The 57,671-nt window shown below is 68.5% G+C and carries 48 protein-coding genes and 1 pseudogene (2 of these 49 cut by a window edge); 24 read left to right on the top strand and 25 right to left on the bottom strand.

What is annotated here, in order from left to right:
* The 4 genes from JN22_RS29950 to JN22_RS29935 form a co-directional block, all read left to right on the top strand.
* Positions 1-386, top strand: partial view of a branched-chain amino acid ABC transporter permease gene (locus tag JN22_RS29950; protein WP_085557566.1) — the 3' end only. 670 nt of this gene lie to the left of the window's left edge; only the last 386 of its 1,056 coding nucleotides appear in the window; the start codon falls outside the window, past its left edge; its stop codon occupies positions 384-386.
* A gap of 96 nt (positions 387-482) precedes the next feature.
* Positions 483-1,805, top strand: coding sequence for an ABC transporter substrate-binding protein (locus tag JN22_RS29945; RefSeq protein WP_223677974.1), 1,323 nt, complete (start codon positions 483-485; stop codon positions 1,803-1,805).
* 21 nt (positions 1,806-1,826) lie between these two features.
* Positions 1,827-2,606, top strand: coding sequence for an ABC transporter ATP-binding protein (locus tag JN22_RS29940; RefSeq protein ID WP_085557564.1), 780 nt, complete (start codon positions 1,827-1,829; stop codon positions 2,604-2,606).
* Positions 2,607-2,642: 36 nt separating this feature from the next.
* Positions 2,643-3,905 (top strand): SfnB family sulfur acquisition oxidoreductase, encoded by a 1,263-nt coding sequence (locus JN22_RS29935; RefSeq protein ID WP_085557563.1) that lies wholly within the window; start codon positions 2,643-2,645, stop codon positions 3,903-3,905.
* Between the two features lie 49 nt (positions 3,906-3,954).
* Here JN22_RS29935 and JN22_RS29930 read toward each other — a convergent pair whose 3' ends face one another.
* The 6 genes from JN22_RS29930 to JN22_RS29905 all read right to left on the bottom strand — a co-directional run bounded on the left by JN22_RS29930 (position 3,955) and on the right by JN22_RS29905 (position 9,341).
* Positions 3,955-5,349 (bottom strand): MmgE/PrpD family protein, encoded by a 1,395-nt coding sequence (locus tag JN22_RS29930; RefSeq protein ID WP_085557562.1) that lies wholly within the window; start codon positions 5,347-5,349, stop codon positions 3,955-3,957.
* On the bottom strand, positions 5,346-6,257 hold the full coding sequence (locus JN22_RS29925; RefSeq protein WP_085557561.1) for an aminotransferase class IV: 912 nt from the start codon (positions 6,255-6,257) through the stop codon (positions 5,346-5,348). Before JN22_RS29925 ends, JN22_RS29930 begins: the two co-directional genes overlap by 4 nt.
* A 10-nt stretch (positions 6,258-6,267) precedes the next feature.
* Entirely contained in the window at positions 6,268-7,050 is a 783-nt protein-coding gene (locus tag JN22_RS29920; protein WP_085557560.1) for an amino acid ABC transporter ATP-binding protein, read from the bottom strand.
* A complete protein-coding gene (locus JN22_RS29915) occupies positions 7,047-7,727 on the bottom strand; it encodes an amino acid ABC transporter permease (protein WP_223677973.1) in 681 nt (226 codons plus the stop codon). The genes JN22_RS29920 and JN22_RS29915 overlap by 4 nt, the downstream gene beginning before the upstream one ends.
* 2 nt (positions 7,728-7,729) lie before the next feature.
* On the bottom strand, positions 7,730-8,401 hold the full coding sequence (locus JN22_RS29910; protein WP_085557559.1) for an amino acid ABC transporter permease: 672 nt from the start codon (positions 8,399-8,401) through the stop codon (positions 7,730-7,732).
* A 70-nt stretch (positions 8,402-8,471) separates the two neighbouring features.
* Positions 8,472-9,341: a transporter substrate-binding domain-containing protein gene (locus JN22_RS29905; RefSeq protein WP_085557558.1), complete on the bottom strand. Its 870-nt coding sequence runs from the start codon at positions 9,339-9,341 to the stop codon at positions 8,472-8,474.
* A 247-nt stretch (positions 9,342-9,588) separates the two neighbouring features.
* On the opposite strand from JN22_RS29905, the gene JN22_RS29900 reads away from it, so the two are divergent.
* Positions 9,589-10,518 carry a fatty acid desaturase gene (locus tag JN22_RS29900; RefSeq protein WP_223677972.1) on the top strand — a complete coding sequence of 310 codons (930 nt, stop codon included), beginning with the start codon at positions 9,589-9,591 and terminating at the stop codon, positions 10,516-10,518.
* Positions 10,519-10,535: 17 nt separating this feature from the next.
* Here JN22_RS29900 and JN22_RS29895 read toward each other — a convergent pair whose 3' ends face one another.
* The 7 genes from JN22_RS29895 to JN22_RS29865 form a co-directional block, all read right to left on the bottom strand.
* Positions 10,536-11,540, bottom strand: coding sequence for an ornithine cyclodeaminase family protein (locus JN22_RS29895; RefSeq protein WP_085557557.1), 1,005 nt, complete (start codon positions 11,538-11,540; stop codon positions 10,536-10,538).
* Positions 11,541-11,554: 14 nt separating this feature from the next.
* A complete protein-coding gene (locus JN22_RS29890; RefSeq protein WP_085557556.1) occupies positions 11,555-12,508 on the bottom strand; it encodes an ABC transporter ATP-binding protein in 954 nt (317 codons plus the stop codon).
* Positions 12,509-12,518: 10 nt separating this feature from the next.
* Positions 12,519-13,505, bottom strand: coding sequence for an ABC transporter ATP-binding protein (locus JN22_RS29885; RefSeq protein ID WP_085557555.1), 987 nt, complete (start codon positions 13,503-13,505; stop codon positions 12,519-12,521).
* Complete coding sequence (locus tag JN22_RS29880; RefSeq protein WP_085557554.1) at positions 13,502-14,338, bottom strand: ABC transporter permease; 837 nt, start codon at positions 14,336-14,338, stop codon at positions 13,502-13,504. Before JN22_RS29880 ends, JN22_RS29885 begins: the two co-directional genes overlap by 4 nt.
* Positions 14,338-15,309 carry an ABC transporter permease gene (locus tag JN22_RS29875; protein WP_223677971.1) on the bottom strand — a complete coding sequence of 324 codons (972 nt, stop codon included), beginning with the start codon at positions 15,307-15,309 and terminating at the stop codon, positions 14,338-14,340. The genes JN22_RS29880 and JN22_RS29875 overlap by 1 nt, the downstream gene beginning before the upstream one ends.
* Positions 15,310-15,311: 2 nt before the next feature.
* On the bottom strand, positions 15,312-16,877 hold the full coding sequence (locus tag JN22_RS29870) for an ABC transporter substrate-binding protein (RefSeq protein ID WP_085557553.1): 1,566 nt from the start codon (positions 16,875-16,877) through the stop codon (positions 15,312-15,314).
* A gap of 63 nt (positions 16,878-16,940) precedes the next feature.
* Positions 16,941-17,783 (bottom strand): phosphate/phosphite/phosphonate ABC transporter substrate-binding protein, encoded by an 843-nt coding sequence (locus JN22_RS29865; protein WP_085557552.1) that lies wholly within the window; start codon positions 17,781-17,783, stop codon positions 16,941-16,943.
* A gap of 108 nt (positions 17,784-17,891) precedes the next feature.
* Between JN22_RS29865 and JN22_RS29860 the strand changes: the two genes are divergently transcribed.
* Positions 17,892-19,436, top strand: coding sequence for an HAL/PAL/TAL family ammonia-lyase (locus JN22_RS29860; RefSeq protein ID WP_085557551.1), 1,545 nt, complete (start codon positions 17,892-17,894; stop codon positions 19,434-19,436).
* A 16-nt stretch (positions 19,437-19,452) separates the two neighbouring features.
* Here the strand turns inward: JN22_RS29860 and JN22_RS29855 are convergent, their stop codons facing one another.
* From JN22_RS29855 to JN22_RS29845, 3 genes are all read right to left on the bottom strand, one after another.
* A complete protein-coding gene (locus JN22_RS29855) occupies positions 19,453-19,710 on the bottom strand; it encodes a helix-turn-helix domain-containing protein (protein WP_085557550.1) in 258 nt (85 codons plus the stop codon).
* A gap of 98 nt (positions 19,711-19,808) precedes the next feature.
* Positions 19,809-21,251: an amidase gene (locus JN22_RS29850; protein ID WP_085557549.1), complete on the bottom strand. Its 1,443-nt coding sequence runs from the start codon at positions 21,249-21,251 to the stop codon at positions 19,809-19,811.
* Positions 21,252-21,334: 83 nt separating this feature from the next.
* Positions 21,335-22,273 (bottom strand): LysR family transcriptional regulator, encoded by a 939-nt coding sequence (locus JN22_RS29845; RefSeq protein ID WP_085557548.1) that lies wholly within the window; start codon positions 22,271-22,273, stop codon positions 21,335-21,337.
* Between the two features lie 80 nt (positions 22,274-22,353).
* Between JN22_RS29845 and JN22_RS29840 the strand changes: the two genes are divergently transcribed.
* Positions 22,354-22,953 (top strand): cysteine hydrolase family protein, encoded by a 600-nt coding sequence (locus JN22_RS29840; protein ID WP_085557547.1) that lies wholly within the window; start codon positions 22,354-22,356, stop codon positions 22,951-22,953.
* A gap of 50 nt (positions 22,954-23,003) precedes the next feature.
* Here JN22_RS29840 and JN22_RS29835 read toward each other — a convergent pair whose 3' ends face one another.
* Positions 23,004-23,882, bottom strand: coding sequence for a LysR family transcriptional regulator (locus tag JN22_RS29835; RefSeq protein WP_085557546.1), 879 nt, complete (start codon positions 23,880-23,882; stop codon positions 23,004-23,006).
* Between JN22_RS29835 and JN22_RS29830 the strand changes: the two genes are divergently transcribed.
* From JN22_RS29830 to JN22_RS29795, 8 genes are all read left to right on the top strand, one after another.
* On the top strand, positions 23,881-24,330 hold the full coding sequence (locus JN22_RS29830; protein WP_143268840.1) for a hypothetical protein: 450 nt from the start codon (positions 23,881-23,883) through the stop codon (positions 24,328-24,330). The two genes, JN22_RS29835 and JN22_RS29830, sit on opposite strands and share 2 nt — an antisense overlap.
* A 167-nt stretch (positions 24,331-24,497) precedes the next feature.
* Positions 24,498-25,961 carry an Orn/Lys/Arg family decarboxylase gene (locus JN22_RS29825; protein WP_085557545.1) on the top strand — a complete coding sequence of 488 codons (1,464 nt, stop codon included), beginning with the start codon at positions 24,498-24,500 and terminating at the stop codon, positions 25,959-25,961.
* A 10-nt stretch (positions 25,962-25,971) separates the two neighbouring features.
* Positions 25,972-28,527, top strand: coding sequence for an AMP-binding protein (locus JN22_RS29820; protein ID WP_085557544.1), 2,556 nt, complete (start codon positions 25,972-25,974; stop codon positions 28,525-28,527).
* Between the two features lie 230 nt (positions 28,528-28,757).
* Positions 28,758-30,383, top strand: coding sequence for an ABC transporter substrate-binding protein (locus JN22_RS29815; protein WP_085557543.1), 1,626 nt, complete (start codon positions 28,758-28,760; stop codon positions 30,381-30,383).
* A gap of 10 nt (positions 30,384-30,393) precedes the next feature.
* Entirely contained in the window at positions 30,394-31,383 is a 990-nt protein-coding gene (locus tag JN22_RS29810; protein ID WP_085557542.1) for an ABC transporter permease, read from the top strand.
* On the top strand, positions 31,380-32,300 hold the full coding sequence (locus JN22_RS29805) for an ABC transporter permease (RefSeq protein WP_085557541.1): 921 nt from the start codon (positions 31,380-31,382) through the stop codon (positions 32,298-32,300). The genes JN22_RS29810 and JN22_RS29805 overlap by 4 nt, the downstream gene beginning before the upstream one ends.
* Positions 32,297-33,313 (top strand): ABC transporter ATP-binding protein, encoded by a 1,017-nt coding sequence (locus JN22_RS29800; RefSeq protein ID WP_085557540.1) that lies wholly within the window; start codon positions 32,297-32,299, stop codon positions 33,311-33,313. Before JN22_RS29805 ends, JN22_RS29800 begins: the two co-directional genes overlap by 4 nt.
* A complete protein-coding gene (locus JN22_RS29795) occupies positions 33,310-34,305 on the top strand; it encodes an ABC transporter ATP-binding protein (RefSeq protein WP_143268834.1) in 996 nt (331 codons plus the stop codon). Before JN22_RS29800 ends, JN22_RS29795 begins: the two co-directional genes overlap by 4 nt.
* A 230-nt stretch (positions 34,306-34,535) precedes the next feature.
* Here the strand turns inward: JN22_RS29795 and JN22_RS29790 are convergent.
* Positions 34,536-34,742, bottom strand: a pseudogene (locus JN22_RS29790) (IS5/IS1182 family transposase); the annotation flags it as partial.
* A 713-nt stretch (positions 34,743-35,455) separates the two neighbouring features.
* Here JN22_RS29790 and JN22_RS29785 point away from each other — a divergent pair.
* From JN22_RS29785 to JN22_RS29770, 4 genes are all read left to right on the top strand, one after another.
* Entirely contained in the window at positions 35,456-35,668 is a 213-nt protein-coding gene (locus JN22_RS29785; protein ID WP_143268828.1) for a hypothetical protein, read from the top strand.
* A 107-nt stretch (positions 35,669-35,775) separates the two neighbouring features.
* Positions 35,776-37,032 carry a replication initiation protein gene (locus JN22_RS29780; protein ID WP_085557538.1) on the top strand — a complete coding sequence of 419 codons (1,257 nt, stop codon included), beginning with the start codon at positions 35,776-35,778 and terminating at the stop codon, positions 37,030-37,032.
* Between the two features lie 357 nt (positions 37,033-37,389).
* Complete coding sequence (locus JN22_RS29775) at positions 37,390-38,301, top strand: hypothetical protein (RefSeq protein WP_085557537.1); 912 nt, start codon at positions 37,390-37,392, stop codon at positions 38,299-38,301.
* Positions 38,302-38,565: 264 nt separating this feature from the next.
* The gene (locus JN22_RS29770; RefSeq protein WP_143268823.1) at positions 38,566-42,591 is read left to right on the top strand and encodes a hypothetical protein; all 4,026 of its coding nucleotides are present in this window, start codon (positions 38,566-38,568) and stop codon (positions 42,589-42,591) included.
* A 16-nt stretch (positions 42,592-42,607) separates the two neighbouring features.
* Here the strand turns inward: JN22_RS29770 and JN22_RS29765 are convergent, their stop codons facing one another.
* Positions 42,608-44,155 carry a hypothetical protein gene (locus JN22_RS29765; RefSeq protein ID WP_143268817.1) on the bottom strand — a complete coding sequence of 516 codons (1,548 nt, stop codon included), beginning with the start codon at positions 44,153-44,155 and terminating at the stop codon, positions 42,608-42,610.
* Positions 44,156-44,595: 440 nt separating this feature from the next.
* Between JN22_RS29765 and JN22_RS29760 the strand changes: the two genes are divergently transcribed.
* Positions 44,596-44,955 (top strand): hypothetical protein, encoded by a 360-nt coding sequence (locus tag JN22_RS29760; RefSeq protein WP_085557534.1) that lies wholly within the window; start codon positions 44,596-44,598, stop codon positions 44,953-44,955.
* 58 nt (positions 44,956-45,013) lie between these two features.
* Here the strand turns inward: JN22_RS29760 and JN22_RS29755 are convergent, their stop codons facing one another.
* Entirely contained in the window at positions 45,014-45,226 is a 213-nt protein-coding gene (locus tag JN22_RS29755; protein ID WP_085557533.1) for a site-specific integrase, read from the bottom strand.
* 181 nt (positions 45,227-45,407) lie between these two features.
* Here JN22_RS29755 and JN22_RS29750 point away from each other — a divergent pair, with 181 nt between their 5' ends.
* Both JN22_RS29750 and JN22_RS29745 read left to right on the top strand, forming a co-directional pair.
* On the top strand, positions 45,408-49,442 hold the full coding sequence (locus JN22_RS29750; protein ID WP_179166300.1) for a helix-turn-helix domain-containing protein: 4,035 nt from the start codon (positions 45,408-45,410) through the stop codon (positions 49,440-49,442).
* Positions 49,396-51,291, top strand: a complete 1,896-nt coding sequence (locus JN22_RS29745; protein WP_085557531.1) for a hypothetical protein — start codon at positions 49,396-49,398, stop codon at positions 51,289-51,291. Before JN22_RS29750 ends, JN22_RS29745 begins: the two co-directional genes overlap by 47 nt.
* Positions 51,292-51,613: 322 nt before the next feature.
* Here the strand turns inward: JN22_RS29745 and JN22_RS29740 are convergent, their stop codons facing one another.
* Both JN22_RS29740 and JN22_RS29735 read right to left on the bottom strand, forming a co-directional pair.
* Positions 51,614-52,480, bottom strand: a complete 867-nt coding sequence (locus tag JN22_RS29740) for a hypothetical protein (protein WP_143268804.1) — start codon at positions 52,478-52,480, stop codon at positions 51,614-51,616.
* Between the two features lie 3 nt (positions 52,481-52,483).
* On the bottom strand, positions 52,484-52,834 hold the full coding sequence (locus JN22_RS29735) for an HNH endonuclease signature motif containing protein (protein WP_143268798.1): 351 nt from the start codon (positions 52,832-52,834) through the stop codon (positions 52,484-52,486).
* Between the two features lie 959 nt (positions 52,835-53,793).
* On the opposite strand from JN22_RS29735, the gene JN22_RS29730 reads away from it, so the two are divergent.
* Positions 53,794-54,147 (top strand): hypothetical protein, encoded by a 354-nt coding sequence (locus JN22_RS29730; RefSeq protein ID WP_085557528.1) that lies wholly within the window; start codon positions 53,794-53,796, stop codon positions 54,145-54,147.
* 57 nt (positions 54,148-54,204) lie between these two features.
* Here the strand turns inward: JN22_RS29730 and JN22_RS29725 are convergent, their stop codons facing one another.
* Positions 54,205-55,353, bottom strand: a complete 1,149-nt coding sequence (locus tag JN22_RS29725) for a tyrosine-type recombinase/integrase (protein WP_085557527.1) — start codon at positions 55,351-55,353, stop codon at positions 54,205-54,207.
* A 300-nt stretch (positions 55,354-55,653) separates the two neighbouring features.
* Here JN22_RS29725 and JN22_RS29720 point away from each other — a divergent pair, with 300 nt between their 5' ends.
* Positions 55,654-55,878 carry a hypothetical protein gene (locus JN22_RS29720; RefSeq protein WP_085557526.1) on the top strand — a complete coding sequence of 75 codons (225 nt, stop codon included), beginning with the start codon at positions 55,654-55,656 and terminating at the stop codon, positions 55,876-55,878.
* 550 nt (positions 55,879-56,428) lie between these two features.
* Here the strand turns inward: JN22_RS29720 and JN22_RS29715 are convergent.
* Complete coding sequence (locus tag JN22_RS29715; protein ID WP_085557525.1) at positions 56,429-56,821, bottom strand: hypothetical protein; 393 nt, start codon at positions 56,819-56,821, stop codon at positions 56,429-56,431.
* A 37-nt stretch (positions 56,822-56,858) separates the two neighbouring features.
* A protein-coding gene (locus JN22_RS29710; RefSeq protein WP_085557524.1) for an efflux RND transporter permease subunit crosses the window boundary here: on the bottom strand, positions 56,859-57,671 show its end. 2,304 nt of this gene lie beyond the right edge of the window; 813 of the gene's 3,117 nt are visible here — the last part of the coding sequence; its start codon lies off the right edge, out of view; it ends in the stop codon at positions 56,859-56,861.

Here is a 57,671-nt window from a genome sequence, read left to right as displayed (position 1 = left end):
AGCTGCTGGCCTTCGCCGTCTCCTCCTTCATCATCGGGGTGGCCGGCGTGCTGTGGGCCTTCGCCTATCTGCGCACGGTGGAGCCGGCCGGCTTCAACCTCGACCGCTCCTTCCAGATCCTGTTCATCGTCATCATCGGCGGGCTGGCCTCGCTGCGCGGAGCCTTCCTGGGGGCGGCGCTGATCGTCGTCTTCCCGCTGCTGCTGGCCCGGCTGGGCGAGGCGCTGCTGGGCGGGCTGTTCGACAGCGGCGTGCTGGAGATGAGCCAGCGCATCGTACTCGGCCTGCTGATCGTCACCTTCCTGATCGCCGAACCGGCGGGCCTGACCGCCCTGCTCGATCGCCTGTGGAACCGGGCCGCCGGACGCTTCCGACGGACCAGCTGAGCGGCCCGTCCAAAAAATCCGGGGCATCCCGCCCCTTTTCAAAAAACAGCCATCCCAACGGAGACACACCAGATGTCGCGTCCGAACACCCGAAACTTGTCCCTGAAAGCCGCCCTGCTCGGCGCGCTACTCGGCACTGCCGCCCTGCTGCCCGCCGCCGCCCAGGCCGACGAGCAGTATTTCCCGCTGCAAAGCTACCGCGTCGGCCCCTATGCCGCCGGCGGCACCGGCTTCTTCGGCGGCTTCATCGACTATCTGACGCTGGTCAACAACCGGGACGGCGGCGTCAACGGCGTCAAGCTGACCTGGGACGAATGCGAGACCCAATACGAGGTCGAACGCGGCGTCGAATGCTACAAGCGGCAGAAGAACCGCCCCGGCGTCGCCGCCTGGAACCCGCTGTCGGTCGGCATCGCCTATGCGATGATCGACGATGTCGGCCGCGACAAGGTTCCGCTGATCACCGTCAACCACGGCCGCACCGACAGCACCGATGGCCGCGTCTTCAAATACGTCTTCCCGCTGCTGCTGAACCCCTACAGCGAAAGCTCGGGCATCGTGAACTACATCGGCACGCGGGAAGGCGGGCTGGAAAAGCTGAAGGGCAAGAAGATCGTGGTGCTCTACCACGGCTCGCCCTACGGCAAGGAGACCATCCCGATCTACCAGCTGCTGGCCGAGAAATACGGCTTCTCGGTCGAACAGGTCGAGGTGCCGCACCCCGGCAACGAACAGCAGTCGCAATGGCTGTCGATCCGCCGGACCAAGCCCGACTACGTCGTCCTGCGCGGCTGGGGCGTGATGAACCCGGTGGCGCTGAAGACGGCGCAGAAGGTCGGTTTCCCCGCCGACCGCATCATCGGCAACGTCTGGTCCAACTCCGAGGAGGACGTGATCCCGGCCGGCGACGCCGCCAAGGGCTACACCGCCATCACCACCCAGGCGTCGGGTGCGGACTATCCGGTGCTGCAGGAGATCGCGAAGACGGTCTACGGCGCCGGCAAGGGCAATCTCGACGACAAGAAGCGGATCGGCAGCGTCTATCACAATCTCGGGATCGTGAACGGTATCCTGAATGTCGAGGCGGTGCGCATCGCCCAGGACAAGTTCGGCAAGCGCACCCTGACCGGCGACGAGGTGCGCTGGGGCTTCGAGCATCTGCGTTTGGACCCCAAGCGGGTCGAGGCGCTGGGCGCCAAGGGCCTGTTCCATTCCATCAACGTCAGCGTCGCCAACCACGAGGGCGAGGGGCGCGTCACCTTCCAGCAGTGGGACGGCGCCAAATGGAAGGTGGTGTCCGACTGGATCGCCCCGGACTGGGCGCTGCTGCGCCCGATCATCGAGAAATCGTCGCTGGCCTACGCCGCCGAGCACGGCATCCAGGTCCGCGACCCCGCCGCCGAAGAGGCGAGCAACTGACCGCAGAGGAGTCCCGCCGCCATGGCGATTCACGAGGTGCTGCTGTCGCTGGACGGGGTCGAGGCGACCTACAACCACGCCATCCGCGCGCTGTCGGGCGTCAGCCTGACCGTGCGGACGGGAGAGATCGTCGCCCTGCTCGGCGCCAACGGGGCCGGCAAGACCACCGCGCTGAAGGCGCTGTCCGGCCTGCTGCCGGCCGAGCGCGGCCAGATCGTCGCCGGCACCATCGTCTATGACGGCGAGGACGTCACCCGCCGCAGCCCGGCCGAGCTGGTGCGCGCCGGGCTGGTGCAGGTGCTGGAGGGCCGGCACTGCTTCCGCTCCCTGACCGTCGAGGACAACCTCGTCGTCGGCGGTCAGGTTCGCGGCCTGGGCCGCGCCGCCCTGCGCTCCGAGCTGGAGCGCATCTACGCCCTGTTCCCCCGCCTGCGCGACCGGCGCGGGACGCCCGCCGGCCTGACCTCCGGCGGGGAACAGCAGATGGCGGCCATCGGCCGGGCGCTGATGGCGCGGCCCCGGCTGCTGGTGCTGGACGAACCGTCGATGGGCCTCGCCCCGCTGGTGGTCGAGAGCATCTTCGCCGCGCTGAAGCGCCTGAACCGCGAGGAAGGGCTATCGATCCTGGTGGCCGAACAGAATTCCACCGTCGCCCTGCGCCACGCCGACCGCGCCAGCGTGCTTGAGACCGGCTGCACCGTGCTGGACGGCCCCGCCGCCGACCTGCGCGACCGCGACGACATCAAGGCCTTCTACCTCGGCTTCGGCGTCGCCGACACTGCCGCCCCTGCCGCCGCCTGACCGGACCAACCCAAAACCGACAAAGGATACGAGACGATGAGCACTGCCATTCTCGACACAGCCCCCAAAACCGCCAACGCCACGCCGCAGGGCGTGCCCGGCCTGCCCCGCCCCACCAAGCCCGCCCACGTCATCAAGGACGACGCCGAAGCCATCGCGGTGGCGGAGGCGCTGGCCCGCGAGGTCGTCGGCACCGCGTCGAAGCGCGACCGCGAGCGCATCCTGCCGGTGGCGGAACTGGACGCCTTCTCGCAGAGCGGCCTGTGGTCGATCAATGTGCCGAAGGCCTTCGGCGGGCCGGAGGTCTCCTACGCGACGCTTGCCAGGGTGGTGCAGATCGTCGCGGCGGCGGATCCGTCGCTGTCGCAGATCTCGCAGAACCATCTGGGCGTGGTCGCCGCCATCCGCACCGTCTCGGACGAGGCGCAGCAGCGCCTGCTGTTCGGCGAGGTGCTGACGGGCATCCGCTTCGGCAACGCCTTCTCCGAATTCGGCACCAAGCGCGCCGCCGACTTCGCCACGAGCTTCACCGACGAGGGCGACCATGTGCTGGTGACGGGGCGCAAATTCTACTCGACCGGCGCCCTGCTCGCCCATCTGGTTCCCATCGTCGCGGTGGACGGTCAGGGCCGCGCCTGGTACGCCATCGCCGACCGCAACGCCCCCGGCCTGACGGTGATCGACGACTGGTCGGGCTTCGGCCAGCGCACCACCGCCAGCGGCACGGTGATCCTCGACAAGGTCAAGGTGCCGAAGACCCATCTGGTTCCCGGCTACAAGGGCTACGAGACGCCGACCGCCGACGGCGCCATCTTCCAGATCATCCAGGTCGCGGTCGACAACGGCATCGCCGAGGCGGCGATCCGCGACACGCTGGAGTTCGTGCGCAGCCGCAGCCGCCCCTGGGTGGACAGCGGGCAGGACCGCGCCTCGGACGATCCCTACACCATCCAGGCGGTCGGCCGCCTGACGCTGCGGCTGCACGCCGCCGAAGCCCTGCAGGAGAAGGCCGGCCTCGCGGTGGATGCCGCCATCGCCGCCCCCGGTGCCGAAACGGTCGCCAAGGCCCAGCTCGCCGTAGCGGAGGCCAAGATCCTCAGCACCGAAATCGCGCTGGAAGCCAGCAGCACCCTGTTCGAGCTGGCCGGCACCCGCTCCGTCCTGGCCGAACATAACTTCGACCGGCACTGGCGCAACGCCCGCACCCACACGCTGCATGACCCGGTGCGCTGGAAATACGCCATCCTCGGCAACCACGCCCTGAACGGCGTCAACCCGCCGCTCCATGCCTGGAGTTGAGCCGACGGAAGAGGATCGGTGCGGCGGCGGCCGGGGATCGTCCCGACGGTCAGGCCGCCGCCATATCCCGGAAGAGGCAGCGGGCGTCGCCGGCCGTTCCGATGCCCAGCACGGCGGCTTGCAGGCGGTCGACCGCCGGTTCGGCCAGCACCCGCGCCGCGTTGGCGCGGAACTTCGCGATCACGGCCGCATCGTCCATCGGACGCTCGCGGCAGCCGCGCGGATGGGACAGCCGAGGCCCCTCGAACCAGCGCCCGCGCGCCCGCACCCGCACCTGTCCGGCGGGCCGGCGCGTCTCCCCTCCCATCGCCCCGTCGATCTCCGGATCGACGGTCGCCGCCACACGGGCGGCCACTGCCGCGCGGTCGTCGTCGGCGAGGGCTCCGGCGGCATGCCAGTCCACCGGCGGCAGCCCCAGCGCGAGGCAGGCGAGACAGTAGGGCAGGCTGAACTGGGCATCGACCATGGTGGCGGGGGCCGCATCCATGAAGTCGCGGGCCAGACCGGCGGAGGTCAGAACCTCGATCCGCTCGATCTCGCCGGCCGCCAGCCCATGGGCGTCGCGCAGCGTCTCGAAGGATTCCAGCGCCGTGTGCATCCAGCGGCAGGCCGGATAGGGCTTGACGCTGGCATTGCGCGCCCACCAGACCTCTCCCAGCCCGTCGCAGAGGATATCGGGATCGAAGCGGTCGGACCCGATCATCCGCCAGAACCCGGTCGGCCCGTCGAGCACGTCGGCGGCACCGACCAGCCCCGCCATGGCGTAGCGGACGGCGCGCAGGCCGGCCTCCGTGGCCGGGGCGTTGAAATCCTTGAAGGACACCAGCGGGCGGGCATCCCAATTGTAGCGCCGCAGGCTCGGCACCGGCGCCAGCGTGCCGGCGAAACCGAAGGCATTGGCGAGGTCGGCGCCGCCGAGCCCGAGAAGGCGGCCATGGACCGCCGCCGCCGCCAGCGACTGGTGCTGGCACACGCCATAGACCTGCCGGAACCGCTCCTGGCTCGGCTGGATCGACAGGATGATGCGGGCGTTGATCTCGTAGGCGGCGGCAAGCGCCGCCAGCAGCGTGGCGCCGTCGGCACCGGACACGGCCACGCCGCTCAGCGCGGCGGCGACCAGCGTCGCCCCCGGATGCCCCATGCCCTTGCCGTCGACCTCGAAGCCGTCGTCATGGTCGAGCGCGTTCATCGCCGTGGAGTTGACGAAGGCGGCCCCGGCCGGCGCAAGGGAAACACCGGTGCCCAGCACCGGACAGGGACCGTCGGCACAGTCCGTCCGCATGGCGGCCAGCACGCGCCGGGTCAGGTCGGTGTCCGCCCCGGCAAGGCCGCAGCCCAGCGCGTCGAGCAGGTGCAGCCCGATCTTGCCGACGAGGTCGGCGGGAATGTCCGCGACCTCCAGCCCGGCCGCGAAATCGGCCAGCCGCCGCGTCAGCGTGGTCATGGCGCGCGCGTCAGCGCTTCGTAGAGGGCGGAAAGCCGCTCGGTCACGGGGCGCCCGCTTCCCCCGATCGCCCGTCCGTCCAGCCGCGACACCGGCGTGATGCCGCCGAAGGTGCCGGTGACGAAGGCCTCCTCGCTGGCATAGGCCTCGGCCAGCGTGAAATCGGTCTGGCGCACCGGAATCCCGTGTGCCGCGCACAGATCCAGCACCTTCCGCCGGGTGATCCCGTTGAAGCAGTAGCGCCCGGTCGAGGTCAGCACCGCTCCGCCCGACACGAAGAACAGGTTGGTGGAGTTGCAGCTCGACACGAAGCCGTGGGGATCGAGCATCAGCGCCTCCTGCGCGCCGGCGGCGATGGCCGGCAGCAGGGCCTGGATGAGGTTGAGGCGGCTGTGCGAATTGAGCCGCATGTCGAACATGTCCGGTGGGCTGCACCGCACCGGCGTGGTGGCGAGCACCAGCCCGTCGCGCTTCACCTGCGGGTCGGGCAGCTTGTGCTCGGCGACGATGGCGATGGTCGGCCGGCCCAGCGCATTGCGCGGATCCTGGTGGATGGTGCTCTTCTCGCCGCGCGTGACCATCAGCCGGATATGGACGCCGTCGGTCATGCCGTTGGCGTCGATGGTCTGTTGCAGCGCCTCGCGCAGTCCGTCGCGCGACAGGCCGATGTCGAGCGCGATGGCCTTCGCCCCCGCCTCCAGCCGGTCGAGATGATCGTCGAGGAAGACGAAGCGCCCATCGGTATAGCGGACGCCTTCCCACACCCCGTCGCCCAGCCCGAAACCGGCGTCGAAGATGGAGACGGTGGCCCGCGCGCGCGTGACAAGCCGGCCGTTCAGCCAGATCAGCACCCCGTCGTTGCGGTGGTCGTCTTGCGGCGTCTGCGCGCCCTTGCCGGTGAGTTGCATGGGAAATCCGTCAGAATCGGAATGCGGTGAAACGGTCGAGGAAGCGCCGCGTGCGCTCCTCGCGCGGGGACTTCAGCACCTGCTCGGGCGGGCCGTCCTCCAGGATGCGGCCCTCGTGCAGGAACAGGATGCGGGTGGCGAAGTGATAGGCGAAGCCAAGCTCATGCGTCACCAGCAGCATGGTCCGCCCGTCCTCCGACAGGTCGTTGATGACGCCGAGAACCTCCCCCACCAGCTCGGGGTCGAGCGACGAGGTCGGCTCGTCGAACAGCAGCACTTCGGGGTCCATCGCCAGAGCGCGGGCGATGGCGACGCGCTGCTGCTGGCCGCCGGACAGGCGGGCCGGATGGGCATCCGCCTTCCCGCCGAGGCCGACCCGCTCCAGATGCCGCTGCGCCGTCCGCCGCGCCTCGGCCTTCGGCCAGCCGAGCACCGACAGCGGCCCCTCCATCACATTCTCCAGCGCGGTCATGTGGGGGAACAGGTTGAACTGCTGGAACACCATGCCGACCCGCGCCCGCAGGCGGTTCAGCTCGGCCTCGCGATAGCGGGTGGCGCCGCCCGCCGCCGGCTTGCCCACCGCCTCGCCGTCGAGGATCAGGCGCCCCCTGGTCGGCATCTCCAGCACGTTCAGGCAGCGCAGCAGCGTGCTCTTGCCCGACCCGCTGGAACCGAGGATCGCGATGCGCTCGCCCCGGCGCACCGAAAGGTCGATGCCCTTCAGCACCTCGGTGGAGCCGAAGCTCTTGTGCAGATCCTCGACCTGCAACACGACGTCGCCGGCCACGGTCATGCCCGTCCCGCCGCGAAGCGCCGTTCCAGCGCGTAGGATGCCAGCGTGAAGGGGTAGATCAGCAGGAAATAGATCATGGCCACGACGGTGAAGGTTTCCATGGGGATGTAGTTCTGGCTGCTGAACAGCCTTGCGGTGTACATCAGCTCGTGCACGGTGATGATCGAGGCGACCGAGGTGTTCTTGGCGAGTTCGACCGCGCGGTTGGTGAAGGCCGGCACCATGCGCCGCACCGCCAGGGGCAGGATGATCCGGCGCAGCAGCCGCAGCTGCCCCATGCCGAGCGCCCGGCCCGCCTCCCATTGCCCGGCGGCAACCGACTGGATTCCGCCGCGATAGATCTCGGCGCAATAGGCCGACGCGTTCAGGCTCAGGGCCAGCGCGGCGGCGGCGAAGGCCGGCAGCTGGATGCCGCTCAGCACCGGCAGTGCGTAGTAGAACCAGATCAGCTGGACCAGCACCGGGGTGTTGCGGAACAGCTCGACATAGCCGCGCGCCGGCCAGGCGATCCAGCGCCGCGGCGAGATGCGGGCGAGACCGGCGAGCAGGCCGCCGGACAGGCCGGCGGCGAGCGCCACCGCCCACAGCGCCAGCGTCAGGCCGCAGGCTTCGAGAAGCAGGTCGATGTTGGCGAAGACCTCGCCGAACTGGAACTCGGGCATCTTGATCGTCGGCATCGTCATCGCGCTCCCGCCCGGCGGCCGCGGGCCTCCAGCCACTCGGCCAGCTGGCTGGCGGAGAACAGGACGACGAAGAACAGTCCGGCGACCACCGTATAGACCTCCAGCGGGCGGTAGGTCTGGCTCACGATCACCATGGCGCTGTAGATCGTCTCGTGGAAGGCCAGCGCCGCCGCCAGCGTCGTGGTCTTCACCAGTTCGAAGCTGCGTTCGACGAAGGGCGCCGCCATCCGGCGGGCGGCCTGGGGCAGGATGATCCGCCGCATCAGCCGCGCCCGCCCCATGCCGAGCGCCCGCCCGGCCTCCCACTGGCCGGTCTCGACCGACAGGATGCCGCCGCGGAACACCTCGGCGAAGAAGGCGGCGGACTGCACGCCCAGCGCCGCCAGGGCGGCGGCGAAAGGCGGCAGGGTCAGCCCGAACGCCATCGGCAGGCCGTAGAAGAACCAGAAGAAATGCACCAGCGGCGGCGTGTTGCGGTAGAATTCGGTGAAGGCCAGCGCCGGCCAGGACAGCGTCCGCCGGCCCGACAGGCGCATCGCCGCCAGCACGCCGCCGATCGCCACCCCCACAGCGATGCCGCAGACCGACAGCAGCAGCGTCTGGCCCAGCCCGGCCAGCAGGATGTCGGCGTTGCGGGCGACGGCGAAGAAATCCCAGACATAGCCCATCAGGCGTTCCTGCGCTCCCGTTCCTGCGCTGCGAGACCGCCCCCGGACCGGCCGGGGGCGGATGACCGGGTCAGGTCCGGGACCATTGCTCGCGCACGAGGGCCGGAGCGTCCTTGGGATCGATCCCGCGGAAGGCGAGGAACTCCTCGTAGATCTTCTGGATCCGGCCCGACTCATAGAGCGACTGGATGGCGATGCCGACCCAGTCGCGCCACGACTTGTCCACGTCGCGGCGCACGCCGGCGCTGGTGGAGGCGGCACGGATCGGGTCGGGCAGCAGCACGGTGCCGCGCTTCACGCGGCTGCGCAGCATGACCAGCGCCGGATGGAACAGCGAGACCGCGTCGACGCGGCCGGAGACGAAGGCGGCCCCGACCTCGTCGATGTTGGGGAAGCGCTCCAGCTTGGCATTGGTCAGGCGGACAGTCAGTTCCCGGTCCGGCGAGGTGCCGAGCACGACGCCGATGCGCACGTCGGGCTTGTCGAGGTCGCTCCAGCTCTTCGCCGCCAGGCCGTCGCGGGCCAGGATGCCGAGCGCGTAATAGAACATCGGCTGGACCGGGAAATCGACGGCGAGCGCACGCTGGGGGGTGGCGTCCATGGCGAACAGCACGTCGAACTGCCCCGCCTGGAGTCCAGCGACCGCGGTTCCCCAGGTCGTCTCGACGGCGACCGGCTTGACGCCGAGTTCCTCGGCCAGGGCGACGCCGGCGCCCCAGCCGATCCCCTTCCACTCGCCCGACCGCTGATCCTTGAAGAACCACGGCTCGCCCGGCGGCGTTCCGATCCGCAGTTCGCCGCGGTTGCGAACCTGCTGGAGCGTATCGGCGGACTGCTGCGCCGCCGCCGGCTTGACCGCGACCAGCGAGGCCCCGGCCCCCGCGCCGGTCAGCATGATCGCACCGAGCGCCCTGCGACGCTGAATTCCAACTTCATCCATGGCCTGCACTCCCTTTTCCCAAAGGGTTATCGATGGCTTTGTTGTTTCGCAACATAAAAGCGTATGCATCGTGTGAATTCATGTAATTGCCAATTTTACAATGTATTTATATGCCGTCCCGAGAGCGCCAAGCCGCCACGCAACGCAGACGGATGCGGCTCGATGGCTCAGCTCACGCTCCATTGCGTTATTTCCTATTGATGAGATATAGTTTAAAAATGAACAACCAGTTCATATGGTGAATTATATGATCGATGTGGCCGTGCCTTCCTCCAGACGACGGGCACGCTGGCGCGGCCTGCCGGAAGCGCCGACCTGGATTCTGGCGCTGGTCATTTACGGGGGGTGGGGGCTGCTGACGTGGTTCGACCATGCCCTGCCCTGGTGGGTGGTGCTGCCGCTGGGATCCTGGCTGATCGCCTGGCACATGTCGTTGCAGCACGAGGTCATCCACGGCCATCCGACCCGCTCGGCGAGGATCAATGCGGCGCTGGGCTTCACCCCGCTCAGCCTCTGGCTTCCCTATGAGCGCTACCGCCAGTCGCACACGACCCATCACCGCGAAGAGTGGCTGACCGATCCGGTCGAGGATCCCGAATCCCGCTATGTCACCCCGGCGCACTGGGCGGCGCGCGGTCCGCTGGCGCGGACCCTTCTCCGGGTCGACAACACGCTGGCCGGCCGCCTGACCATCGGCCCGGCCCTCGCCATCGCCGGCTTCCTGCGCAGCGAGGCCGTCCTGCTGGCGCGCGGCGACCGCGAAGCCTGGACCATCTGGCTGACGCATGGCGCGGCGGCAGGGGCGGTGGCCGCCTGGGTGATTCTGGTCTGCGGCATTCCGCTGTGGGCCTATGCACTGCTCTATGCCTATCCCGGTTTCGCCCTGGCCCTGGTCCGGTCTTTCGCCGAGCACCGCGCCGCCGGGGACAGCGACCACCGCACCGCCATCGTCGAGCGCGCGCCGCTGTTCGGGCTGCTGTTCCTCCACAACAACCTGCATGTCGTCCATCATCTGCGGCCGGACCTGCCCTGGTACGCCATCCCCGCCTATTACCGTGCGAACCGGAGCGCGCTGATCGCCCGCAACGGCGGTCTGGTCTATCGGGGGTACGGCGAGGTGGCCCGGCGCTATCTGTTCACGCCGCACCACCAGCCGCACCACCCTTTCACCAATTGATCAGAACGAAAGGGCGATCACGCGAAGCGAAGAGTCTGCCCGACGCCCAGCCGGGCAGCCTTCTCCAGCAGCGCATGGCCGAGCGCGATGTCGCTGAGGCTGAGACCGCGATGCCAGAACAGGATGGTCTCCTCGTCGCTTTCGCGGCCCGGCCGCAGGCCCGCGACGATCTGCCCGAGTTCGGCATGCAGGTTTTCCTCGCTCAGCCGACCGCTGTCGACATGGGCGCGGAGCGCGCCGAAGGGCAGCCCCTTGCGGCACTGGCCCCAGTCGTCCACCACCGTCTTGTCCATGATGTCGGTCAGCGACAGCTCGACCGCGCTCATGGTGCCGTAGGGCACGACCAGCGCCCCCTTGGCGATCCAGTCGGTCTTCAGCAGCGGCGCCGGTTCCGGCAGGCGCGAAGCCTCGACCACGATGTCGGCGCCGCGCACGCAGGTCTCCCAATCCTCCGTCGCCACCACCGGCTTGCCGAGGTCGCGCGACAGCCGCGCGGCGAAGCCGTCGCGGCTTTTGGGACGGCGCGAATGGACGCGGATTTCATCGAAGTCGAACAACCGGTCGAGCAGCCGGACATTCCAATAGGCGGTGCCGCGCGCGCCGATATGACCGAGGATGCGGCTGTTCTTGCGCGCCAGATGCTTGGCGCCCAGTGCAGTGACGGCGCCGGTGCGCATCTCGGTGATGCCGGTGGCGTCGATGAAGGCCTTCGGCATCCCGGTCTCGGGATCGAACAGGTTGAGCACCGCCATCTCCGAGGGCAGGCCGCGCTTGTAGTTGTCGACGAAATCGCCGACCACCTTGACTCCAGCGACGCCAAGCGGCTTGACCACGCCGCGCAGCACGTTGAAGTGCCCCTTGGCCGAGCTTTCGGGAGTCAGGTGGACGCGCGGCTCGATCACCGTCTGCCCGCTGCCCTGGGCGTGGAGCGCCTGCTCCACCGCCGCCAGGATCTCGTCTTCGGTCAGCGCCAGCCTTTCGACGTCCGGGCCGTTCAGATAGGAAATGCTGATGTCCGCCATCGCGGGAACTCCGTTCACGCTGCCGCCAGGGAGGCGAGCAGGGGTTTGTGGCAGGCGACGCGGCGCCCGTCGGTCAGGATGTGTTCCGCCGGCTCCTCGGCGCGGCAGCGCGCATCGGCCAGCGGGCAGCGGGGGTGGAAGGCGCAGCCGGACGGGGGATTGCGCGGACTGGGCACCTCGCCGGGCAGGGGCGGCGCGCGGTGCCGGTTGCCGGGATCGAAGCGGGGGACCGCGGCCAGCAGCGCCTGCGTGTAGGGGTGCGCGGGGGCGTTCAGCACATGCTCCGCCGGCCCGACCTCCACCGCACGGCCGAGATAGAGCACCAGCACCCGGTCGGACATGGCGCGCACCACGTCGAGATTGTGCGACACCATCAGGCAGGTCAGGCCGAAGCCGCGCTGGAGATCGACCAGCAGATTGACGATGTCACCCTGCACCGACAGGTCGAGGCCGGCGGTCGGTTCGTCGGCGACCAGCAGGCGCGGCCGCAGCACCAGCGCGCGGGCGATGCCGACCCGGCGCGCCTGCCCGCCGCTGATCTGGTGTGGATGCTTGTCCAGCACCGGCTCCGGCAGCCCGACCCGGCGCAGCAGGTCGAGCACGCCCGGCCACGCCGACCGCTCCGCCACTCCATGGATGCGCAGCGGCTCGGCCAGCAGACTGCGGATGGTCATGCGCGGCGACAGGGCGGCGGCCGGATCCTGGAAGATCATCTGGGCGTCGCGGCGGAACGCCTTCGCCTTGCGACCGCGCAGGTCCCCGAGGTCGCGACCGTCGAAACGCACCGTTCCCGCCGTCGGTGGCACCAGCCCCAGCGCGGTGCGGATCAGCGAGGATTTGCCGGAACCGCTCTCCCCAACCACGCTCAGGGTTTCACCAGGATGGAGATCGAACGACACCGCGCGCACCGCCGGCACGGTACCGTAATTCAGCGACAGACCAGCGAGCGACAGCAGGGGAAGGCTCACAGCAAGTTCCTCAGACCAGGGTGCAGGCGACGGATCGGCCGCCGCCGAGCGCGCGCAACGGCGGCACCGCCGCCCGGCAGCTTTCTGCCGCCTGCGGGCAGCGCGGGGCGAAGACGCAGCCCGGCGGCAGGCGCGTCGCGTCCGGCACCTCGCCGGGGATCGAGGCCAGCGTGGCGCGCCGGGTGACGCCGGGGCCGATCTCGCAGGCCAGCAGGGCGCGGGTGTAGGGGTGGCGCGGATCGCCCAGCACGGCGGTGGCCGGCCCGCTCTCCACCAACGTTCCGGCATAGAGCACCGCCACGTCGTCGCACAGCTGCGACACCAGCCCCAGGCTGTGGGCGATCAGCAGGATGGTTCCGCGATACTCCTGCCGAAGCTCCTCGATCAGGGCGACGATCTGCCCTTCGATGGTGGGGTCCAGCGCGGTCGTCGGCTCGTCGGCGATCAGCAGGTCGGGTTCGGCCAACAAGGCGGCGGCGATCATGATCCGCTGGCGCATGCCGCCGCTGAACTGGTGCGGGTAATCGGACAGCCGCCGTTCGGCGTCGGGAATGCCGACGCGGGCCAGCATCGCCACCGCCCGCGCCAGCAGGGCACGGCGCCTGTCCTTCGGACGCTTGGCGCGTTGCAGGTCGACCAGTTGGGTGCCGACGCGGAAGACCGGGTTCAGCGCCGCCATCGGGTCCTGGAAGATCATCGCGAAGCGGGTGCCGCGCAGTGCCGCCAGCTCGCGGTCCGGCAGTGCCAGCAGGTCGCGACCGCCGTAGCGGATGCTGCCCTCCAGCCGCGACAGGTTGCGCGGCAGCAGGCGCGGGATGGCCGAGGCCAGGGTCGATTTGCCCGAGCCGGATTCGCCGACCAGCCCGACGACGCGCCCGCGCCCGAGATCGAGCGACACGTTGCGCAGCACATTGGCCGGACCGGCGCCGGTCGCGAAGGAAACCGACAGGTTGCGGATGGCGATCAGCGGCTCCGCCTCTTGCGGGGAAGCGGTCACGGTTCCGTCCTCAATTTGGGATCAATGGCATCGCGCAGCGCTTCACCGAACAGGGTGAAGCCCAGCGTCGCCAGCGTCAGCACCGCGCCGGCGGCAATCACCGGCCAGAGCGATTGCGACAGGGTGGTGTAGCCGTCATGCAGCAGCGTTCCCCAGCTCGCGCGCGGCGGCGGCACCCCGACGCCGAGGAAGCTCAGGCCCGCCTCAATGGTGATGACGACGGGCACGTCCATGCTGGCCAGCACCACCAGCGGCCCCAGGATGTTGGGCACCAGATGATGCAGGGCGAGGCGCAGCGGCGAGGCGCCCAGCACGCGTTCGGCCTCCAGGAAGGGGCTGTTGCGCAGACTCAGCGTCTGCGCCCGCGCCACCCGGCCGAAATGCGGGACCAGCGTCACGGCGACGATCAGGATCACCTTGTACAGCCCCGGCCCCATCAGCGCCACCACCGCCAGTGCGAAGACGAGGCTGGGAAAGGCACTGATAATGTCGAAGGCGGCGAGGATCGACCGCTCCCCCTGCGGCGGCGCATAGGCGGCGGCGGTGCCGAGCAGGGTGCCGGCGGCGAGCGCCACGGCGATGGTCGACAGCGCCACCAGCAGCGCCACCCGACCGCCGTCGGCAAGCCGGCTCAGCAGATCCCGGCCGAGATGGTCGGTGCCGAGCCAATGCGCCGCCGATGGCCCGCCGAACCGGGCCAGGATGTTGAGTTTGTTGGGGTCATGGGGAACCATCCACGGCCCGGCCAGCCCGAGCAGCAGCACCGCCGCGACCAGCAGCAGCCCGGCGCGCCCGCCCGGATCGCGCCATATGCGTTTGAGGGCGGCGTGCATCAGCGGTCTCCCGCCCGGCGGATGCGCGGGTCGAGCCAGGCATAGCTGAGATCGACGGCCAGATTGGTCAGGGTGAACAGCGCCACGACCACCAGCACACAGGCCTGCACCACCGGGTAGTTGCGCGAGGAGATCGCGTCGTAGACCAGCGTGCCGATGCCGGGCCGGGCGAAGACGATCTCGGCGAAGATGGCGCCGCCGAGCAGCCGGCCGACGCCCAGCCCAAGGATCGCCACCGTCGGGATCGCCGCCGGCTTCAGCGCGTATTTGTAGACGACCACCCGGTCCGGCACGCCATAGGCGCGCAGCGTGCGGATGTGCGGCTCGCCCAGCACCTCCAGCAGCGAGGCGCGCAGCAGCCGGGCGATGTAGCCGATCCAGCCGAGCGCCAGCGACAGTGCCGGCAGGGCCAGCCGCGCCAGCTGGTCCCCGATGTCCCCCGACCGGCTGACGCCCAGGACCGGGAACCAGTCGAGCCAGATCGAGAAGACCATCAGCAGTAGGATCGCCACCACGAAGTTCGGGATGGCGATGAAGCCGATGCTGACCGCCGCCGCCGCCCGGTCCAGGACGCTGCCCGGATGCGTCGCTGCGTAGCAACCGAGCGGCACGCCGAACAGCACGGCGATGGCGATGGCCGACAGGGTCAGGGTGACGGTGTAGGGCAGCACCTCCGCCACCAGCGCCGCCACCGGGCGCCCCGACACCACGTCGGTGCCGAGATCGCCATGCAGCACGTTCCAGACGAACAGGGCGAAGCGCTCGTGTACCGGACGGTCGAACCCCATCGCCTGGGTGAAGGCCTGCACCGCCTCCGGCGTGGCGCGGGGGCCGAGCAGCACCTGCGCCGGGTTGCCGGAGATGAACAGGGTCAGCACGAACAGCAGGGCGACCGCCCCCGCCAGCACCAGCAGGGTGGAGGCGAGGCGCTGCCCGACATGCCGCAGGAGGACCGGCAGGGCTCCCGCCACGGTCAGGCCGCGCCGAAGCGGTTGAACAGCTGGTCGTCGCCGTTGGGCAGGATGCCCGGCACCAGCCAGTCCTTCAGCGCATAGACGTTGACCTCGTGGGTCAGCCAAATGAAGGCAGCGGACTCGTCGATCAGTTTCTGCGCCTCGATGTAGAGGCGGGCGCGCCCGGCCGCGTCGGTGATGGCGCCGGCCTTGGCGAACAGCGCGTCATAATCCGGGTTGTTCCAGCGCTGCCAGTTCCAGCTGCCGATCTGGGCTGCGGTGAACCATTGCAGCTGGAAGGACGGGTCGGCCTTGCCGCCGAAGCGCTGGAGCGACAGTTCCAGATTTTTGCCGGCCTCGCCGTTGCCGGCCGACCAGTAGCTGCCGCCCTCCTGCACGTCGAGGTCCAGCGTGATCCCCGCCTCGGCAAGCTGCGCCTGGATAATGATGCCGGCATTCTGGTAGGCCGGCTTGTTCAGCAGCGTCAGCCGGGTGCGCAGGCCGGAGACGCCGGCCTCGGCCAGCAGCTTCTTCGCCGCGGCGACGTCGCGGGCGCGGCGCGGCGCGTCCTTCCAATAGCCGAGCAGTCCCGGCGCCACCGGGGCGTAGGCCCGGCCGACCGCGCCGTTGTAGGCGCCTTCGATCACCTGATCGACGTCGATGGCAAGGCGGATCGCCTGTCGGACGCGAAGGTCGGTGAAGGGTGCCTTCTCGACATTGATGCCGATCCACACGAAGTTGATCGAGTCCTGCTTGAGGATCCTGGTTCCCGGTATCTTGCCGACGTCGGCGGCGTTCGCCGGCTCGATGGCGGTGAACTGCAGCTCGTCGGCGCGGAAGGCCAGCTCGGCGGTCTTGGAGTCACGCACCGGGCGCAGGACGATCTCCTCGAAGCCGGGCTTCGGCCCCTGGAAATCCGGGTTGGCGCGCAGGACGACGCGCTCGTTGGGACGCCATTCGGCCAGCCGGTAGGGGCCGGTGCCGATCACCTTCGTCGGCTGGTCGGCACGGTAGGCCCCGGCCTCGAATGCCTTGCGCGAGATGATCAGGCCGGAATTGTCGGGCAGCACCACCTGCCACAGCGCCGGGGCGGGGGTCTTCAGCTTGATCCGGCCGGTGTATGTGCCGGTGACCTCGACCTCCTCCAGCGCCGCCAGATCCTTGCCGTGCAGCGGAAGCTTGCCGTTGGGGCCGGGCTTGATCGCCCGTTCGAACGAGAACTTCACGTCGTCGGCGGTCAGCTCGCCGAACCCGTCGTGGAATTGCTGGCCGGGCTTCAGCTCGAACTCGATGACGGTGTCCGACACCTGCTCGATGCGCCTGGCTGCCGACAGCTCCCATTCGAAGCTGCCGGGCTTGAAGGCGATCAGTCCCTGGAGGACGGAGCGCAGGATGTTGCCCTCCGGATAGCTCAGCCGGTTCAGCGGATCAAAGGGCGGCTGCACGTCGCGCGGCAGCGCCAGCGTAATGCTCTTGCGGCCCGCTCCCTTCTCGGACTGGGCGAGAACCGGCAGGGAGAAGCCGGTGCCGGCGACACCGAATGCCGCCCCGGCGGCCAGAAGCTGGCGCCTCGTCACATCGACCATGGTGGTGATCCTTCCTGTCTTGCGTGCGTTCTTGATTGTGCGTGCGTTTCGAATGGGAATGGGTCAGCCCGGCGCCGGGTAGCCGGCGGCCAGCGCCTCGGCGGCCCAGCGTTCGGTGACGGCGTAATCCGCCGGATCGGTAACGGCGAACCCGGCCAGCACCAGCGCCTCGCGCACCGCCGTCAGGCCGGGTGCCTCGCCGCTGGCCAGGAAGGCGGCGCGCAGGGCCTCCACCGCCTCGACCGGGACCGAGGGGCTGGCGACCAGCGGCGGCATCGGCACCGGATCGGTGCTGGCGACGATGCGGATGCGCTTTCCAAGTTCGGGATCATGGCGCAGCATCAGCTCCAGCGTGTAGCCGTCGAGCGGTGCCACATCCGCGTTGCCGTCCAGCACGGCGTCGAGCACCCGCTTCGGCGTCACGCAGGGGCCTACCGTGGCGGCATAGAGCTTTGGCCGTTCCGCCGTGCGGAAGCGCAGCAGATGGTGGCGCGGGGCGTTATAGCCGGAATGGGAATGATCCACTGTGAAGGCCAGCCGCCCGCCGAAACTGTCCTCCAGCCGGTGGATGGCGGACTCCGCCCGGACCACGAAGTCGGTCCGGTATTCAGCCCGCCCGCCATAGCGGGCCCCTGCCGGCACCGGTGCGGCGACGATCCGGTGCCGGGAGCCGGCGCGCACGAAGGGCCAGCCGCACTTGAAGGCGGCGCCGAGATCGTCACGGCTCCAAAGATCCTCCAGCCGGGCCGGAAAACCATGGTCGAGCACCACAAGCGGCACGCCCGAGCGCAACGACACCCAATCGAACAGCGCCCGCCATGCGGCAGCGGCCTCGGCGTTCGGCGCGTACATCCGCGCATTGGCGGCCAGCGCCCCGCCCTTCCCGCTTTCCCCTGCGACCGCCATGTTTCACCATCGATTTGTGTTTTTCATATTTTAGCCGATTAAATTGATAGACAAATAACGTGGGGATCAATAGGAAAATGATTAGGAAACTACAGATGTGAACTGGAAATGCGGCAGGACCCTCTGGTGCTCGGCGCCGGCCCGTTGACGATCGAGGCGGTGGTCGGGGTGGCGCGGCAACGGCAGACCGTCGCCCTCGGTCCGCTGGTGGCGCCGCGCATCGCCGCGGCCCGCGCGGTGGTCGAAAGGCTGGCGGAAGCGGAAGTCCCGGTCTATGGCCTGACCACCGGGCTTGGGGCCGGCGTGGACACCCGGCTGACGGCCGACGATCTCATCGCCTTCCAGCACCGGGCGGTTCCCGCCCGCGCCGTCGGGGTGGGGCGGCACCTGCCGACCGACATCCTGCGCGCGCTGATGCTGGTCCGCGCCGCCGGCTATGCCGCGGGCGGCAGCGGGGCGTCGCCGTCGATGCTGCACGCGCTGGTCGCCGCGCTGAATGCCGGCTTTCACCCGCTGGTGCCGTCCAAGGGCTCCATCGGCGCCGACGACCTCGCCCCGCTCGCCCATCTCGGCCGCGCCCTGCTGGGCGACCCGGAGGCCGAGGCGGAGGTCGGCGGAGACATCCTGCCCGCCGACACCGCGCTGGCCCGCGCCAGGTTGGCGCCGCCGATCCTCGGTCTCAAGGACGGCCACGCCATCGTCGTCGCGAACGCCCTGTCGGTCGGCCAGGGCTGCCTGGTGCTGGAGGATGCCCGCGTGGCGCTGGACGCGCTGGATGCGGCTGCGGCGCTGAGTTGCGAAGGGTTCCGGGCGCAGTTGGAGCCGCTCGACCCGCGCGTCCAGCAGGCCCGCCCCGCCCCCGGACAGGCGCAGGCCGCGGCCCGGCTGCGGGCCCTGCTCGCCGGCAGCGCCCTGGAGAAACCGGGGGCCGCGAGGCGCCTTCAGGATCCTCTGAGCTTCCGCTGCCTCGCCCCGGTCCACGGCGCCGTCCGCGTGACGCTGGAGGCTGCGCGCGAACCGGTCGCCATCGAACTGAACGCCGCCGCCGATAACCCGCTGGTGGTGGCCGAAGCGGGAATTGGCGAGGATGCCGGGAGCGAAATGCTGCACAACGGCAATTTCGACATGACCGCCTTGGTTCTGCGTTTCGAGGCGCTGGGACAGGCGCTGGCCCAGGCGGCGACCATGGCGGCCCACCGCACGATGAAACTGATGTCGCCCGCGGTTTCCGCCCTGCCGCGCTTCCTCACCCCGCAGGGCCAGAGCCGCACCGGCTTCGCCACCGTCCAGAAGACGATTGCGGCGCTGGAGGCGGAAATCCGCCATCTCGCCTTGCCGATCTCGCTGGGCGTCCTGCCGGTGGCCGACGGGATCGAGGACCATGCCTCGATGGCGCCCGCCGCCGTCGCCAAGACCGGCGAGATCGTCGAGCGGCTGCGCTGGCTGACCGCCATCGAGCTGGCCGCCGCCGCCCAGGCGGTGGATTTTCGCGGCCCCCTCGTTCTCGGCACCGGCACCCGCGCGGTGCATGCTTTCGTCCGCGGTCTCGTCGCGCCGCTGCAGGAGGACCGCTCGCAAGGACCGGACTTCGAACGGCTGGCCCAGGCGATCGCCGCCGGCAAGCTTCAGCAGGCCGTTGCGGCCATTGCCTGATTGCCGGACCATGCCCTCAGGTCGATGCCCCTTCGTCTATGCGGCCGGCAAGGCCGGACTCCGCGAAGGCGCCGGACGGCATCGCAAAGAAGTCGGCCAGACCGATTGGAAAGCTGTCGAGAATTTTCTCCAGGGAGGAGACGGACGGACTGACCTGGTCCTTTTCGATCAATGAAATCAGTCCATTGCTGAGTCCCGACCGTCTGGCCAGGGCGCGCTGCGACAGCCCGTGGGTCTGGCGCAGGCTTTGAAGCTTCTTCCCAAGATCGGTCATTTCGATAACCCGATTGCCCCCGATTGCCGAAGATCAGGTTTCTGGAAGGCCGGCCGGATTGGCACCGCAGTCCCGGGTTCGAGCCGGCCCCGATCGGTTCACCGGATGTCCGGGCGCCTGTCGTACCAGGGGCGCGCCCGCTCCAGCTGCCCGGCAAGGCTGAACAGCAGGGCGTCCTCGCCCAGCCGGGTGGCGATCTGCACGCCGATCGGCAGATTCTCGGCGTTCCAGTGCAGCGGCACCGACGCGGCAGGCACGCCTGTGCAGTTGTACAGCGAGGTGAAGGCGCTGTAGCGCCGCAGCCCCTCGTAATAGGCGTCTAGGTCCGTGCTGGTGGTGTCCACGGTGTAGAGAGGCAGCGGCGGCGCGGCGAATGTGCTGGTCAGCAGCACGTCATAACGCTCGAAGAAGCTGCCCAGCACCCGCGCCAGCCGATGGATCGTCCACACCGAACGCGCCAGATCCTCACCGCTGTAGGACTGCGCCTCCTGCGCCCACAGCCATGTGATCGGCTCGACATCCTCGGCGATCACCCGGCGCCCCAAAGCCTCGCCGCGCAGGCGCAGCACATTGGCGATGTTGGAGGCCACGATGATGCGGGTCGCGCGCTTCATCGCCTCGGCGTCGATGGCGGGACGCGCCTCCTCCACCTCGTGGCCGAGATCGGCGAGCAGCCTGGCTGCCGCGTACACCGCCTCCACGCAATCCGGGTGTATCGCGCCGCCGCCATGGTCGGTGGTCTGGAAGGCGATGCGCAGGCGCGGCGGTTCCTGCGTCACCGCGTCGAGGAATCGCCCGGCGAAGGCCGGGGCGGCGTAGGGATCGCCCGGTTCCGGACCGTGGGTGGCGTCGAGCAACGCCGCGTTGTCACGCACCGAGCGGGTGATCGCGTGATGGACCGACAGGCCGTTCCACCCCTCGCCGTTGTCGGGACCGAAGGGGTTGCGGGCGCGGGTCGGCTTCACCCCGAACACGCCGCAATTCGACGACGGGATGCGGATGGAACCGCCGCCGTCGGTGCCATGCACGGCGGGAACCAGACCGGCGGCGACCGCAGCAGCCGCACCGCCGCTCGACCCGCCGGCGCTGCGCGACAGATCCCACGGATTGCGCGTCGGCCCGAAAGCCGACGGTGCCGTCTCGCAGGCCAGCCCCAGCTCGGCGGTGTTGGTGTAGCCGAGCACGATGAGCCCCGCCGCCCGGTAGCGCGCGGTGATGGTGGAATCATGGTCGGCGACGTTGTCCTGCCACAGCCGGCCGCCGTTGCTGGTCCGCTGGCCCTTGTAGAGGATGTTCAGATCCTTCAGCAGGAACGGCACCCCGGCCAGCGGGCCGGCCAGCGGATCGGAGGGATCTGTCGCGGCCGCCACCCGCCGGGCCTCGTCGTAGAGGGTGTGGACGACCGCGTTGATCGCCGGGTTGATCAGTTCGATGCGCCGGATCGCCTCCTCGATCAGTTCCAGCGGGCTGATCGCCCGGTCGCGCACCAACCCGGCCAGCCCGATGGCGTCATAGCGTTCGTATTCGGGGAAAAGCGACATGATCGGCGGTGTCTCCTGTGTTTCGGTTTCGGGCGTCCCACCCTGCCGTTTATCTCATGCTGTGAAATTCTCTAATTCCCTATTTATGAACTATGGAAGTTCAATTCTGCACAGCCGGCCCCAAAGGCGGGAGTGGAGGCAGGGGTGGAGGCGGCACCGCCAGGGGGCTGAAGGCCCGCCTCGAACAGTGCGACGAGGTGGTCGATCACCGCGCGGACGCGCGGCACCTCCTTCATGTCGCGGTGCAGGACCAGCCAGAGCTCCCGCGTCAGCGGCAGTCCCGCCATCGCCACAGGCTGAAGGTCGGTCTCTCCCGCCGCCAGCCAGACCGGCAGCAGGGCTGCGCCGAAGCCTGCCCTAGCCGCCGCCAATTGCGCCTGCACGCTGTTCGAGCGGAAGGCGACGCGCCGGCCACCCGCGTGGCGGGCGAGCCAGACGGCTTCGGGAAGGTCGGCCAGCGCCTCGTCGTAACCGATCAGCGCGTCCGGGGCGCCGGCGATCGCGAACAGACCATAGGCGACCGTCGACAGGCGGCGCGCAACCAGATCGCCATGCTCCGGCCGCGCCATGCGGATGGCCAGATCGGCCTCGCGCCGCGCCAGGCTGAGCGTGCGGTTGTCCACCGTCACCTCCAGATCGATGCCGGGATGGCGGGCACGGAACGGCCCCAGCCGGGGTACCAGGAAACGGTCGGTCAGGGCCTGGGTCGCCGTCAGACGCACGGTGCCGGTCAGCCCCTCCTCCCGCCCGCCGCGGCGCAGGATGGCGAGCGCGCGCTCGTCCATGCCGTCGGCCAGACGGAAGACCGCCTCCCCCTCCACCGTCAGGGCGTAGCCGTCGGCGCGCCGCTCCACCAGGGTGCGCCCGAGATCGGCCTCCAGCGCGGCGACGCGGCGGCCCACCGTGGCGTGGCTGATCCGCAGGACCCGCGCCGCCGCCGACAGGCTGCCGGTGCGGGCAAGCTCCAGGAAGATCCGCACGTCGTCCCAGCTGAGCGACGCTGTCTGTTTCTGCACAGTCATCGCGCAAACCTGACGGATGGCCGGACGGCCTTGAACACAGCAGACTGACTCACCCGTTCCCCCTCTTCCGGAGTGTCCCCATGCCCGAACCCAAGACCCTGCTGGCCCTGGCCGGCGCCCCGCAGACCCCCAGCCCGCTCGACAAGGCCGCCCTGGTGCTGATCGACGCCCAGCGCGAATACACCGACGGCGGCCTGCCGCTGTCCGGCGTCGAGGATGCCGTCGCCGAGGCCGGCCGGCTGCTGGCCCTGGCGCGCAAGGCCGGAGTGCCGGTGTTCCACATCGTCCATCACGGCAAGCCGGGCGGCGCGCTGTTCAACCCGGAAGGCCCGTTCTCCGCCATCGTCCCGGCGCTGATCCCGCATGACGGCGAGACGGTCGTCGTGAAGGGCCTGCCCAACGCCTTCGCCGGCACCGATCTCGACGCACGGCTGCGCGCCACCGGCCGGACCGAGCTGATCGTCGCCGGCTTCCAGACCCACATGTGCGTCAGCAGCACGGTGCGCGCGGCGCTCGATCTCGGCTGGCGGACGACATTGGTCGACGCCGCCAGCGCGACGCGCGACCTGCCCGCCCCCGGGGGCGGCACCGTTCCGGCAGAGGCGCTGCACCGGGCCGTGCTCGCCGCGCTCGCCGACCGCTTCGCAGTGGTGGTGAGGGACAGCGGCGCCTGGGCCTGACGGCCCGCCCGCGTCCAGCCTCGCGGCGCCTGCGCTCGCAGCGCCTGTGCTCATGACGCCCATACGGCCTGGACCGCGTCGCGCATCGCCTGGATCGCCGGCTCCTGCTCCTTCCCGGACGGAAGGATGAAATGGAGGTCGCTTTCCAGGCACTCCCCCGGCCACAGGGCGACCTCGCCCGCCACCTCGGCCGCCAGCGCCTGGTCCTCGCGCAGCAGGGCGAGGCCAAGCCCGTCCATCACCAGGCCTTTCAGCGCGCCTTCCTGGTCGACCTCGACGACGGTACGGGGAACCGCGCCGTGCCGCGCGAAAGCGCGGGCGGCGATCCGATGGAAGCTGCATCGCGGCGGCGTGCCGATCCAGGGCAGCGCGGCGAGATCGCTCCAGCCCGCGTCCTCGATGCCGGCGCGCCACGCGACCGGGCCGACGATGCGCAGCCGCACCGTGGCGACGCGAACATGGCGGAGCGCGCCGTCCGGCCGCTCCTCAAGGACGAGTCCCGCCTCCAGGCGCCCGTCGAGCACCCGCTCGACCACGTCGGCCGAGACATGGTGCGACACCTGGACCGTCAAGCCGGGATGCGCGCTGCGCAGCCGTGACAGCAGGAGGCCCAGGCGCAGCGCCACCGGATCGCCGGCGATGCCGAGAGCCACCGGCCCCGCCACGTCGCCCCGCAAGGTCCGGGCATGGGTGACGAGGGCCTTGGCCGCCGCCAGGGTGCGCTCGGCATCCTCCAGCAGGATGTTTCCCTCCCGCGTCAACTGCATGCCCTTGGCCGTGCGCTCGAACAGCGCGGTGCCGAGTTCATCCTCCAGCACCTTGATGTGGCCGCTGACGGCGGGCTGGCTCAGCAGGAGCAGCTGCGCCGCGCGCGTCAGGCTGCCCTCGCGGGCCACGGTGGTGAAGGTCTTCAAATGATGGAGTTCCATGAACGCCTCCGTGGACGCCCTCCAATGGGCACGGCGCCGAAGCGGGAAGTGGCAATTCCAGGCTGTGGAACCTTCGCCCACAGCCTTTTCCCGGGATATTGAAGGGGCGGGCAACCCGGCTCCCGACCTGGGAAACGCCAATTTACCGACTGAAAATATTATTTTGCAAGGTATCACACCAAAATATGTGATAGATATTTTATTTTCACATTTTATTATCGCTTTTATTGCCCGGGCTGTTGTTGCCAAGCTTGGGACACGTGGCGAGCCGGGCAGCGTTAGCCCCTCCTTCGCGCGGCGAGGTCCGCTCCACACCGCAACACACAATCGTCACCATTCAACATTCCCAAAACGAAATACGAATGAATTCTCGAATCTCCCGTTCCATACGAAATATCTCCAAAGCTCATTGACGAAGAATTGCGTCAAATCCTTGTTGTTTCTCTGACGCATCATTTTCCCCGATGCTAGTCTTCAGAATTTTTTATTGGACAACCGGCAGGCCTACGTCCGTTATTACTACAAAACAAGTATAGATATGACAAGAATAACACTGATATTTCGTTGAAACTGGCCGCATCGGATGCGCGACCAACCAAGAGCGAGCTCCATCCCATGTCCGAACCAACTGACCAAATCACCACCCGGTCCGCGGGCCAACCGGCCGCCCGGCCCGCAGTCGAGACGCCGCTCGCCGACGCCCTGCTGGCGGCGAGCGCCGGCACGCGGGCGTCGTTCCACGCCCTGCCCATCTGCCGGCGCGCCTCCATCCGGACCTCGCCCCTCGCTCCCTCGTTCGACGCGCTGTTCGGCAGCGGGCTGTACAGCGAAACGACGATCACGGCGCCGCCGCTCGACACCTTCTTCTTCCCCCACCGCTCGCTCGCCAGAGCCGAGGAGCTGGCTGCCCGCGCCTTCGGCGTCACCGGCACGCTGTTCGTCACGGTGGGAACGACCGCGTCGAACCAGATCGCGCTGGAGGCCCTGGTCACCAGGCCGGATGCGCGGGTGCTGGCCGACAAGGGCACCCACCAGTCGATCCACTTCGCCCTGTCGGACAAGCACGCGGCGGTCGACTACATCGAACCGCGCGTGTTCTGCGAGCATTCCGAACGCGCGGCCCTGGCGCTGTCCGACATCGTCGACCGCGCCGCCGCGGCCGAGCGGGCGGGCAGGCCGTACGACCTGCTGGTCCTGAACGGCCAGTCCTACGACGGCGTCGTCTACGACATCCCGGCGATCCTCACCGCACTCGCCGAAGCCAGCCCGTCCCTGACCGACATCTTCATCGACGAGGCCTGGGGCGCCTGGAGCTATTTCCACGAGAGCACGCGGGTCCGCACCGCGCTGCACGCCCGCAGCACCGTACCGGAGCTCGAACGCTTCAACGTCGTCGCCACCCACTCCGCCCACAAGTCGCTGAGCGCGCTGCGCCAAGCGTCGCTGATCCATTACACCGGCGATCCGGCCCTGGGGGAGCGGCTGCGGCTGGCGCGCTACCGCCACCACACCACCTCACTCAACTACCAAATCCTGGCCTCGCTCGACCTCGCGCGCGCCCAGATGGAACTGGAGGGCGACGCGCTGGTCGAACGCTCCCTGCGCCTCGCCCGCCTCATCGCCGACAGCGTCGCCGCCGACCCCGATCTCGGCGCCTTCTCGGTCAACGCCGCCGCCCCTCCCGCCGCCCTGGCCGGGCATGTCGCCATCGACCCGACCAAGCTGTCACTGCGGGTGTCCGGCCTGCCGGTCGGCGCCCCGGAGCTGCGCGAGCGGCTGTACAGCCAGCACGCCCTCTACGTGAACCGCTGCACGCCGACCTCGCTGCTGCTGAACATCCACATCGGCGTGCTCGAAGAGGACGTGCTGGCCCTGCTCGACGCCCTGAGGGCGATCCAGCGAAGCCTGCGTCCGCCGCCTGCGGAGCGGCGCATCTCGACCTCCTTCATCATTCCCTACCCGCCGGGCGTGCCGCTCATCGTTCCGGGCGAGGAGATTGGAGACGACACGCTGCGCCGGATCGAGGCCGTGCAGTCGGCCGGAGCCCGCATCTACACCATCGAAAACCGCGCACGCTAAGGGACGAGCCATGATCCCCCTTTCCCGAATCGAGGAAATCGCCGCCTCGCGGCCCGACCATGCCGCCGTCATCGCCGGCCGCACGGTGCTGAGCTGGAGCCAGTACGCCGACGCCGTGCGCGACGCCGCCGAGGGGCTGGCCGGCGCCGTCGCCATCGACGAGCTGCGGACCATCGCCTTCCTCTCGCACAACCGGGCGGAGCTGGTGGTCGCCGCCTCGGCCGCCGCCACCCTGAAAAGCACGCTGTGCGGGCTGGACTATTCGCTGACGCAGGAGGCGCTGGCCGATCTGCTCGACCGCATCGAGGCGGATTGCCTGATCGTGTCCTCGGGCTTCCTGGCCGACCGCGGCCTGAACGTCCGCGCCCTGGCCGGCGGACGGCCGGTCATCGACCTCGACAACCAGCTTCCCGGCGCCACCGGCTACGCCGCCTTCCGGGGGCTGTCGGCCGGGCGGCGCCCGCCCAACGCGCCGGCCCGGCCGTTCCGCGCGATCTCCTTCACCTCGGGCACCTCCGGGCGGCCCAAGCCGGTGATCCGCAACGGATCCTTCGATGCCCGCCGCTTCGCCTACTTCACCGCGCGCTACGGCTTCTCCTCGGCTGACCGCCACCTCGCCACCATCCCCTTCTACCACGCGGCGGGCGGCGGCTGGGCACGGCTGTTCCTCCAGCTCGGCGCCACGCTGGTGCTCGCCCCGCCCGACGACGCGGTCGAGACCGCCGAGCTGATCCGCCGCGAATGGATCACGTCGAGCACGATGACCCCGCCAATCCTGTCCGGCGTGCTGCGCCACGTCGCCCAGAACCGCGCGCGCGTCACCCCCAACCAGCTGCGCTTCGTCCTGGTCGGCGGCAAGCATTTCCCCGCCCCCGCCAAGCAGGAGGCGCTCCAGGTTCTTGGCCCCGTCGTCTACGAGTATTACGGCACCACCGAGACCGGCGTGAACACCATCGCCGAGCCGGCGGACCTGCTGACCCACCCGGCCAGCGTCGGCCGGGTCTATGACGGCAACCGCATCCTGATCCTCGACCCCGAGCGCCGCCCGGTGCCGGCCGGCATCGTCGGATCGGTGGCGATCGCCAGCTACATGAACATGGACGGTTATCTCGGCGCCGCGGCCAACAAGGTGCAGATCGACGGCGAGCGCTACCTCGTCACCTCGGAGGCCGGCTATCTCGACGAGGATGGGCGGCTGTTCCTGCTGAACCGCTCGCAGGGCGCCGACAGCGTCAACCTCTACGCGCTGGAGAACGCGATCCGCCAGATCCGCGGCATCGACGACGTGGCGCTGGTCCGCAGCGCCGCCCACGGCCCAGTGGCCGTCCACTGCGCCGTGGTGCTGAAGGCCTCGGCCGCGGTCCCGGCGGGGGAGGTCGAGGCGCGCGTCGGCGAGATCGTCCGGCGCGAGCGCGTCGCACTGGCCCGCTTCGAGCTGCTCGACCAGATTCCCTACAGCCCCTCAGGCAAGGTCCGCGCGACGGAGCTGGAAAGCGCCATCCTCCGGGCCGGCGACCGGACGGCCGGAGGGACGGACAAGCGGACGGCCGGGGGAACGGCGAGGGGTACGGCACCGCCCAGGCCGGCCAGACCCGGCGGCAAGGCCGACGGCGTGCTGCTCGGCATCGCCCTGCTGGCGCTGACCGCCATCTCCTGGGGCGGCATGTTTCCGGTCGCCAAGGCTGCGCTCGCCAGCATCGACGGCTTCCACCTGACGCTGCTGCGCTACGGGCTGGCCTCAATCATCCTGCTGGGCATCCTCGCCAAGGTCGAGGGCTTGCGCGCCTTCGCCCTGGAGGGCCATGGCGGCAAGCTGTTCTTCTACGGCTCGATGGGCTTCGCCGGCTTCAGCATCCTCGCCTTCGTCGGACTGGCGAACTCCAAGGCCGAGCATGGCGCCATCATCATGGCGCTGATGCCGCTGATCACCGCCCTGCTGACTTGGGCGATCAAAGGCGTGAAACCCGGCCGCGTCACCTTCCTGTGCATCGCGGCCGCGCTCGTCGGGGTGGCTCTGGTGGTCACGCGGGGCAGCCTGTCGGCGCTCGGCGGCGGCGCCCTGCTGCCCGACCTGCTGATCCTCGCCGGCGCGGCGAGCTGGGTGGTCTACACCCTGGGGGCGGCATCGGTCCCCGGCTGGTCGGCGCTGCGCTACACCGCGCTCAGCGCCGCACTCGGCACCGTCACCATCGTCGCCGTGACGGGGCTCGCTACGGCCAGCGGCTTCATCACGGTGCCGACACCGGAGACGGTGTGGTCGGTGCGCGGCGAGATCGCCTACCTCGTGCTGATCGCCGCCGTGCTCGCTGTGTTCAGCTGGAACATCGGCATCCGGCTGCTCGGCCCGATCAACGGCGTCCTGTTCATCAACCTCGTGCCCATCACCGCCTTCGCCATCGGCCTCGCCCAGGGCCGGGAGTTCGGACAGGCCGAGCTGGCCGGGGCCGGCCTGACCATCGGCGCCCTCGTCGTCAACAACCTGAACAGCCGCGGCCTCTTCCGCCTCCAGTGGCCGGCCCCGGCAAAGCCGGTCGGCTTCGGGCGGACGGCGGCGGAAACCCCGTAAGCGGGACGGGACGGCGGCTGTTCAGCACTGAACAGCCGCCGTCCGGATTTGTGCGGTCGCCTATTTCCTATTCAGTAAGTATGATTTATTTATCGATTTGACGGGATGTCTTTGGATGATCCGCCTCCTCTCTTCCGCTTCCTGTCCAGCCAATCGCAGCGCGCCGGCCTGACGGCCGCGCCGCGCGCCTGGCACCCTCTGCCGGCTTCCCCATTCCCCTGGAGACCATCATGGATCGCCGCACCTTCCTGGGTGCGATGGCCGGACTCGTGCCGACCGCCGCCTTCGCCCAGACCACGACCGCGCCGGGCGCCAGCCCGACAGGCACGGCACCGACAGCGACGGCCTCAAGCCACCGCTCGCTCTCCATCGGCGCGATCTCGGCGCCGAACTCGCTGGACCCGCAGTTCTACCAGTCGCCCACCAACAACCAGACTCTGCGGCAGATCTTCGATCCCCTCGTGACCGAAGACGCCGAGGGCCGGGTCCGGCCGCTGCTGGCGCAGTCTTGGCGGGCCGTGGACGAACTCACCTGGGAATTCAAACTGCGGCCCGGCATCCGCTTCCACGACGGCACGCCGCTCACTCCGGACGACGTCGCCTTCACAGTGGAACGGGTGCCCACCGTTCCCAACAGTCCCGGCTCCTTCGTGCCCTACGTCCGCAACATCGCGGCGGTGGAGCCCATCGACGCCACCACCTTCCGCATCCGCACCAAGTCGCCCAACCCCTACCTCGACCGCGACTTCACCAACCTCTACATCCTGTCGCGCAAAATCCACGCGGGCGCAGCGACGGCGGACTTTACATCCGGCAAGCTGGCGGTCGGCACCGGCGCCTTCCGCTATGCCGGCTTCACGGTCGGTCAGCAGATCGAGCTTGAGCGCAACCCGGATTTCTGGAGCACGCCCACCGGCTGGAACCGGGTGCGCACCCGCTTCATCCCCGACGCCGGTGCCCGCGTCGCCGGGCTGCTGTCGGGGGATCTCGACCTGATCGACGGTGTGCCGGTGCAGGATGTCGCCCATCTCGCCGCCGACCCGCGCCTCGCGATCTTCAGCGTCGCCAGCGCCACCAGCGTCTACCTGTTCCCCGACGCCAGCCGCGACCAGTCGCCTTTCGTCACCGACCGCGCCGGCAAGCCGCTGGACCGCAACCCGCTGAAGGACGTCCGGGTGCGCCAAGCCCTGTCGCTGGCCATCGACCGCAAGGGGATCGTCGAGAAGCTGCTGCTCGGCCAGGGCACCGCCGCCGACCAGTTCGCGCCGCCGCCCGCCCCGGACCGGCTGCCCGGCCGGCCCACCCCCGCCGCCGACCCGGCACGGGCCAGGCAGCTTCTCGCCGAGGCGGGCTATCCCGACGGCTTCGGCCTGACCATCCACGGGCCGAGCGGCTTCTTCACCAGCGACGTCGCGGTGCTGCAGGCGGTGGCGCAGGGCTTCTCGCGCATCGGCGTGGACACCAAGGTCGAGACGCTGCCCATCGCCACCTTCTTCTCGCGCGCGACCAACCGCGAGTTCGCCCTGTTCATGACGACCTACGCCACCACCAACAGCGCGGAGCTGCTGCGTCAGGTGGCGCTGACCAAGAATCCCGACACCGGCGCCGGCCCGTTCAACCGCCAGCACTACTCCAACCCGAAGGTCGACACCCCTCTGCTGGAGGCTCTGCGCACATTCGATCCCGAGCGTCGCGTCGGGCTGATCCGCGAGGCGCTGGCGGCCCTGGACGAGGACGCCGGCATCATCCCGGTCTTCTTCCCCCGCTTCAACTGGGCGGGCCGCAAGAGCCACGTCCGCTTCATCCCCGGCAACGCCTTCGGCCACACCAACGCCGTCTTCACCGAGCCGGTCTAGGATTCCCGCCATGCTTGCGTGGATGTTGCGGCGCTCGTTCCAGGCCGGGCTGGTGGTACTGGCGATGACGCTTCTGGTCTTCGCCGGGCTGCACGTCGCCGGCAATCCGGTGGACATCCTGGTGCCGCCCGACGCCGATGCGGCCGAGCGCGCCCGGATCGCGGCGGCCTTCGGTCTCGACCGGCCCCTGTGGCGGCAGTACCTGCTGTTCCTCGAACGGGCAACGCAGGGCGATCTCGGACGCAGTTTCATCTACAACCGCCCTGCCCTGTCGCTGGTCTTCGAACGGCTGCCGGCGACCCTGGAGCTGTCGGTGCTGGCCCTGCTGATCGCTGCCGGATTCGGGATTTCCCTGGGGCTGTTCGCCGGGCTGCGTCCGCAGGCCCTCCTGTCGCGGCTGATCATGGCCGGCAGCGTGGTGGGGCTGAGCCTGCCGACCTTCTGGGTCGGGCTGATGCTGGTGGTCGGCTTCTCGGTCCGGCTCGGCTGGCTGCCCAGTTCGGGACGGGGCGACACGGTGGCGCTGCTGGGGGTGGACTGGTCGTTCCCGACGCTGGACGGGCTGCGCCATCTGGCCCTTCCGGCCGCCAACCTCGCTTTGTTCAAGGTCGCGCTGATCCTGCGTCTGACACGGGCCGGCGTGCGCGAGGTGGTGCATCTCGACTATGTCCGCTTCGCCCGCGCCCGCGGGCTGGCGCCGTCGCGGGTGGTTGGCGTCCACATCCTGCGCGCCATCATGATTCCGATCGTGACGGTGATCGGGCTGGAGTTCTGCTCGACCATCGCCTTCTCCATGGTGACCGAGAGCATCTTCGCCTGGCCGGGCATGGGCCGGCTGATGATCGAGAGCATCCAGGTGCTCGACCGGCCGGTGATCGTCGCCTATCTGGTGGCGGTCGTGCTGCTGTTCGTCACCGTCAACCTGCTGGCCGACCTGCTCTACCGGCTGCTCGACCCGCGCGTCGGCCCGGCGGATGCCGCGACGGGAGCCGGCAGATGAGCCTCGCCGCCGGGGCCCCGCCGCAAGAGGGGGAGCAGCGCGGCCCACAGCCCTCCGTCGGGACGGTCTGGCGCGGCTTCGCCGCTTCAGGCGTGGCGCTGGCCAGCCTCGCCGTCTTTCTCCTGCTGGCCGGTGCGGCACTGCTGGCGCCGTGGATCGCGCCGCAGAACCCCTTCGACCTCACGCAGCTCGACGTTCTGGACGGACGGCTGGCACCGGGCTCGCCCGGCGGTGCAGGCGGCACCTATTGGCTGGGCACCGACGACCAGGGGCGCGACATGCTGTCCGCCATCCTCTACGGCCTGCGCCTCAGCCTGCTGGTCGGCATCGGGTCGGCGCTGGTTGCCGGATCGGCCGGGACCTTCGTCGGGCTGGCCGCCGCCCAGGCCGGCGGCCGGACCGACGGCGCGCTGATGCGGCTGGCGGATCTGCAGCTGGCCTTCCCGTCGATCCTGATCGCCCTGATGGTGATCGCCTTCCTCGGCCGCGGGATCGGCAACGTGCTGCTGGCGCTGATCCTGGTGGAGTGGGCCTATTACGCCCGCGCCGCCCGCTCCGCCGCCCTGGTCGAGCTGAAGAGCGAGTATGTCGAGGCCGCCCGCTGTCTGGTGCTGCCGGAATCCCGCATCCTGCTGCGCCACGTGCTGCCGAACTGCCTGCCCTCGCTGGTGGTGATCGCCACCACCCAGGTGGCCCGCGCCATCGCGCTGGAGGCGACCTTGAGCTTCCTCGGGCTCGGCGTGTCGGTGACGGAACCGTCGCTCGGCCTGCTGATCGCCAACGGCCGCAACTATGTGCTGTCCGGCGAGACCTGGATCAGCCTCTACCCCGGCGTCGCCCTGCTGGCCGTGATGGCCGCCATCAATCTGGCCGGCGACCATCTGCGCGACACCCTGAACCCGAGGCTCGAACGATGAGCGCCCCGCCGTCCCCCGCGCCGTCCCCCCTGCCGCCCCTGCTGGAGGTCCAAGCCCTGCGCGCCGAACTGGCGACCCGCGGCGGGCCGCTGAACATGCTGGACGACGTGTCCTTCACCCTCGGCCACGGCCGCGTCCTGGCGCTGGTCGGGGAATCCGGCTCGGGCAAATCGGCCACGGCCTTCTCGATCATGGGGCTTCTCGACCCGCCGGCGCGGGTGGCCGGCGGGTCGGTCCGCTTCGCCGGCCGGGAGCTGGTCGGCCTGGCCGAGGCGGAGATGCGTCGGCTGCGCGGCAACCGGATCGCCATGATCTTCCAGGATCCGATGATGACCCTGAATCCGGTGCTGACCATCGGCGCCCAGATCGTCGAGACCGTGCTGGCCCACGCCCCGGTCGGACGGGTCGAGGCCCGGCGGCGGGCGCGCGACGTGCTGGGCCGGGTCGGCGTGCCAGGGCCGGAGGAGCGGCTGGCCTGCCATCCCCACCAGCTGTCCGGCGGCCTGCGCCAGCGGGTGGCGATCGCCATCGCCCTGCTGCACCAGCCGGACCTGATCATCGCCGACGAGCCGACCACGGCGCTCGACGCCACCATCCAGGCGCAGATCCTGCGCGAGGTCCGGGCGCTCGTCACCGAACGGCGGACCGCCCTGCTGTGGATCACCCATGACCTCTCGGTGGCCGAACAGCTCGCCGACGACATCGCGGTGATGTATGCCGGCCGGATCGTGGAACGGGGACCGGCGGCAGCGCTGCTGCGGCAGCCCATCCATTCCTACACGGCCGGGCTGATCGCCAGCCTGCCGCGCGGACGGCGCGGCAGCCGGCTGACTCCCATCCCCGGCCTGCCCCCGACCCTGGCAAGCCGCCCGTCCGGCTGCGCCTTCCGGCCACGCTGCGGGGTCGCCGGCCCGGCCTGTGCCGCCGATCCGCCCTGGCGGGACCGCCTGGCCGGTGGTGCGTCCGGCGGTGCCGTGCGCTGCGTCAACCCCGGGCAGGCGGTGGCGGCATGAACACGGCCCCGACCGCCGCACCGACCGCCCCCCTGACCGACGGAGCCTTGGCCGAACTGCGCGCGGTCTCGCGGGTCTTCGCCCTTCCCGGCCGGCGCGACGCCGCCTTGCCGGCGGTGGACGGTGTCGATCTCGCGGTGCGGCGCGGCGAGGTGGTCGGGCTGGTCGGCGAATCCGGCTGCGGGAAATCCACCGTGGCGCGGATCATGGCCGGGGTGCTCGCCCCCAGCACCGGCACCCTGCGGCTCGGCGGCCGCGACCTCGGCAGCCTGACGGCGGCCGAGGCACGGGCGGCGCAGCTTCGGGTGCAGATGGTCTTCCAGAACCCCCACGCCAGCCTCAACCCCCGCTTCACCGTCGAGGAGATCGTCGGGGAGGCAGTGCGGTTCCACCGGCTGGTGCCGCGCGCCGCCCTGGCCGACCATGTCGCCGCCCAGCTGCTCCGGGTCGGGCTCGACCCCTCGCTGCGGCACGGCCATCCGCACCGCTTCAGCGGCGGCCAGCGCCAGCGCATCGGCATCGCCCGCGCACTCGCCGTCCGCCCGGACGTGCTGGTCTGCGACGAACCGGTGACTGCGCTCGACGTCTCGGTCCGCGCCGGCATCCTCAACCTGTTCCTGGACCTGCGCGATCAGGGCGAACTGGGGATCCTGTTCATCAGCCACGACCTGTCGGTGGTCGGGCATGTCTGCGACCGCGTGGCGGTGATGTATCTCGGCCGCGTGGTCGAGGAGGCGCCGGTCGATGCCCTGTTCGATGCGCCGCGCCATCCCTACACACAGGCGCTGCTCGCCGACGCAAGCACCCCGTCTCCGCCGGCCTCCGGCCCGGAAAGGATCCGGGCCGGGGCGCCGGCACTGTCCGAAAGGCCATCGGGCTGCCGCTTCCATCCGCGCTGCCCAGCCGCAAGGCCGGACTGCGCGGTCCGGGAACCGGCGCTGCGCCCCGTCGGACCGGGGCATCGGGTAGCCTGCCTGCTCGCCGATCACTGAAACGGGGGCCGTTCAAGCACCCTGGAGCCCGTGATGCACGGGGAAAGTGTTGCCCTCATAGCCTGTGCGGAAGAAACAGTTGTGTCAGGTTTCATGCCACAGGACCTTGGTGCAAAAGTCTGGGCTGGTGGCGGTCGGGAGGGCGAGGGAGTATAAAGGTTCAGTCAGTCTTCACGGCAACTTGTTTGAGGGCGCGGTGCTGACGTAGACGATCACGTCTTCTCTGGAGGGTTGCTCGTGTTCTGCGTGATGTGCGCAGCGGCGCCCAGGCTGCGCATGTTCGCCACGAAATCCTTGGTGTCGTAAGCCTTGTCGGCGCCCAGCGTGATGCGGTGGCGGCCGGTGATGGCCTCGACCATGGAAACCGCCGCTTCGCGTTCAGCCAGACCGGTGGCCACGGTGAGCCGGACATCCATCACCGGGGCGGGACGGTTCTCCGACCGCACCCTGTGCCAGCAGAGAGAACACGAGAGCCCACCGCAGCACAGCCTTTTTCCGCATCCTGACAATTAGCAGTGCCGCCCGCTTCTATCGGGCTCACGATGAGGTGCGCAATTTCCTGCGCCCAGCAACCCAACGCAAGCAGCACGTTCCGTTCCTCTCAGCGATGGGCAATTCATGTCCAACAGATCGCCGCCCTACGCGACATGATCCCTGGCGCGTAGTCCACGCCATCAAACTCACGGTGCCGTCTGGACCTCCTCCACCCTTGCTACGAAACCTGACACAACCCGTTGATCAGGCCGCTTGATACTTGCAGCAGTCCTGGCTGGGGTGTCGTTCTTCCGGGCATAATCAAGGCGGACAGCTGCGGGCAACTGATCGACGGGCACAGGAGCGGTTGCGGTCACCGGATTCTCCGAAGCGTGAGAACAGTGGCGGAGTATCTGGATCGCCCGGTAGCACCGGTCAAACTCGCCCCTCATCGTCCCCTGACCCACCGGTCCTGAAGTTCCGGTCGTGGCGGGCGGCACCGCGCCGTATGCGCCGGTCGGTCGGCGTTGGGCTCTTGGCGGTTCGTCGTTCGGCCGGGCTGCCCGACCAGCGGTCGGCGTGGTGAACGTTGCGGGGCGGTTATCGGGGGCGTCCGTTTCACGACGCGCAGTCCTCCCCGATTGTCGTGCTCGGCGCCGCGGCCCCGGTGGTGCCGATGGCGAAGCCGCCGCACCACTCCGGATTCTGGCTCTATCCGGTCGGCGCCGTATCCGTCGCGCCGATCCCGTCGGCGGCTTCCGAAACGACCCACGCCACAGCCTTGCCGGACGGCTGGCCACCAATCGCCCCGCCCTTCGTCAAGGCCACGCTCTCCGGCGCACGCGCGTCGCCGTCCGCCGCCGGACAAACCACCGAACAGCCGCAGTGATCCGCGGCGGGCGGCGCAAGCCGGCGACCAACGCGGCCTGCTCGGACGATTGGTCTGCGCGGATCGGACCATATCGGAACCAACATGAACGTGGCCGTAAAAGCACCATGCCTGACTATCCCTACCTTCCGAGCGATCTCGCCCTCTTCGCTTCCGCCGATTCTCCGTCTTGGGAAGTGGCTTACGCCTCGAATGTCCCAACCAGCACCGCACCGCTGACCGGCAAGACGGCACTGCGCCAGCTCAACCTCTCCCGTCGTCATCCCCGTGTGCAGGAGTTCTGGGACCTGCTTCCCGAGATGGTCCTGGCCTTTGAACGGCCTCTGACCCGCGCCGAGGCGCGGGCAGGGCTCAAGGCCTCGTTCAAGCGCTGGAAATGGCGAGCTGATTGGGCAGCGATTCCCGGCGTCGGCACCGGAACCCCCGCCTATACGCGCTTTGTCGTCGTGGATTGCGACCATGCCGACGTTGACCGCTGGCGGATATGCGGGCTGCCGGCGCCGTTCCTCACCATCGTAAACGGGGAGGCGCATCCGGAGGTGGCACGGCGTGGCTATCATCATCACATCTGGCTGTTGGAAGCCGGTGTCGCGCTCGGGCGAAGGGCACGGGCAAAACCGCGGGCCTTTCTGGGCTTGGTCCGCCGCGCCTTGGCCATCACCCTGGACGGCGACCTCACCTTCGCCGCGGCCGCGACGGGGCGGACGGTCAAGAATCCGCTCCACCCAAGCTTCGACGTGCTGTGCTGGCCTGAGGGGAAAACCACCACGCTCAGCGATCTGGCCAGCCACGCCGATATCGAACTTGCCCTGGAGACCGGTCGCGGCCCTTGCCGCTGCGGCGCTGCGGAGGACCCGGACAGCCGCAATGTGCACCTGTTCAACACGGTGCGGGAACTGGCGTATGCGGAGGTCCGGGAGCGCTGGGAGGAGTATCACGGCGCCGCGGCCAAGGAAGGCTGCTGGCGGGTTCTCGAGGATTTGGTGCGCGGATGGCTCGAGGAGCAAAACACGTTTGCCGAACCCCTGCCCACCTACGAGATCGCCGCCCTCGCGCGCTCCATCACGAGGTTCTGTCGCCGGAAGCTCCAGCGGCGCGCGGACACGGCGATCCGGCCCCATCGCGGCATCATGAACGTGAATCGCACGCTGCCGCCCGCCGACCGGATGGCGGCGGGCGGGCGGTTTGCCGCGGCGCAGCGGCGGCAGACGACGTACGATGCGATCGAGGCTTGCGTGCAGGAGCGGCGCGCGGCTGGCCTGCCGGTGTCCGTCGGCACGGTGGCAGCAGCGTTGCGCATGGCGGAGCGCACCGTCCAGCGGCATCTCAAGAGCGTGGTGGCGGCTCTACCCCCAAAGGTCTAGGCGTTCAGGCCCATCAGATAGTCCCCTGGTGGCGCGTCCCGGGAGAGGAGCCGGCCTGCGGCACGGTGCGGTCCGACAGGTCCGTAGTCGCGGGAGAGATGGCGGGCTGCCGCGCTGAGCGCATGGCTGCTATGCGCCGGACGGGATTGCCCGCCGCGGCGCATCGCCAAATCGGGACATGGCGGCGCGCGGCGCCCGCCCCGGTCCCGAGGACCGGTCCCTCCGACCAGAAAAGCTCCGCCCCAGCATGCACCTCTCGCTGTCGCTCCCTGCGACGCCGCTCGGCTGCAGCGCGTCCACCCACCTGCCCGTCCAGCGCCGCGTCGGCGGGACCGACGCTTGGTTCAGCGAGGCCGCATGAGCACCGCCATGAAGCAGCCCTATGCCCACCATCTCTGCGATGCCCTGCGTCAGGCGTCGAAGCGGATCATCAACGCCTCCAAGTTAGACGATCAGGGCTTCCTGCTCAGGAGCATGCTCCTGGGATTCACCTTCTGGGAGAAGCCTCTGTTCGTCATGCAGGAAGACATCATCACCTTTTACGACGACGCGCTGATCGAGACGGCGAAGGAGATGCAGGAGGCCAGCTGCTTGCGGCTGCCTTATCCATCGATGCTTATCGAAGTCACCGACTCCGTCATGATCGATCCGTCCACCAGTGAGACGGACACCATCCACGTCTACATCATCCACGCGACGCAGGCGTCCGACACGGGTGACATCCGGTTTACCCTTTTCACGACCAGCACGGCCGAACTCGGCGAATGGATCGGTGGCTTCGGCGTTGGCGAAATCCCGATGGGCGAGCGCGGGCTTGCTCTCTGGGTCCCGCCGCCGGATGACGCGGACAGGAGCAATGGTTGCCACGAAGTGCTCTCAACGGCCGGCTATTTCCTGTCTGGGCTGCTGGCCGTGATCAACTCACCGGCCGTCGAGCGCGAAACCGTCGCAGCGCCCAAAGCGTTGAACAGGGCACGGGTGAGCCGCGGCGCGGCGCCCGTCCCCGCCTTCGAGACGGTCCGGCTGCGGCTGCCGAAGACGGTGGCCCTGCCCACCGGTGGCGCTGGTGATGAGCCGAGCGGCACCGGCGGGCGCGGACGTCGGACGCCGAAGCCGCATTGGCGCCGCGGCCACCCGCGGCGCTACCGATCCGGCAAGGTCACGGCGATCCCTGCCACCGTCGTTGCTTGGTCAGGCGAGGGCGCACCGCCGGCTCCGGTCGTCCAGGTGACGGTTGGCGGCTACGTTGTGGCGCCGCATCGCGACTGAGCGTCAGCCGACTTGCGCGTGGTCGGGCGAGGTCAACGGCATTAGTCACATTACGCCGGCCGAGTCCGGGGCGGGCTGTCTGGCCAATGTTCGAAAGTTCCTGCAAGAACTCGCCGCGCGACTGAGGCAGGACGAAGATCCGATTTTTCTGTAAGAGCAGGCTCTGTGCCACATGCACGCTTGCGCCTGCCATGTTGCTCTTGCTGCCCGACCAGCGTGCTGATAACACACGGATAAGGTACAGCTTGGAAGGGAGAGCCTCCGTTGGATGACCTGCGCGAGGTTTCTGCGAGAGAGGATCAACCTCCCCGTGTTCGTAGCTACGCACTGGCAGGCCTGACGTTCGACCAAGCGGTCCAGGTGCTCGTCGCCGGAGGCTGCCTGGAACTCTCCGGCAGACACACCGTCACGCTGGGGAAAGCAGCGCGCAAGGCCCTGCACTTCTATTTCGATGCCAAGCGTCTGGACCTGTGGAAGAATCAGGTCCGGAATCTGCGCCCAAGTGAAGGCGAGGAGCTGATCGCCGCGCTCGAAGCGGACCTGCCGGATGTCCCGATGCCGGAGGCCGGACAGTCGGAGGCGGTGCTGTGGGACGTCGTGGCGCTGGAGATTGAGCAGTTCGGTGGGCTGCACGCGCATTGTGTGGAGGGGGGCAAGCCGCCCCCCACGATCACGTTGCTGCTCAAGGAACCGCGCACGCTTCTCCAAGGCCGCAACGGCGTGGGCAAAAGCCAGCTCGCGAGGGCGGTGGCGTGGTGCCTGACCGGAAAGATCCCACGTTCGCTGGCCGAACCCTGTGAGCCCAAGGTCAACGACTATGCGGTCGAACCGGACACCCCGGATGCCGAATCGCCCGATGAGGAGAATGGTGACGCCGCCGAACGGACCATCGGCCTGCCCGTGATCGTTCCGGTCCCCGGACGCAAGGAATTGCAATGGCTCGGCGGCAAGGCGCCGCTCGTCTCCACCGCCGTCATGCTCGACCTCGTGCGCCGCGACGGCACCGAGCGGTGCCGCATCCGCCGCCGCCTCGTCCCACAGCGGGGAACCTACGTCCCACGCGTGGAGCGCATCGATCCCGACACGGGTTCCGTGCAGGCGGTCGAGTCCGTTGAGCAAGCGTTGGAAGTGTCGGCGGCCTCCCTGGAGGCGACCGGGCTGATGATGGCGCGCTTGCCCTTCCTGCGCCTCGACGGGCCCAACGCCCTGGTGGACGCGGTGAAGGTCCTCACCGGCCTGCAGCCCTTCGAGAACCTGGGCCGGCGCTGCCAGCGTTCGGTGTTGCCGCGGCTGGAGAAAGCCATTCCAGACGTCGCGCGCAAGGAGATGGCCAGGACCGTTATTGCATTCACGGAGGAAGCGGCCAAACTGCCGGGCTACTTCAGCCTCGGCACGCCGCTGCCGGCCGACGCGCTTCCACCGGTACCGGACGATGCCGACGAGGGAAAGGCCTGCGATAGCGCACTGGTGGCGCTGGATGCTGAATTGAACCGCCGGGATGCCGAGTTGCGGGCCACCATCCGCACCGCCACCGGCTTGGATGTCGTCGAGGCCGATCTGTCCACGCTCAGGAAGGCGGTGTTGGCGGCGCGGACGGCGCTCGCGCCCGGGGCGATCGAAGCCTGGGCGGACTTCAAGGCGCTGAAGATGTTGAGCGCCGTCGACGCATCCATGATCGAAGCCGCCCGCGCGCTGGTCGCCGAGGCCGTGCTGGATGCCCGTGCCTTCGCCGACTTGGCGACGCGCACTGACGAGGCGGCCCGTCGCCGCCTGTACGTGGTCATCGACGAATGGCGCCAAGCCAATCCCTCCAAGGACGGCTGGCCGCCCTGCGCCTGCCCGGTGTGCCGGGCTGACCTCGACGGCAGGACCGACGAAACGCTCGGCCTGCCGGTCCGGGATGCGTTGGCGCGGGCGGAGCACGACACGGCGGCCGGTCACCTGGATGCGGAAACCTGCGGCAGAGCGCTCGCGAACAGTCTTCGGGCCGGCCTTGCACCGGTACTGGGCGCTGCGCTGGACGTCCATGTCCGACCTTGGGAGGCATTGCGCCGCGGCTGCACGAAGTCTGCGCAGGCGCACCTGTCCGGCGACCTTGTGCCTTTGCAGGCGGATCTGGCGGCGGAGTTCATCCGCTTGGCCGCCGGCCTGCCGGAAGCCGGGACGGCCGACACAGTGGAGCTGCCAGAGTCGTTGCGGGACGGAGCGCTCGGCAAGACGATCCGTCAGATCCTCGCCACGCTGGCAGATGCCGCCTGGTGCCTGGAGGCCGGCGCGCAGCTGGACGGGATCCGCACCGCCTTGTTCGGCAGCGGGGCCGGCGAGGGGCAGCAGGTGGGCTACCTGCCTACCCGTTTCGATGCGCTCGACAAGGCCCTAGGAGAGGACGGGCCGGTAGACAGCGCGCGGCGGACGCTGAAGACGCTGCGGAACCACAGAACGGAGTGGGGTACGCAGCGGGCCTGGATCGTCCGTGCAGCCGCCGCGGTGCCGGCGGTTCGCGAACTGGTGGATTTCGGCGAGCGGATCGAAACCCAGGTGAAGACGCTCGTCGATGAACTCGACGCGCAGACCCAGGCCTGGACCGAGCGGCTGTACCTTCCGGTCAACGCCACGGCGCCGGCCCTGGCGGGAACGCGTCTCGATGGCGAAGGCATGCGGGTGCAGGTCCGGCGCGACGGCGTCACCGGCGACGGCCGGGATCTGGTCAACAGCTCGGGCTTGCGCACCCACCTGTTCGCCTTCACCCTCGCGCTGATCAAGCGCATCCGGGACGACGACGGCGGCGTGTCGCTCCTGCTGCTCGACGACCCGCAGACGCTGTTCGACGAACACAACCAGCGCCGCGTCGCCAGAGCCCTGGGCACCCTGCCCGAGCACGACTTCCGGCCGCTCATCACCACCTACGACCAGCACTTCGCCGGCAGCCTGTTCCGGCAGGCGAAGGGTAAGGGAGTAGAGTTCCTTCAGATCCTGCCCCGCTCCACGGGCGAAGGGTGCGCACGCATCCGCCGTCACCAGCTGCACATCGAGTTGGTCCACGAAGACTGGCAGCGCAGCGATCATGATCCCACTCGTATCCGCGCCTTCTGCGACGAGGCGCGCATCATGATCGAGCAGGGGTTACGGGACCTGATCTGGCCGAGCCCCGCCGTCGTCGCCGGCAGCGAGACCATGCAGCCGCTGATGCTCAAGCTGCAAAGACTGATCGGGCGCGGCGGCCCGTACTCCAACCCTGCGTTCTCGGCGCTCATGAAGCATCAGGCGCTGAAGGATCAGGTCTTCAGCGAAGCCGTCCGCTGGGCTCACCACTACCCCGCCGAGGACCTCGGCCATACGCATGCCAAGCAAGTGGGCAAGTACCTCGATCCCCTTCTGCACAGTTTCGAGCAATGCCGCGGCGTGCTCGACGAAGCGCTGTCCCAGGGACCGCTGTCACTCCAGCTCGCTCCTGCCACGCCGGATGCCGACATCGTGCCGTTCCCGGAGCGGCCCTGCCGGCCGCTGAGGCTGTACCAGATCGGCCGCGCCGCCGCCGAGGGCGGCGCCGAGGTCGACGACGGCGATGGTGTCGGCTCCGACATCGGGGTGTCGCTCGTCAATGGGCAGCATCAGCTGTTCGGGGTCGGCAAGGCGCTCACTTGGATGCCGCGGCTGTTTCAGGCCGGTGACGTGCTGATCGTCGACTGCAAGGCCTTGGCGTCCGGAGGACTTGCGCTGGTGTGGGACGGAGCGCGCAAACAGGCAGAGGCCGGCTGGCTGAAGCCAGTGCAGGGGCGGCCGGGGACCGTAATCCTCGTCGGCGATCACGACACCGGATACGCTCGCGAGTTCGACACCGACGTCAACGAATGCCACCCGGTCGTCGGCATCCTATTCCGCGGTGCCCGCGCCAACGCCGGAAAGGCGCTGGAGCCGCTGGACGCGTGTCCGCGCTTCGCCGACGTCGAGGGAACGGTGGTGATCGACCAGGGCGACAGCGCCGAACCGCTGCTGCACAAGGGCGACAGCGTCCTGGTCGGTGCCAGAGTGGGCGATCCCGCCGGCGTATCTGCGCTGGCCGGCAGCCCGATGGCCGTTCGCCTGGAGGGCGGCCGACGCCTCGTCAAGCGGCTGGGCGAAAAGCCGTTGGACGCGAAGGGGCGCGTCTGGGTGCTGGACAATCTGGGTATCCAGGGGAACGGTGCGGTGATCCGGTTCGGCGAGGACATTCCCGACGGCTTTGCCGCCGTTCCCCGCGCCGACTCGATCCGGCCGATCCTCGGCTACTGGTTTTCCCGCCAAACCTGATCCGGCCTGAAGCCGGTCAGTGTCCCCCGAGGTTCTGGTGCAGCACGTTGTCTCCGGCGGCGTGCTTCGCCGTATGGGCGTCGAGATCGCCCTTCCAGAAGGTGACGAGGCCCGCTGCGGAGCTCACCACCAGCAGCACCCAGCGGGCCCACTCCGTATGATCGAAATGGAGCGCCTCGAGCAGCAGCTTGCCAAAGGTCACCAGCGTGATGACGACCAACGCGGCGGACACCAAGCGTGGGATCCATCGCCAAGGGCGGGCGTTCCGCTGCGCCGCATTCGCAGCAATGCTTGCGGCACGCTCCTCTAAGTAGGCGCCGATCTCCAGGGCATCCTGGTTCACATCAGCGAGCAGGGGCTCCAGGCCGAAGGCGTTACCCAGGGCCTCGTGGAAGGCGTTGTGCATGCCGATCGGGCTGACGCGCGACAGGCGGCAGCCCAACCGGAAGGCCAGGATGTCCTCGCGCAGCCGGTGCAGACGCTCAACGTCCTTGGTGGCGGGTTGTGCCATGTTCGGCCAGAAGCCGCTGCTGTGGGTGAGCGCCAGCAGTGCCTCGCGGGCGTGCAGATTGATTGCGGCGATCGGCAGGTAACGCCGTTCGAGAGCCTCGCTGCGGAAAGTCGACAGGAAGCTGGGGAGCTCCTTCGCCCCCTCGGCGGGGATGCGTTCGACGAGCGTGACGCATCCCTCCACAGAAGCGGCATGGGTCACCGTGTCGAAGACCCGCACCTCGTGCAGCCCTGCACGTGGATCGGCCAGCCGGTAATCGTCGGTGAACTTGCGGGCAAGCCGCGCCAGCAACATCTGCCGCTCGGTGTCGGCAAGCCGCTGGTCGAACGCCGCATACGTGTAGCTGAACAGGCGCCGACCCTGGAGCGGTTCGGCAGCGACGTCACCGATCAAGTCGGTCAGCTGCTCGGCAAGGCGGAAGGTAGGATTGCCGGCGCGCGTGGATACCTCCTTGCCGTCCTTCAGCCGCCAGCGCAGGCCGCGGTCGTGACACAGCGCGGTGATCGCTTCGACCAGCAGAGGCGCCGGAAGCTCCTGCCCGCCCGCCAGATGGATCTCGACGATCAGCAGTCCCTGTCCGGTGCGGAAGGGCACGAGGCGAACACTGCCGAATGTTATCGACAACGCATCGGTCGGTTGCAGGTCACAACGCTGCAGCCGTCCCTGTGCGGCCACAGACAGCGGCAGTTGCAGAACCAGCGTCGATCCCGATGGACCGCTCAGCCATTGCTGGACGTGCCGCTGGGAGTCGAGGGTCCAGACGCCGTCCGGTTCGTCTCCCGCGCCCAGCTGCTGGCTGGCCTTGTGGTAGAGATCGCCGACCGGCCAGTTCTTGCGCAGCCAAAGCGGGCGGGTCTCGGTTTCTCGCAGGCACTCACCGACTGCAGGGAGCCATCCCGCTCCCGCAAGGGAGCCGAGTGTGGCGGTTGGTGTCACCGGCCAATCCCGTTTGCGGCACTGGAACGGGTACAACAGGAAAACCGCGTGCTCGGCAACCGAGGTGATGGGGTGCGTGGTACCGTGCGCCACCGGATCACGCTCGATCACGTTCATGCTAGTCATCGTGTTTTGTCGTCCGTCGGGAAGCCGCGGCGCACTTTACCCGGCAGAGGTTGCAGAGTCGATATGTGCTCGCCAATAACGGATATACCATCCGCGGACCGATGCACCGTCAGGCGCCGCGCCGCATCGGGCTCCTGGGTGCGGGGCGATCTTGGTCTTCACCCTGGCGTCCCTCGGATCGGCGTCATGGACCGCTCCTGGTGACCAGCCGTTCTGGTCGGCGGTGCCGGTGGCGCCGGTGCGGATCGGCCGCGTCCCCTGTGGCAACGAAGAGCGCCGTTTATGCCCTGCCTGGCCCTCCCCATCCAATCCCGCCGCGCCTGAACGGACCGATTTGCGAAAAATTTTCGGATCAGCCCCTTGCCGGCTCGAAACCGATCCATATCCCAGCGGGACGCCGGCCCCCCGCTCGGCCAACCACAGGAGATGCGATGCTTTTTGCCCCGATTGAGCACTGGTTCGGCTTGCCGCCGTCGGACGACACGCCGATTCTCGGCGCCTTCGGCTTGCGCGCCATTCTGGAGGACCGCTACGGCCGCCAGACGCTGGACATCCTGCCCAACCGCAAGTCGTTCTTCCCGCCCGACACCGCGCTCAGCCCCGACTTCCAGGCGTTCCTGGACAACGAGGTGACCGCCTGGCTGAAGACCCTGTGCGGTCAGTCCTGGATCAACCCCTACGGCCGCGAGCTTTACACCCTCGAGCACCCGGTCAACCAGCGTCTGCGCGCGATGGCCTCGGCCATGGGCAGCCAGGGCTACTTCTATGTGGGCGCCTACGAGATGGCGTGACACCGAGACAGGCCCTGCTCAATCCTGAGCGGGGCCCTTTCCCTGGCGCTGTGCACGGTCAGTCCGCGTCGGGTTTGCGGCGGTAGAGGCTCTCGGTCGGGTTGTCCTTCCAGCGGTCGGCGTGGCGGATGTAGCGCAGGGCGACGTCGCTGTTCTGATGCCCGGTCTGCTCCATGATCTTCTTCAAGGACGCCTCCTCCGCCGCGGCGGCGGTGGCGAAGCCGATGCACAGCGAGTGGGCGGAGAACCGGTGGCCCAGGCGCTGCGCCAACTCCGGCCCCTGCGTCCAGCGGATTAGATCTGCGTCGGTCTCGCCGAACGCGCTGCCCTTCCCCACTGCCTCGAACAGCGGCGTGTCCGAGTTGATGGTGGCGTAGACGGCACTTCAAGCATCTTGACTACAGGGAAGCAAAGGCACATCTTGAGGTCATCGATTTTCTATGATGTGCCCTATGAACGATGCCCTGAAGCCCCAACAAGTGCGTGCCGCCCGAGCGCTGCTCGCTTGGTCCCAACAGGATCTGGCCTCGGCAGCGGGCGTCGGCGTCTCCACCGTGGCGGATTTTGAACGTGGGCAGCGGACGCCGATGCCCAACAATGCCCAAGCGATCCGCGAGGCGTTGGAAGCCAAAGGGCTCAGCTTCGTGAACGGAGGGGTGACCACGGCCGCCAAGCCGGTAGCTCCGCTTCTGGAACCGGGTCCCGGCATGCCCGTGCGGTGGATCGATGCGACCGACCTGACCCAATGGGGCGAGCGCCGGGATGCGCAGAACGACCTTCCCGAACTTATCAGCCGCCTGATCTATGCATCCTGCGGGTTTGCGGCCCGGTTGCGCTTCCCGGCCGGCGACAGCATTCATTTTCCTGGCTGGGACGGGCTATGTGAAACCGATCACAAGGCGCCCTTCGTGCCCGCCGGGCGCTCGGTGTGGGAACTGGGCGTGCAGCGGACCAAGATCCGCGACAAGGCCGAAGAGGATTACGCAAAGCGGTCCGGTGCACCGGAAAAGGATGTGAATCCGGCGGAGACGGCCTTCGTCTTCGTCACGCCCCATCGCTGGCCTGGCAAGGCCGATTGGGTCAAGGCAAGGGCGGCGGACGGAATCTGGCGCGAGGTCCGTGCGATCGATGCCGACGATCTGGTCCACTGGCTCGACGCTTGCCCTGCGGTCGCGCAATGGTTGGCCCTTCGGATCGGAAGGCGCCCGTCGGGGCTGAGCAACCTCGATGAAGTGTGGGACGAGTGGTCACTGGCGACCGAGCCCTGCCTCAGCCCGGACTTAATCCTCACCGGCCGGGACATGGAGGCGGCGGCCGTTCTGAAATGGCTGCGCGACGCCCCAGCCCTGCTGTCCGTCCAGGCCGAAGCCGCCGATGAGGCGATGGCGTTCCTGCACGCCGCCATCGGTCAACTACCGGCACCCTACTCCGCCGCCCTTCACAGCCGTTGCCTCGTCGCCGGCACCGACGACATCGCGCGCGACCTCATGGGCATCGGTCCCAAACTCATCGTCGTGCTGAACGGCGGCGACCCCGGTTTGGCCGCAGGTCTGGTCAAGGACGGACACCACGTGTACGCCGCGTACGGTTCGGAGGCGGGGCTTCCCGTCGAGGTGATCCGCCTGCCGCGGCCGTGGCGGCACGACATTGAGACAGCTCTCGAGGATCTCGGTCTGGCACGGGAAAAGGCGCAGCCGCTGGCCGCCAGCACCGGACGCAGCTTGACGATCCTCCGCCGCATCATGCCCGCCGCTCCCGGCCGCCGGCCAGCGTGGGCTGTGACACCCTCCGCCACCTTGCTGGCGGCGATGTTGGCTGGAGCATGGAGCGGGGATTCAGAGGCCGACCGCCGCATCGTAGAGCTACTTGCCGGTGAATCGTACCCGGCTGTAGAAGCGGCTCTGGCGCCGCTGGCAGCTTCGCTTGACGGTCCCCTGCGCCGCTCGGGGCCGATGTGGAAGCTCGCCTCGTTGCGCGACGCTTGGTTTCTGCTGGCGCCCAGCCTGACCGATTCCCAGTTGGAGCGGCTCGCCGCGGCCTTCCAGGAGGTTCTGGGCAACCCCGACCCCGCCTTCGACATCAGCGCCGACCAGCGCTGGCGGCTGGACTCCAAGACAGACCGTCCCTCAGCCGCTCTGCGCCGCGGCCTTGCCGAAGCGATGATCGCGCTCGGGGTCTTCCACGCCCAGGCGGTCAATGTCACCAACGCCGCGCGGCGGGCGGAGGATGCCGTGCGCACCCTCCTGCGGGGAGCGGACGAGCGACTGTGGTGGTCGCTGTCCGGCGATTTCAGCCGCTTGGCCGAGGCGGCGCCGCGCGCCTTCCTGGAGGCCTTGGACGAGGCGCTGGACGCGCCCGAGGATCCGCTCCGCGCGCTGTTCCGGAGCGAAGAGGCGCTGCTCGGTCCCTCGGAATATCTGGCCGACCTTCTCTGGGCGCTGGAGATGCTCGCCTGGAACCAGGACTACCTTGCCCGCGCGGCGCAGCTCCTGGCTCGGCTGGCCGAGCGCGATCCCGGCGGCCGGATGACCAATCGCCCGTCTGCCTCGTTGCGCCGCATCTTCCTGGTATGGAACCCGCAGACCCACGCGAGCGAGGAAGACCGCTTGCGGGTGCTGGATGGTCTGTTGCGCCGCCATCCCGAGGTGGGGTGGAAGAGCCTGCTGGCCCTGGCGCCGCGGCTCCAGGAATTCTCGACGCCGTCACCCCTGCCGCAATGGCGTGACTTTGCCGGGGGGCTGCAGGAGTCCGTGACGCGCGCCGGCATCATCAGAGGATACCGGGAAATCGGGAAGAGGCTGCTGGGCAGCGTCGGCGTGGATGCGGGCCGCTGGAAGGCCCTGCTGGAGGTGTGGGAGAACTTCGACACGGAATGGCAGACCGATGCTGCCGAGCGACTTGCCGAGGCCGTTCCCCACTTTCGTGATCCCGCGGCCCGGGAAGACCTGCGCGGGGCGTTGCGTGCGCTGCTCGATCGGCACCGGGGATTTGCCGGCGCCGAATGGGCCATGGGGGAAGAAGACCTCAAGCCACTCGATCCCATTTACGAGGCGCTTGAACCGCAAGCGGCAACGGCACGCCACGCGTGGCTGTTCCAGAAGGCAGGCGCGCCTCATCAGCGCAACGTTTCCTGGGAAGACGGTCAGCGGGCCTGGGAGGCTCAGCAGGAGGCTGCAGCCGGCGAGATCCTTGTGGAAAACGATACCAGAGGCGTCCTGCAGTTTGCGCAGTCGCTGCAGTATCCCGGCGCGCTCGGCTGGGCCATTGCAGCCTGCGACGCTGATGACGCAGCGAAAACGGCCATCCTCATGGCCGCTCTGGACACGGAGGACGCCAACGCCGAGGTGCTGGCGCTGGGCATGCTCCGTCGCTACGGGCAGGACCACGGAAGCGACTGGGTGGAACGCCTCTTCGAACGGGCTCTGGCCGAGGGGTGGAGCGCGTGCATGCGTCTCCGGATCGCGCTCGTCCTGCCGGCGACGGCGGCAACCTGGACGCGCCTTACCGAGGTCGACACCGACCTCGAACGGGCTTACTGGAAACGGATGGGAGTCTGGGCGCTCGACAAGGACGCGGATCCGAACCTCGTCTGCGGCAAGCTCATGGCCGTCGGGCGGAGCCGCAGCGCGGTCGAATGGCTGGCCAACCACATCAAAATGGTGGCGGTATCCGGCAATCTTCTCGTCCGGGTGCTAGACGCCGCGTTGCAGGATCCGCCAACCGACGCCAGTGTGGCGGCGCACGACGCCACGATGTTCAGCTACTATACCGGGCTGCTCTTCAAGCGCCTGGATGAGGACGACAGCATCGGCGAGGCGGAGCTTGTCCGCCTCGAATGGGCATACTTTCAAGTTCTGCAACACTCGGAGCGTCCCCCGAAAACCCTGGGGAAGGCCATGGCCTCCAATCCAGGATTCTTTGTACAAATCCTCTGCACCGTATTCCGACCTGCAGAGGATAGCGGCGTGGCTGATCCCGAACCGGCCGACCCGGAAGCGGCCGCACGCATTGCCAAGCAGGCTTATTCTGTGCTGCACGATTGGGCACGCATTCCCGGCAGCGACGACGCCGGCGTGATCGATGGTGCTGCCCTGGAGGTCTGGGTGAAGGAGGCCCGCCGGCTCTGCGCCCAGGCTGGCCGGGGCAAGATCGGCGACCAGCAGATCGGGCAGATCCTGTCGGCCGCCCCGCGCCGGGAGGGCGAATCCTGGCCGCCGGAGCCGGTGCGGGAGATCATCGAGATCTGCCGCAGCCGGGACGTCGAATTGGGTTTTCAGATCGGCGTGTACAACCGCCGCGGTGTCACCGTCCGTTCCCCGCGTGACGGTGGAACTCAGGAACGGGCGCTGGCGCAGACCTATCGTGCGGATTCCCGCGCGCTCGCGCTGGATTGGCCCAGGACCGCCGCGATACTGGAGCGCATCGCCGAAAGCTACGAGCGTGACGCCGAGCGCGAAGACCAGTGGGCTGAACAGGGAGATTGGTGAGGCGACGATGGCCACATTGCTTCAAGTCTATGCTTCGCTGTTTCCCCATGAACCGCAACGGCATGCCCCATTCGGTCGGGCGCCCCTGCTGCCTGCCGACCTGTTCGCCTTCACCGGCCACCTCCTCGAACGGTCCGGTGCCTATCATCACGTGTCCCCTGCCGTGCCGGACTTGACCGATTCCGGATACCGGAGGGTCTTGGTGGACGACACCCTCCGCCGCCGTGCCGCCACCATCGGCACGGCATGGCGAACTGGAAAGGTGACGTCGCCCCGGCGCCTTCCCGCTCCTCCGAGCGAGGTGGAGGAGTTATGGCGCGAACTCGGGTGTCACGGGAATGAAGACGTCTACACTGTGCTCGACGACAGGGCCGCGGTGCCGGTTTGGTGGCCAATTTGTCTTGAACTGATGATGATCGCCGATGAGGCGTCGCTCGGCATCGGCTTCTCCGGCAGCAACCCCTTCTATGCCCTGATGGCGGACGCGTATATCCGTGAGGACGTGTCTACCGGTGGCGTGTTCCGACGGGTGCAGCACGCTCCGTTCTCGCTGTCGGCGGCGGCCGAAGACGTGCTGTGCATCCAGCCGAAATCGCGCACCCCTTCCAGCGGCTGCACGCTGCGATCCCTGACCCACCATCTCGCTCTTCTGCCGCCGCGCGGTTTGGTGCGAGCCCGGTGGGTGGTGTCGCCGTTCGATACCGAGCCCGGCCCAAACACCGACCGACTGGGCCTCCTGTTGATTCCATTCCCTTACCGAGTCGGTGATGGCGCCTTTCGCCCAGCCGGCAGTGCCGCAGATGCGCATTGGGGCTGGTTCGACACCGATCAGATCTGGCTGCCGGAGAAGGACGACCGGAGCAAGCGCCGCGGCTTCGTTACGTTCGTCCTAACCCTAATCGAGGAAGCCCGCGCGCGCGGCGAGCGCGTGGATGGCGTGGTGCTGCCGGAACTTGCGTTGGACTACGACCAGTTCCTGCTTGTGGGCCGGGCGCTGGCGCGCGACGGCGGCATCGATTTCTTGATCGCCGGCATGTCATGCGACCGCACCGGCCGGCCAGGAAACTTTGTTGCCATCGCTCCTTTCTTCCTTTTGGGCGAGGAGCGCAAGGGTGCCATCACCGGGTGGGAGCCGCTGGTGCTGATCCGCGAGAAACATCATCGCTGGAAGCTCGACGGCGAACAGATCAAGGCCTATGGACTGAGCGCTCTTGATGAGGGCAAGAGTTGGTGGGAAAACATCACCATCCTGAGCCGCAGCCTCGATGTGCTGGTCTATCGTGGTAACACCACGTTGACGACCCTGATCTGCGAGGATCTCGCTCGCGTCGATCCGTGCCAAGCAGTCGTCCGCGCCATCGGGCCCAATCTGCTGATCGCCCTGTTGATGGACGGCCCGCAATTCGGCGCCCGCTGGCCAGGGCGCTACGCCACTGTATTGGCGGACGACCCAGGGACATCGGTCCTCAGCTTCACATCATTGGGCCTGATGGCGCGCCAGAACGATATCGGCAAATTCGAGCAGGCGAGCAGCATCGCGCTGTGGAAGGACGAGGCACAGGGGGTCAAGAAACTCGAGCTGCCGCGGGAAGCGGATGCGCTGGTCCTGCACTTGAAGTCGGTCGTCAAGACCGAACACACGCTGGATGGTCGTTCCGACGGCGCGTCGTCGCACCGCTGGGAGTATGACCATCACGTCGGCGTGACGGCTAAATCCTGCCCAACGTGGATTCACAGCGGAACCGGTCGCCCTCAGGGTTCCGACGATGAGGAGACCGGACGCAGTGTCTTAAAATCCTCACGAGCACGCTTGCGGAAGCGCGCAATCAGCCTCTCCTCCTCCTCGTAGCCGGCGGATGGCTTCGCATTGCTGGCGGCCTCGGCAAGATGCTTCTTCGCCGTACGCGTATGCGCTGCATAGAGAGTTTTGACGTTGGTCATCTTCATCAGACCGATCGGTCCCTCCGTATGCACACAGAGTATTGGAACAGAAATCTGGGAAGGCGAGGCCTCCCTTCAACCCGCGATCGGATCGTGCTTCAGCATAGCATGAGCCCATAGCGTTTCGAGAGACATAACACATCCGGCACTTTGTCGGCGCATACGGCCGACTTCACGCCTTGTCCTCGCCGATCGAGACAGCCACCTATTCGAGGGACCAGGACGGACGGTCAGGAGGCGGACGCTACGCGCTTTTGGTAGAGATGCACCTGCCGGAGCCACGCCTTAAAGTCTCCTACATCCATGTCGAGCTTCGCCTGGTTGCACCTCTTGCAGCACGATACGCAGTTCTCCCGCACGTAGCCAACCGCATTGTCGACCCTGTCGATGCCGTTGTAGAGGAACGGTTCGCCCGGATAGGGCTGCTTGCCCGAGAACAGGATGCGATGCTGGGTGCATGGCGGCACCCCGCAGTATCGGCAGTTTCTGGTAATGAGGTCCTGAACATCTTCAAAGGATAAAGTGAATACGCGGCCGTTTCTCTTCGCTACGCTCTGGTATGTGGCGAAAATCTGCTTAGCACAAGCCTCTGCCTGTGTGCGAGAGCTTCTGTGGGGATAGATCCTGGTCTTTGCCTCCTCGTAGCGGCATTGCTTGCAGCGCGTGGACTTCCCCATGCGCAGGGTGTTTAGTTTCAGAACCTGCCGTGTACTGCAAACGCATTCGCATAGGACCTTGCGCGGTCCGATTCCCTCGTCCATCACCTCTGAGATCACAGCCCAATTTCCGAAACGGTTACCGGGACGCACCTCGACGGTACGGCCGCGCGACCTCATCGCGCAGGATCGGCACTGACGGGACTTACCGGCCTTTAGCGAGGACAGCGAGACCGGTCCCTCTGAACCGCATTCGCACCGGCACAGCACCCTCTCGTGCTTGGTCCCGTCGTCGTAGATCTTCGGCGGCAATGGGGCGATCACGGTCCAACGACCATAGCGCGTAGGTTCACCGTGTGCTTGCGCTCCGCTGTCCGGTCGTTCCGGCGCGTCGAGGAGGTCGAGTTGGCGAGCGTCGACCGCTGCAGCATTCCGTCCCATGCCTCACTCCTCCGCCCTGCCGCCGAACATGTGTTGGTAGGCCTGCTCCGCCCAGGCGAGGAATTCCCCTACTTCCATCTTCCGCTTTGCCTTGTTGCACGTCTCACAGCTCGGAACGCAGTTGTCCAGAACATAGCCCTGTCCATTGTCGACCCGGTCAATGCCATTGTAGAGAAGCGGCTCGCCTGGGTAGGGCTGCCCGCTCGTAAGCACCAGGGGATGCCGCGTCGACGGCGCTATGCCGCAGTAGCGGCAACTGCTAGAGATCAGGGCATAGAACTCCTCGGGTGTCAGCGCGAACTCCCTCCCTTTGTCCTCAGCGGTGCGCTGGTAAGTGGCGAAGAGCCGCTTCAAGGCCATTTCGCCCTGTGTTCGGGTGCTCCAACGAAGGTAAAGCCTCGGCTTCCGGTTCTTGCTCCCGCATGCCTTACATCGCGTCGAAGCGCCGCTGCGTAGCGTGTTGAGTTTTACAACATGTCGGGCGCCGCATCTGCATTCGCACAAGAAGCGCCTGGTCACCGGAGCGCCGGAGGCTCCCTGTGAGGTCGGCTCCTCCGTGATGACCACCCATTCCCCGAAGCGGTCGCCGGGCGTAACTTCAATCCTGCGCGATCCCGCCCGATCCGCGCAGTCTCGACACTGTGTGGAGCGGACGGATTTGAGGGTACTCAGCGGCACGGGCTTCTCCGTGCCGCAATCGCACCTGCAGAGCATCACGCGATGGCGAATCGTCCGGCCACGGCTCTCATATTCCAGGGGCGGCAGCTCGCGGAGCACAGTCCACGACCCGTAACGCCCCTCGACGTCGGCCGGAACCGCCTCGACGCACTCGGACGGCGCGAACAGATCCGGCTGTCTGGATCGGCTAGCTCTGGCCATGCAGCATCGTTTCCGTTGCACATCGGTGGGTTCGGCGGGAACAGGGCGCTTGTGGCGTGGCCCCGAGTCCCTTCCGCCAGTCTGACGTCTCCCTTGATGAAACGGAAGCATCCGGAGGGCCATCCTCCCCTTGTGATTACCGCTTGGCGGCGGCACGCAGGCTCCCCGCTGCATGCTTGGCGTCGTCGGTGGCGCGGAGGCCTCCCGCGGCGTCACGGCCGAACGTCGTCATACGCCACCGCCATTGCCCCTCATCGGGCCACGGCATGGCCATCCGGTCGACGCTGAAGTCGCACCGACGGCTTCCCGGCCCCTGGCGCACCAGACCAGACCGATTTGCGGAAAATTTTCGGATCAGCCCCTTGCCGGCTTGAAACCGATCCATATCCCAGCGCGACGCCGGCCCCAACCCCCGGCCGACCCTAGGAGATGCCATGAACTTTGCCCCGAAGGACCACTGGTTCGGCGAGCCCCCGCCGGACAACACGCCGATCCGCGGCGCCTTTGGCGCGCGCGCCATCCTGGAGAGCCGCTACGGCCGCCAGACGCTGGAGTTCTTTCCCGACCGCAAGTCGTTCTTCCCGGCCGAGGCCCCGTTCAGCCCCGACTTCCAGGCGTTCCTGGACAACGAGGTGACCGCCTGGCTGAAGACCCTGTGCGGCCAGACCTGGATCAACCCCAACGGCGACCAGCCGTACACCCTGGAGCACCCGGTCAACCCGCGTCTGCGCGCGATGGCCAGGGCCAAGGGCGGCTACCTGTATGTGGGCGCCTACGAGATGGCGTGACACCAAGGCGGGTCCCGCTCGCTCCTGAGCGGGGCCTGTCCCCACCGCTGTGCGCCGTCAGTCCGCGTCGGTCTTGCGGCGGAACAGGCGCTCGGTCGGGTTGTCGCGCCAGCGGTCGGCGTGGCGGATGTACTTCAGCGCGACGTCGCTGCTCTGGTGCCCGGTCTGCTCCATGATTTTTTTGAGCGACGCCTCCTCCTCGGCGGCGGCGGTGGCGAAGCCGCTGCGCAGCGAATGGGCGGAGAAGCGGCTGCTCAGGCGCTGCGCCACCTCCGGTCCCTGGGCCCAGCGGATCAGATCCGCGTCGGTCTCGCCGATGGCTTGGCTGGTCTCCCGCACCACCCGGTCCACCGTGCGGTCGGAGAGCCGGCCGCCGAACGTCCCGCCCTTCGCCACCGCCACGAACAGCGGCGCATCGGCATCCTCGACGGTGTAGACGGCGCGCCAGCGGCGCAGCGCCTCCACCGGGCACACCGCCGGGTCGTCGGCGGCCCAGATCGCCGCGGTGCGGCCGCGCTTGGTCTTGCCGCCGCGGATCGTCACCTCGAGCCCGCGCCCCGGCACCACCACCACATCCCCGACGTCCAGCCCGACCAGCTCGCTGCGCCGGGTCGCGGCGCCGAAGCCGAGGAGAAGCAGCAGGGCATTGCGCCGTCCGGCGGCGCTGTCGGGCTGGGCGGCGACGAGGCGGCGCAGCAGGTCGGGCAGGATGGGCGCCGCCTGCTTGACCTTGCGCCGGGCCTGCAGGGCGGCGACGCCGGCGAGCTGGTCGGCGATCAGGGGGTGCTTGGCGTCGAGCGAGCGGCCGGCGAGGCGGTGGGCGAGCAGGATGGCCGAGAGGTGGACCTTGAGGGTGGGGAGTGCCAAGCGTTCGGAGGCCTTGGCGAGGTACATGCCGACGACCCGCGGGTCGGCGCCGAGCGGCGCGAAGCCGAGGCTAACCGCCCAGGTCTGGTAGGCGGCCCAGGCGGCGCGGTAGGCGCGCGCGGTGTTGCGGCTGTAGCGGGCGGCGACGGTGCGCGCGGCGGCCTTGGCGAGGCGTTCGATCTCGACGAGCTGGTCGGCGGAATGCGCGCCGGGCAGGACGAGGTCGTCGAGCAGGCCGGAGCGGATGAGCGCGCCGTCGGCGGCGCTTTCCACGACGACGGAACGGACGAGCTCGTAAGCGCGGTCGGCGGGGTGATCGGCGGGCGGGCGGGGCGGCATCGCGGCGAGTTCTCCTTCAAGATGCAGCTTGCTTGATCAGCTCTCTCTTTTCAAGACCGACAACCACGCTTGTCGGACGCAATCCGCCAGCGTCGGCGCCAACGCCGCAGCGTCCCGGCCGGCCGCGGCCGGCGGCAGGGACCGACGCCGGTAAAGCCAAGGAGTTCCAGGACGGCGGTGCCTCCGGCCGCCGCCCTGCGCCCGCGGCCTTTTGACTTCATAAAGGGAATTCACCGTCTTGAAGCAAAATGCTATTTTACTTCGATCCGACAGGCCGTGGCCGCTGCGAAAGGATTGTCTGTGCTCGGGTTTTCCGCCCTCGATAAAGCAGACCCCGCCGTCCGCGCCGCTGCCCTCGAACGCGCCACCCTGGCGGTCGCCCGCCTCGACGCCACCCTCGACGGCCATCCGCTGCTGCCCGCCTGGCAGCACTGGGTGCGGCTGGAGGCGGTGCGCACCCACGCCGGCCTCGACGGCCACCGCGTCGAGCCGCCGCGCCTCGCCGCCTTTGTCGCTTTCTCCTGAAAATCTTCTTTGCTAATTTTGAAGATCAAAAACAGCGGCTACGGCGACACGGGGCTCTTCAGATGATGCTCTAGGCCATTGATATGAAATCACAATCTCGCGGGGGAGATTTTCAATTGCAATTTTGCACATAGGTGGATGTTTGGCATCCTTAGGACGGTGGCGGTTCATGGTGCCTGACCGTTCGTGAAGGCCTACAACGGCCTTGGGCTTGCCCAACCGATAACGCTTGGGCTGGCGAGGTGCGTAGCGGCGGCTCGGATCGGCGCGTCGATTTTCTTCGAACTGGCGGGGGCCGCTCCTGTGCGGCCAAGCCGGTTGACCGGCCATCAGAAGCGGCGCGCCTTCAACGACGCCGGCGTGACGCGTGCATCGCCATCAGCGTGGCGCCGGGCGGCACAGGCGCTTGTACCGCCCGCCACGAGCCGCCGGTGGGCACGGTGCCGCATCGGGCTGTCCTGTAGCCAGATTACCGACCCTGATCACTCCTTGGGACCAGTCGACCAGCCTGCGCCAGGGACGCCCGCGCGCCACCCATAGCGCTTGCGCCTCAGTGTCCCGCGCGGCTCACGTCGAAGCGGGCTTGGACCGGCTTCTGGCCAGGCATCGTCAGGGCCGTGACCACCTTGATGCCGTCAGGGGTCTCGGTCAGGTTTGCCTTCCCCTTGAGAGTGTTGTCGCCCGCGGGTTCAAGCACGACCTTCTGGGTCTGCTTGTTCGCCAGGATCGTGGCCTCGGCCTTGGCGCCGGTGACGTCGACCGGCTTGTCCGAGCCGTCGGTCACGTACAGCACGACCTCGCTGCCCTGAACGATGAGTTCCGCGTGGTAGGCCCCGGCGTCGGCCACCGGCCCGCCGTGCGGGCCGACGCTCGGGCCATGCGCCAAGGCGGAGGCCGGAGCGGCGAACAGGACGGCCGAGACGAGGAGTTGGACGAACTTCACGATGAGGTTTCCTTTTCGGATGCGATGGACGGGTGGATCAGTAGGCTTCGGACGGACGCGACGAGCCGGCCTGGGCGTGCGCCAGGCGGTTGAGCGGCGTCTCGCCGAGCTTGAGGAAGAGAACCGGGGTCAGGAACGTGTCGAGCAAGGTGGCGCTGACCAGCCCTCCGAAGATGGTGACGGCAACCGGATGCAGGATCTCCTTGCCCGGTGCGTCGGCGCCGATCATCAGCGGCACCAGTGCGACGCCCGCCGACAGAGCGGTCATCAGCACCGGCGTCAACCGCTCCTGGCTGCCACGCGTCACCATCGCCTGGCCGAAGGTTTCGCCCTCGTGCAGGACTAGGTTGATGTAGTGGCTGATCTTCAGAATGCCGTTGCGCGTGCTGATGCCGGTCAGCGTGATGAAGCCGATCATGCTGGCCACCGACAGCGGCTGCCCGGCGATCCACAGCGCGGCGACGCTGCCAATCAGGGCCAGCGGCACGTTGCCCATGATGATCAACGTCAACACCGCCGACCGGTAGCGGCTGTACAGCACCAGGAAAATCATCGCCAGCGACACCATCGACAGCGCCGCAATGGTCTTGGACGCCTCCTCCTGGGCCTGGAAGGTCCCCTCCAGGCTGGTGAAATAGCCCGGCGGCAAGGACGATCGGGCAACCACGTCGCGGATGTCCGTGACGATCCGGGCCATGTCCGCCTTCCCGTCGGAGTTGCCGAGGATGACGATGCGCCGCTTGCCGTTCTCCCGCAGGATCTGGTTCGGCCCGTCCGTCTCCTCCACCGAGGCGAACAGGCTGAGCGGCACGCGGCCGGCCGGGGTCTCGACCAGTAGGTTCGCCAGACC

Origin of the sequence: Azospirillum agricola, assembly GCF_020005195.1 — a bacterium.
Classification (GTDB): Bacteria; Pseudomonadota; Alphaproteobacteria; order Azospirillales; family Azospirillaceae; genus Azospirillum; species Azospirillum agricola.
Note: the sequence above shows the minus strand (reverse complement) of the source record. Positions and strands in the feature narration are given on the sequence as shown.

Excerpts from the sequence above, each read along its gene's own strand:
- JN22_RS29765 (WP_143268817.1), bottom strand. The coding sequence starts at position 44,155 with ATGAACGTGATCGAGCGTGATCCGGTGGCGCACGGTACCACGCACCCC.
- JN22_RS29825 (WP_085557545.1), top strand. The coding sequence starts at position 24,498 with ATGTCCGAACCAACTGACCAAATCACCACCCGGTCCGCGGGCCAACCG.
- JN22_RS29910 (WP_085557559.1), bottom strand. The coding sequence starts at position 8,401 with ATGGGCTATGTCTGGGATTTCTTCGCCGTCGCCCGCAACGCCGACATC.
- JN22_RS29855 (WP_085557550.1), bottom strand. The coding sequence starts at position 19,710 with ATGACCGATCTTGGGAAGAAGCTTCAAAGCCTGCGCCAGACCCACGGG.
- JN22_RS29895 (WP_085557557.1), bottom strand. The coding sequence starts at position 11,540 with ATGGCGGACATCAGCATTTCCTATCTGAACGGCCCGGACGTCGAAAGG.
- JN22_RS29725 (WP_085557527.1), bottom strand. The coding sequence starts at position 55,353 with ATGCCGCCCCGCCCGCCCGCCGATCACCCCGCCGACCGCGCTTACGAG.
- JN22_RS29845 (WP_085557548.1), bottom strand. The coding sequence starts at position 22,273 with ATGACTGTGCAGAAACAGACAGCGTCGCTCAGCTGGGACGACGTGCGG.
- JN22_RS29930 (WP_085557562.1), bottom strand. The coding sequence starts at position 5,349 with ATGACCACGCTGACGCGGCGGCTGGCCGATTTCGCGGCCGGGCTGGAG.
- JN22_RS29935 (WP_085557563.1), top strand. The coding sequence starts at position 2,643 with ATGAGCACTGCCATTCTCGACACAGCCCCCAAAACCGCCAACGCCACG.
- JN22_RS29835 (WP_085557546.1), bottom strand. The coding sequence starts at position 23,882 with ATGGAACTCCATCATTTGAAGACCTTCACCACCGTGGCCCGCGAGGGC.
- JN22_RS29905 (WP_085557558.1), bottom strand. The coding sequence starts at position 9,341 with ATGGATGAAGTTGGAATTCAGCGTCGCAGGGCGCTCGGTGCGATCATG.
- JN22_RS29805 (WP_085557541.1), top strand. The coding sequence starts at position 31,380 with ATGAGCCTCGCCGCCGGGGCCCCGCCGCAAGAGGGGGAGCAGCGCGGC.
- JN22_RS29815 (WP_085557543.1), top strand. The coding sequence starts at position 28,758 with ATGGATCGCCGCACCTTCCTGGGTGCGATGGCCGGACTCGTGCCGACC.
- JN22_RS29865 (WP_085557552.1), bottom strand. The coding sequence starts at position 17,783 with ATGGCGGTCGCAGGGGAAAGCGGGAAGGGCGGGGCGCTGGCCGCCAAT.
- JN22_RS29810 (WP_085557542.1), top strand. The coding sequence starts at position 30,394 with ATGCTTGCGTGGATGTTGCGGCGCTCGTTCCAGGCCGGGCTGGTGGTA.
- JN22_RS29850 (WP_085557549.1), bottom strand. The coding sequence starts at position 21,251 with ATGTCGCTTTTCCCCGAATACGAACGCTATGACGCCATCGGGCTGGCC.
- JN22_RS29900 (WP_223677972.1), top strand. The coding sequence starts at position 9,589 with ATGATCGATGTGGCCGTGCCTTCCTCCAGACGACGGGCACGCTGGCGC.
- JN22_RS29880 (WP_085557554.1), bottom strand. The coding sequence starts at position 14,338 with ATGCACGCCGCCCTCAAACGCATATGGCGCGATCCGGGCGGGCGCGCC.
- JN22_RS29920 (WP_085557560.1), bottom strand. The coding sequence starts at position 7,050 with ATGACCGTGGCCGGCGACGTCGTGTTGCAGGTCGAGGATCTGCACAAG.
- JN22_RS29840 (WP_085557547.1), top strand. The coding sequence starts at position 22,354 with ATGCCCGAACCCAAGACCCTGCTGGCCCTGGCCGGCGCCCCGCAGACC.
- JN22_RS29750 (WP_179166300.1), top strand. The coding sequence starts at position 45,408 with ATGAACGATGCCCTGAAGCCCCAACAAGTGCGTGCCGCCCGAGCGCTG.
- JN22_RS29925 (WP_085557561.1), bottom strand. The coding sequence starts at position 6,257 with ATGCAACTCACCGGCAAGGGCGCGCAGACGCCGCAAGACGACCACCGC.
- JN22_RS29780 (WP_085557538.1), top strand. The coding sequence starts at position 35,776 with ATGCCTGACTATCCCTACCTTCCGAGCGATCTCGCCCTCTTCGCTTCC.
- JN22_RS29870 (WP_085557553.1), bottom strand. The coding sequence starts at position 16,877 with ATGGTCGATGTGACGAGGCGCCAGCTTCTGGCCGCCGGGGCGGCATTC.
- JN22_RS29760 (WP_085557534.1), top strand. The coding sequence starts at position 44,596 with ATGCTTTTTGCCCCGATTGAGCACTGGTTCGGCTTGCCGCCGTCGGAC.
- JN22_RS29785 (WP_143268828.1), top strand. The coding sequence starts at position 35,456 with ATGGCGAAGCCGCCGCACCACTCCGGATTCTGGCTCTATCCGGTCGGC.
- JN22_RS29820 (WP_085557544.1), top strand. The coding sequence starts at position 25,972 with ATGATCCCCCTTTCCCGAATCGAGGAAATCGCCGCCTCGCGGCCCGAC.
- JN22_RS29830 (WP_143268840.1), top strand. The coding sequence starts at position 23,881 with ATGAACGCCTCCGTGGACGCCCTCCAATGGGCACGGCGCCGAAGCGGG.
- JN22_RS29740 (WP_143268804.1), bottom strand. The coding sequence starts at position 52,480 with ATGGGACGGAATGCTGCAGCGGTCGACGCTCGCCAACTCGACCTCCTC.
- JN22_RS29860 (WP_085557551.1), top strand. The coding sequence starts at position 17,892 with ATGCGGCAGGACCCTCTGGTGCTCGGCGCCGGCCCGTTGACGATCGAG.
- JN22_RS29940 (WP_085557564.1), top strand. The coding sequence starts at position 1,827 with ATGGCGATTCACGAGGTGCTGCTGTCGCTGGACGGGGTCGAGGCGACC.
- JN22_RS29730 (WP_085557528.1), top strand. The coding sequence starts at position 53,794 with ATGAACTTTGCCCCGAAGGACCACTGGTTCGGCGAGCCCCCGCCGGAC.
- JN22_RS29800 (WP_085557540.1), top strand. The coding sequence starts at position 32,297 with ATGAGCGCCCCGCCGTCCCCCGCGCCGTCCCCCCTGCCGCCCCTGCTG.
- JN22_RS29795 (WP_143268834.1), top strand. The coding sequence starts at position 33,310 with ATGAACACGGCCCCGACCGCCGCACCGACCGCCCCCCTGACCGACGGA.
- JN22_RS29915 (WP_223677973.1), bottom strand. The coding sequence starts at position 7,727 with ATGCCGACGATCAAGATGCCCGAGTTCCAGTTCGGCGAGGTCTTCGCC.
- JN22_RS29775 (WP_085557537.1), top strand. The coding sequence starts at position 37,390 with ATGAGCACCGCCATGAAGCAGCCCTATGCCCACCATCTCTGCGATGCC.